The following is a 57671-nucleotide window of genomic DNA, read 5'->3' on the forward strand; positions in this document are numbered from 1 at the left end:
ATTGCAAATCTGCCGCAGGACTTCCAGTTTCGAACGGTGCTGGTTTGAGTGCTTTTTTGTTTTCACCTGCTCCGTGTGGCGCAGTCAAAATCCTCAGACCAGCATTTTCTGCTTCTACTCCTGTGGTTTGCTACTGATTCAGAATGGCAAGATGGAGTGTTGTCAGCAGGTGACTTCGTGTTTATCTTCGGGGTAATACCAAAGAGCAAACACAACCATCCCATGAGCACTGATGTCATCGAATTGAAGCCAGCCTTGTTGCGGGTGGAAGTCACTTATCGTGGCGAGACGCAGAAGTTTGAGTTTGAGGGCAAGGAAGTGGTGATCGGGCGGCCGAACCCTTATCTGCCGCCGACGTTGGATCTTTCGGATGATATTCTTGTCTCCCGCACGCATGCGCGCATCTGGGTGAATACGGACGGGTATTGGATCGAGGATCTGGTGAGCAAGCACGGGACGTTTGTGAATGGTGGACGGTTGACGCTGAAGCGGGAGTTGCATCCGGGTGACTTTGTTCAGATCGGGGAAACGACGTTGAAGATACTGGTGCCAGCGGCAGCCAAGACCAAACGGATTTCCATAGTGGAGCCTGCCAAAGCCCCCGAAGAAGATGAGGTGAGCGTGGATAGCGCGATGGATGTAGAGGAGTTGCAACTAGGCAAAGTGCTGGCGGATTCTTCCGGCAAGACAGACCCGCAATTGGAGCAATTGCTGGAACTGCCCGTGAAACTGGCGAGCCAGCCCCATGCGGGAGGGCTCTCGAAATATCTGGTGGCTCATCTGCCGAAGGTGATTCCTGGTGTCGAAAGGGCGGCGTTGTTATTGGTGCATAGCGGGACGGCGGAACTGGTCACCAGCGCCTGTTTTCCGGCGGATGATTCTCCGGTGAGCCGGACCTTGGCGATGAGGGCGGTGAAGGAAGGGCGTGGATTGATCTGGCGCAAGGTGATGGACGGGGTCGAGACGCCGACGATCCGGATGTCCGAGATGAAGGTGGGAATGTTTGCGCCGATGGTATGGGATCACAAGACGCTCGGTGTGATCAGTGTGGATAATCCGAAAAGGAACAACCGTTTCTCAGAGCGCGACCTGCGCGTGCTGATGCTGGTGGCGGCTTATGCGGCGATGGCGTTGGCGGTCGTCCGGGCTAAAGAGGTGAGTGCTGCAAGGTGAACGGTGCGAGAGCGAGGTATACGGCCATCGCTATTTGCCGCCGGTTGAGGATTTGGCTTCAGGTTCCGGAGCGGGACCGGTCTTCTTTTTTTTGTTTTTATCGCTCTTGAACCAGGAGAATGAAAAGAGCTTGATGCCTTGGGCCTGGCCGGTGCGAGGATCGAAGACAGTGTTATCTTTGGCCTCGCCGTATTCTTTGGGAGCGGCGGGGTTCACGAGTTGAAGGGGATTGTCCATTTTGGCGGCTTGGGGCAGGACGCCGCTGTAAACACCTTTTTCGGTCTTGATCTCGTTGGGCGGTGGCGGAACGGGTTTGTTCTGCTCGAGGGATTGCATCGTTCGTATCGAGACGCTTCCTTCATTGACGGCTGGTGTGGAGATGGTCGTTGCGTTGGTGGTGGCGGTGACTGACGTGGGTGAATTGGTCTGTGCGGAGACGGTCACCGCGAACAGTCCGAGGAGTGTGATCAGAAATGATTTCATAGGCGGACTCTGGGTGCAAAGCTCTGCCAGAAACCGGACGGTGTCAAAGTGGAAACGAAGCGGATGAACCGGCTGCCTGGGCGAGAACGAATCTCAATCTCGAAAAGCCCATTTTTCCTAAGATTTTGACAAGATTATCGTGGCGGTCAGCTGGTTCCCGTGGTTCATTGCGCTTACGAAATGTCCGCTACTGCCTCCAAAGCCGGGGAGCGTTCCGCCTGCCTGATAAAGGCGGTGGCGGAAACGATGAGGGCGGAGCCTTCGTTAGAAGCGGTGCAGGTCCGTAACGGTGAACCGGCCCTGTCTGTGGCGACGATCGGACGGCATGATTCGGCGGCATTGGACGCTACACTGTCATCGAGGTTAAAAGAGTTGCGGGCAACTCCAGGAGAGGCTGGATGCGCGCTTCTGCAGGGCAATACCAGTTGTGCGGGTTGTCCTTCGGAAAAGACGGAAGGTTCGCAGCCCGGTGTCTTGGTGAAACATGAAGGGCCGATGACGACGATCGCGCGGGTCACCTGTCCGACAGCACCTTCATTCTGGCGCTGGCATGAACTTCATTTCCCCAAGATCGTTCCACGTGCCGTTGAACTGCCGCAGGATGAGCATGCTGAGGACGAGTGGAAGCCACAGTTGGTGGCGGCGGGGATATGTGGTGTGGCCGGGCTGGCCGGATATTTTTTACCAGCGATCGCGTTACCATGTTTTGTGGTCTCCTATGTCGCGGGTGGATGGTATGCCTTACAAGAGGTGCTGGAGCATCTGCGTAAAGGGGTGCTGGATGTGCATTTCCTGATGTTGGCCGTGGCCGCAGGGAGCGCTGCGGTAGGGGAGTGGGAAGAGGGGGCTACATTGCTCTTCCTGTTTTCCCTCTCCGGTGCGTTGGAGCATTATGCATTGGGGAGAACCCAAAAGGAGATCCGGTCGCTTTTCAAGAATGCACCGAAAACAGCCACGATATTGCGCGAGAACGGCAAGGAAGAGATCATGGAGGTAGGAATGCTGCAACCGGGATGGCGGTTGTTAGTGAAACCGGGCGAGGCATTTCCGGTGGATGGTGAGATAATCAAAGGGACCACTGCGAGTGATGAATCCAATCTCACAGGTGAAGCCATTCCGGTGGAGAAGCGCGCAGGGGATGCTGTGCTGGCGGGCACGTTGAATCTTTGGGGCGCAGTGGAGATCACGGTGACGAAGGCGGCAAGCCAGAGCGCCTTGGAGCGCATCATCCATCTCATCCGGGAGGCGCAGCAGCAGCGGGCGCCTTCACAGAATTTTACGGACCGTTTCGGAACTCCTTATACGTATACGGTGCTGGGGGCGACGTTGGTGATGTTCTTTGTCTGGTGGCTCGGGTTTCAATTGCCGGCGTTCACTTCCACGGTGGATGTGAAGAGCGCGTTTTACCGGGCGATGAGTCTGCTGGTGGTGGCCTCTCCGTGTGCGTTGGTGCTTTCCATCCCTTCGGCCATTCTGGCGGCGATCGCCTGGGCGGCGAAACGCGGCATCCTCTTTCGCGGAGGTGTGGCGGTGGAACGGCTGGCTGAAGTGAAGGTGGTGGCACTGGACAAGACGGGCACGCTGACCACGGGCGATCTGAAGGTGGATCGGGTGGAGTCATTTCCAGCAGGGCACGAAGGGGAGGTGGCATCGCTGGCCTGGCAATTGGAGCGTCTTTCCACACATCCTTTGGCACGGGCCATCACGCATCATGGAAAGCAGAATGCCTTCAAACAGCATGAGGTATCGGGTTTTGAGTCTGTTACGGGACAGGGACTGAAAGGCAAAGTCGAGGGAAGGGAAGTGATCGTCGGCAAGCGCGAGTGGGTATTGTCGAAAACTGCCAAATCCGAGGCATTGCCGGAGCACGAAGCGGGAACATCTGAAGTCTGGGTGTCCGCAGGAACTTTGCTGGGCAGGTTGGTGTTGCGCGATGATGTGAGACCGCAATCGGCACAAGTCATCCAGCAGCTTCATTCGCTGGGATTGCAACCCGTGGTGCTGACGGGAGACAAACGTGCAGCGGCGGCAAATCTGGTGAAGTCATTAGGTGATCTGGAGGTGCGTGCGGAGTTGAATCCAGAACAGAAGGTGGAAGCGGTCACAAGTTTCAATCGTGAGGGACGATTGACGGCGATGGTAGGAGATGGCGTCAATGATGCGCCATGTCTGGCGGCAGCGCACGTAGGCATTGCGATGGGAGCCCGCGGGTCGGATGCAGCCTTGGAACAGGCGGACATCGTGCTGATGCATGACCGCCTGGAGAATGTGCTGGCTGCGTGCCGCCTGAGCAGGAGGGCGAAAGCGATCATCCGGCAGAATCTGGTGATTTCATTAGGAACGGTGGTTGTGCTGGTCGCGTTCGCCTTGGCCGGAGCAATCCCTTTGACACTGGCTGTGGTGGGACATGAAGGGAGCACGGTGATCGTGGTGCTGAACAGTCTGCGGTTATTACTCGGGACAAATGATGAGGGTTGAGCTGCTCTGCTTGAAGCGATTTCTTTACAGGTTTCTTCCTGAGTAAAGTGCGACTATGCTATCGCGATGAAACGTCACCGCCTTCCAATGCTGGTCCTTGCGGGCCTGTTGTCTGTGGGCGGAGTTTTATGGTGGCGTTCCGGTCCGGCTGACGGGCCAGTGCATAACGGGCGGAATGTCAGTGCGTGGTTGCAAATCATCGCTGATCCGAAGGCGGATGTGCTGCTGCGGGATGAGGCAGAGAAAGCGTTCATCGAGTTAGGAACCAATGCGCTGCCGGTGTTGACGAACCGTTTGTTCACGACGGAGACAAGATACTCACGCTGGCGGCAGGAGAGCGGGACGAATTGGGTGGAAACCATCCGCAAGCGACTGCCGGAAGAATTGCCTGCGGCTTTGTGGCGACGCGCGGCAGCGAAGCAGATCACGTTGTTGGGAAGTGATGCTGAGCAGGTGGCGCCTTTGCTGGCACATGCTTTGCCCGATCCGGATCGGGCGGTGCGCGGGTATAGTTATAATCTGCTGAACCGGTTGCGGGCCTCGCCGGAGATCATTGTGCCAGGATTGATCGAGTGCTTGCGGAGTCCTGATCCGGGGATACGGGTGTTTGGGGCTGGTGAGTTGGGGTTCATCGGGCCGGAGGCGAAGGCGGGTGTGCCTGCATTGATACAAGCGCTGGGGGATGAGGACGATTCGGTGGTGTTGAATGCGATCGTGGCGTTGGGACGAATCGGGACAGCGGCGAAGGGGGCGGTTCCGCAGTTGAGGGAACTGCTGAAGAGTACGAAGCCGGAGATGCAATTGAACAGTGCGAGCACGTTGACGCGTTTGGATCTGAACGAGGCGGAGCGGGTGGTGCCGGTGTTGGCGGGATTGTTGAAGCATCAGGACAGTTCGATCGTGGAGACGGCGGTGAGGCAGCTCAGTGATCTGGGGACGCATGCGGCTCAGGCGAGTGCGCAGGTGGAAATGTTACTGGAGCATTCGGAGGGGCCGATCCAGCAACTGGCTGAGGAGGCGTTGGGGAGGATGACACGGGAGTTGCAGAATCCACCGGCGGATCTATTGGTGGGGACTTCGGAGACATACTTTCTGGCAGTGGAGGGGGCATTGGAATGGGATGATTTTTCGAGTCGCAAGTCAGTGGGGAGGATGTTGACGTTGCCGTTTCAGGCGGAGGCGTCAACGAATGGGTATACGCTTTTTCTGAGGCAGCGCGGGGTGAAGGGGAATTGGCGAGTGTTGGTGAATAATCAAGCGGTGGGGAATTTGGTGGCGCAGGAAACGGAGTTGAACGCGTATTTCGAAGTGCCAGCCAGAGTAATCACGAATGGGATGAATCATCTTCTCATCGAGCCGCCAAAGATGGTGGATGATATCGAGGTAGCGGATATCCGGTTGGTGCGTGGGCCAGCGGTGCCTTTGTTCAAAGAGTGTGCGTTGACCATCACGGCGGTGGAAGGGCCGGGGGGCACGCCTTTGCCATGTCGCATCACGATAGCGGATGGGAATGGGGCGTTGGCGGCATTGTTGCCGATGAGCGGTAGCGGGACGAATACGAATTCATTGGCGATGAGTGTGAGACCGGGGGTGATCTATACGCGGGATGGTAAGGCGAGTGTGAATCTGTTGCCGGGGGATTACATGGTGTATGCATCGCGAGGGATGGAGTATAGCGTGGCGACGCAGCAGGTGACGGTGGCGAAGGGGCAAACGCAGTCGGTGAATTTGAGCATCCGCAAAGAGGTGAACACGAAGGGTTGGGTGGCGGCGGACACGCATATCCATACACGCACGCACAGCGGGCATGGGGATGCGACGATCGATGAGCGGATGCTGACGATCGCGGGGGAAGGGATCGAACTGGCGATCGCGACGGATCACAATCATCATGCGGATTATTCGGAGGCGGCGGTGCGCACGAAGTTGAAGGAGCATTTCACGTCGGTGGTCGGTAATGAGGTGACGACGAAGGTGGGGCATTTCAATGCGTTTCCGATCGCGAGTGGCAGCACGGTGGCGGATTTTAAGAGTGAGGATTGGGGGCACTTGATACGAGGGATGCGGGCGACACCGGGTGTGCAGGTGGTGACGTTGAATCATCCGCGGGATTTGCACAGCGGGTTCATTCCGTTGGGGGTGACGAATTTCAATCCGGTCACTGGGCAGCATGTGCGGCTGACGAATGAGGTGTTTGATGCGATGGAGGTGATCACGTCGGGGGCGATGCAATCGGATGTGTATCTGCTATATCGGGATTGGTTCGCGTTGCTGAATCGGGGGCATCGTGTGATGTCAGTCGGTTCCAGTGATACGCATGATGTGAGCCGGTTTATTCTCGGTCAGGGGCGGACGTATCTGGCGGCGGGGGATGAGCATCCGGAGAGGATAGATGTGAGTGAGGCGTGCAAGAGTTTGAAGGCGGGGAAGGCTTCGGTGAGTTTGGGATTGTTCGCGGACATGGATGTGGCGCAGAAGTTTCATCTGGGCGATCTGGCGACGAATCTGACGGATGAGTTCATCGTGACGGTGCATGCGGATTCGCCTTCGTGGACGTGGGTGCAGAAGGTGGAGTTGTATGCGAACGGGGTGAAGATACGGGAGACGGATTATGTGCAGCCACGGGTGAGATTGCGGCGCAGTTCGGGTTTTGTGCTGAACCGCCCATTTCATGATGTGTATCTGGTGGGGATCGCGACGGGGCCGGGTGTTACGGCGCCGTTCGCTGAGACGCCGAGGCCGTATCAGCCGACTTCAAAGACGTTCACGCCGAAGGTGCTGGCTTCGACGAATCCGATCTGGATCGATGGGGATGGAGATGGGAAGTATACATCGCCGCGCGGGTATGCGGAGCAGTTGGTGAAGGATTATGGGATGAATATGGAAAGGCTGCTGCCTGCGTTGGCACCGTATGATGAAGCGATTGTGGTGCAGACGTTGGATATTTGCCGGGAGCGCGGGGTGAAGTTTGAGGGAACGGAATTTCAGAAGGTGGTGGAGGGGGCTTCGACGGTGGTGAAGAAAGCTTTACGCTTGATGAAGGAAGGTGGGAATGGGAAGTGATGTTACGCCTTTGTGCTACGACTCACCCCTCACCCCGGCCCTCTCCCCGTTGAGGGGAGAGGGAGAATATATGACACGTCTCTTGCTTGTTCTCACCCTGAAGTTCATGACAGGCTCTAGGTTAGTTGCTGCGGGTCGGAGACCCGCGCTCCAATGAAACATTGTGCTGATCGCTTTTAATAAACCTTACGGGGTGCTTTCGCAGTTCACGCCGGATGGATCGCCGAATCGCCCGCTGGCGGAGTTCGGCTTTCCGAAGAATGTGTATCCCATCGGGCGGCTGGATGCGGATAGTGAGGGGCTGTTGCTGTTGAGCGATGAGGCGGGGTTGAATACGCGGCTCTTGCATCCGCGCAATGCGCATGAACGGGAGTATTGGGCGCAGGTGGAACGGATTCCGACGGCGGAGGCGTTGCAGCAGTTGTGCAAAGGCGTGGTGATCCAAGGGCACAAGTCATTGCCGGGAAAGGTGTGGATGCTGGAGCCGCAGCCTCAGGTGCCGCCGCGTGATCCGCCGATACGGGTGCGGAAATCGGTGGCGGATTGCTGGATCGGGCTGGAACTGGTGGAGGGGAAGAATCGGCAGGTGCGGCGCATGACGGCGGCAGTGGGGCATCCGACGTTGCGGTTGATGCGGGTGCGGATCGGACAGTTTGTGCTGGGAGATTTGGCGGCGGGGAAGTGGAAGGAGCTTTCGGTGGAGGAGAGGAAGTTGGTATTGGGGTAGGTTTTTTTTGCCACGGATTTGCACGGATGGAACACGGATGGAGAGACTGTGATCCATACGTTTAAATCATATTGATGCTGCCTTCATACTTGAACATTGCTGCGACTCGGAGAGTCGCGCTCCAATTAGTTGCGGGCGGCGAAGAGTTCGTCGAGGTGGCGGATGCGGCGGGAGAGGTCGCGGGCGAGGTTCAGGATGAGGATGCCGTATTCTGAGGGGAGAGCTTTGTAGAGGCTCAGGAAATCCATGGAGGAGAGGGCGATGACTTTCGCATCGGTCACGGTTTGCACGGAGGCGGAGCGGGGGAGTGTTTCCAGGATGCACATCTCGCCGAAGAAATCGTGGGCGATGAGGTGAGCAAGTTCCACTTCATGAGCGGTGCCAGCGTGTTTCACCACGCGTACCTCGCCTTCGCCGACGAGGTAGAAGCGGTTGCCGCTTTCGCCTTCACGCACGATGAAGTCACCCGCCTTCACCTCGATCTCGCGGGCGTGTTTGACCAAGAGTTCGATGGCTTCTTCGCTCAAGCCCGCAAAGATGGGAACACCCTGAAGCTGTGCGTGCATGCAGGTAGTGTAGCCCAAAAGGGGGATTTTACGAGACGAATCGCCGTGGCAGAGTGATGGGAGATCGCCATGGAAAAAACACCTGAATCAGCCAGTGCGCCTCTGGTAAACAAAGTAGAAGGTCTGCCGGTGATCGCGCCAGGGTGGGCTTATGAATATAAGCTATTGCTGGTTTTGGGCATGGCCATGGTGGTGAGTTGTATCGGGGCGCCTTATCCACGGGAGATGTATCTGCAACATTCGCCCACTTTGTTTCTGTTGTTTTTTCTGCCGTGGATCAATCGGCGGTATCCGTTGAGCCGGGCGGGCTTCACTTGTCTTATAGTGTTCATGTTGTTTCACACGTTGGGGGCGCGTTACATCTATTCTTATGTGCCCTACGAGCAGTGGTGTGAGGGGTTGTTCGGGTTTCGGATGAAGGAGACCTTCGGGTGGCGGCGGAATCATTATGACCGGTTCGTGCATTTTCTTTTCGGGTTGTTGTGGACGTTGCCGGTGTGGGAGGTGTTGACGCGGTATCTTCAGATGAGGCCGAAGTTCGCGCTGTATCTCGCAGTGGAGTTCGTGATGGCGGCGAGCATGTTGTATGAGGTGTTCGAGTGGGGGCTGACGATGGTGCTCTCGCCCAAAGATGCCAATTCATACAATGGCCAGCAGGGAGACATGTGGGACGCGCAGAAGGATATGACGCTGGCGATGGTGGGCGCGATGATGACGGCGGGGTGGTTGTGGTTGAAAAGGCGAAGTTAACTGATACTATTAATTTGTATGAGTTTTACACAGGTGCTCGAGGAGTTGCCTGCACTGACGGTGGAACAACGTCAGATGGTAATCCGTCGTGCCTTGGAGTTGGACGAGCCGGTGTTGTCACAGGCTGACGAAGCTTTGGTGGAGGCAAGGTTGGAGGCACATCGGCGCGATCCCAAGTCCTCGTTGTCATTGGAAGAGGCCAAGGCTCGTTTACGTAAGCCCTCACAGTCATGAACTGGCAGGTGGCGGTGAGACCGGAGGCGGTGGCTGATGTGGAGGCTGCGGCGGAGTGGTATGAAGAGCATGAGGAGGGATTGGGTAAGCGGTTCAAAGATGAGATCATTACAGTCTTTGACGCGCTTGCGGAAAAATCCGTTGATCTATTGCCGACGTCATCCGAAGAAGAATGTCCGGTGGAGGTATCCTGAGAGTTTTCCGTATCGGGTGATTTATGAGGTGTTAGAGGCGGAGAGAACTGTGGTGGTGGCTGCGGTGTTGCATGCGGCGCAACATGATGCGCGGTGGAAGAAGAGGTTTTGACATGATGGTGGAATCAGCACATGGGTGACAGGAAGCGAAATTATTCACAGGCTGAGCAGGATGAATTGAAGGCGCGCTTTCAGCCGGTAGCTGCGCGTTACAGATTATTGGGTTGGCTGGCGTTTGCGGCGGCAGCTCCGATATGTTTATGGCTCATCGCGGTGACGGTGTTTTCGGTGCGAGGTGGGGCATGGCTTTTGGTGGCGTGCGGAGTCAGTCTCATTGGTTTTACGGTGATCGCTTTGTTCACGCCCAAGTTGATTTGTCCCGGATGCGAGAAACAAACGGATCGAGGGCAGGGGAACTTTTGTCCCGAGTGCGGAGCGGAAACTTTAGGGCCGGGTGACTGGCTCAGGCATCCACATTGCCGGACGTGCGATAAGACGATGCGACGGGGGAAGAACCGACATTACACGATCCGGTATTGCACGCATTGTGGATTGTTGCTGGATGAAAAAGGGGTGTGAAGAGGTGGCCTGCGAATGCGAGGTGGTTACGGTTTGGGGATTGGACCTGCGGTGGCTTAGCCGTTAACCTCTCGTCGATGTCCAACCGGGAAAGTAAAGAGTCTGCACCAGCCGCCGCCTCAGCGGTGGTGGCATGGGTGTTTGCTGGGTTGGTAGTGTTGCTGTTGCTCGCACCGTTGGTTTTCTGGCGGGAGTTGTATGACAGTTTGAGTGTGCCGAAGCGGGCGTTGATCCAGGTGGTGGCGTTGGGGCTTTGTGCGTTGGTGTTTTTTCAAGGAAGGGTGAGGAGGTTGCCGCAGCCGATCGGTTTTTTCGTTTGTGCCTTTCTTTTGTGGGCGTTGGTGTCGTTGACGTGGGCGGTGAATCCTTGGCTGGGGTGGTGGACGTGGTGGCAGTGGGTGGCGTGTGCGTTGATCGCTTGGGTGGTGTGGCAGGTGGAGCTGACGCCAGTGCGGTTGCGTGCGTTGCTGTGGGCGATGGCGGGAAGCGGGGCGGTGGTGGCAGTGATCGGGCTGGCGCAGGTGTGGTTTCAGTGGAGTTGGGTGCCGCAGGCGATCGCGCCGGGGAGCACGCTGGCGAATCGGAACATGGCGGCGCAGGTGATGGTGCTGGTGATTCCGGTGGCGACGGTGTTGCTCTATATGGCGCGGTGTCGGAGGGAGTTTGGGTTGGCGCTGGGTGCGCTGACTTTGTGTGTCACGTTTCTCGGTCATACGTTCACTAAGGGGTGTTGGATAGCGTGTGTGGTGAGTGGGGCGGTGGCGTTGATGTTGGGATGGAAAGTGGGGTGGCGGCCGAGTTTTGGTTCTGCGCGATTCAAAGGATTGGTGTTCGCAGCGGTGGTGGCGGCGGTGTTGATCAATGTGACGGCGCAAGGGCCGCGGTGGCGGTGGCCGGAGATCGGGGCGTATCTGACAGGGCTGGCGGAGGAGCCGGAGGAGAAGGTGTCGGAGGCGGATCGTTTGCAGGCGAAGTCATCGAAGAGTGTGGCGGTGCGGACGGTGTATTGGCGGAATACGCTGGAGATGTTGCGGGAACATCCGGTGCAAGGCGTGGGGTTGAACAACTGGCGGGTGGTGTATCCGGCGGCGACGTTGAAGGGCGTAACAGATGTGACGATGGCGAGCAGTTCGCCGGAGCGGACGCATAATGATCTGCTGCAGGTGTGGGCGGAGCTGGGGACGGTGGGATTGCTGCTGGGGTTGGCGGTGGTGGGTTTGTTTTTACGTGAGGTGTGGCGAGGGTTGCATCATGTCAGAGAGAGGGAGGAGAGGATTGTTTTGATCGGGGCGGTGGCGGCGTTGGGGGCGATTGCGGTGGATTCGTTGTTCAGTTTTCCGCTGGATCGGGAGGTGCCGCCGTTGTTTGGAGCGGTGTTGTTGGGATTGATTCTACAGATAATAAAGGGAAATGGGGGCACCCCTCATCCACAATCCTTCTCCCCTCCGAGGGGAGAAGGAAGAATAACGGAAGCCTCCTCTCCCTTGCCCTCTCCTCCGACGCCGGAGGAGAGGGGATTCGCGACGGGCGGTTTGATTGATTCTAAATATTCGCGAGCGTTGGCTGTGGCTGTCTTTATTGGGGCGGTGTTTATGGGATTGTGGCATGTGCGGCAGTGGGGGGCGGATGGGTTTTTCAAGCAGCAGTTGGCGGCGATGCGGCGTGCGGATTGGACGGAGGTGGTGCGGTTGGGGAATCGCATCAAGGAGCTGGACCCGACGCGGGTGGATGCGTGGCGGTTCACGGGGCGGGCGCAGTATCAGCTCGGGCAGTTCGATGAGGCGTGGATGGATCTGAAGCTGGTGCAGCGGTATCTGCCGGATGATTCGCAGGTGCTTTATTATCTGGCGCAGTGTGCGCAGAAGCGTGGGCAGTTCACGCAGGCGGAGGAGTTGTTGCGACGGGTCGCAGCGATTTTACCGAAGGAGGCGTTGTATCCGCATCACTTGGGATTGTTGTATCTGGCGCAGCAGGATGCAGTGGGGGCGCTCAGGGAATTACAACGGGCGCAGGAGTTGAATCCACAGGATGCGGCGGTGTATTTCAATCTGGGGTTGACATACGAACTGGCGGGGAAGAAGGCGGAGGCGGTGGTGAGTTTTCGGAAGGCGGGGGAGTTGCGGCCGAATTGGGAAGAGGCGATGGGGAAAGCACGGAGTTTGAAGGAATAGAAAAAGCATCGAACCAGGTTGCGCCGTCTGCCACTAACCCGGAATAGAGGAAGGTAACGAGTGGCTATGGTGATTTATCTGGCGAGCTGGATTAGGAAACCCGCGGTGAAGACCTTGGCATGGGCATCGCGGTAGCGATGCCTCACCTTATTGGAGGGCATTTCGTCCCTTGATTTCGGTTTTTCAGTCCTTAGATTACCCGTCTCTATGCACAAGTCCTTGAAGTTTGTTTTTTTGTCAGCTGGTTTGCTGGCGGCGGCCTGGCTGCCTCATTCCACGCAGGCGGCGGAGATATCTGCGGCTCCGAAGAAGGAGAATCGTCAGCCGTTTCCCGTTGTCGCTCCGGCGTCGGATGAGGGGCTGAACAATATCAAGAAGTTCACGTACCCGAAGGAGTTCAAGATCGACATGGTGGCGGCGGAACCGATGCTGGCGAATCCGGTGGCGTTCACGATCGATGAACAGAATAATTTCTATATCTCGGAGACGTATCGCTATCGCAGTTCGGTTCTCGATATCCGGCATTACATGTTCATGCTGGAGGATGATCTGGCGGCGCGAACGGTGGAGGATCGCATCTCATTTACACGGAAGCATTTCGGACCGGCGGCGGAGGATCTGGCGATCGAATCGGAAGTGGTGCGTTACATCCAGCGCGGACCGGATGGGATGGCGACCAAGTCCACGATCTATGCGGATCGTTTCAACACGATGCTGGATGGCATCGCGTCTGGCGTGCTGGCGCGGAAGGGCAAGGTGTATTTCACGAACATCCCGAATCTCTGGGAGCTGCAAGACACGAATGGCGATGGCGTGGCGGACAAACGCAACTCGATGAGCTACGGCTGGGGCGTGCGCTACAGTTACACGGGACATGATTTTCATGGGTTGGCGATCGGGCCGGATGGGAAGTTGTATTTCAGTATCGGTGATCGCGGTGCGAATCTGAAGACGAAGGAAGGCAAGACGCTCGCCTATCCTGATGAGGGCGGTGTGTATCGCTGCAACCTGGATGGTTCTGATCTGGAGATCGTGCATCGTGGGTTGCGGAATCCGCAGGAGCTGGCGTTCGATGATTACGGCAATCTGTTCACGGGCGATAATGATTCTGACAACGGCGATCGTGAGCGCTGGGTGTATGTGGTAGAGGGCGGCGAGAGCGGTTGGCGCGTGGGGTATCAGCATGCGCCGCTGGGTCGCGCGGGTGCGTGGAACAGCGAGAAGCTGTGGCATCCGGCACCGGATAACACGGCGGCGTATGTATTACCGCCGATCGCGTGGTTGGAGAACGGGCCGTCCGGCCTGGCTTACAATCCGGGCACGGGTTTGCCGGATGAGTACAAGGGCAGTTTCTTCCTGTGCCATTTCAAGGGGCAGGCGTCTGTCTCGGGCATGCATCGTCATACGGTGAAGCAAAAGGGCGCGAGCTTTGAGCTGGTGGATCACGGCAAGTTCATCTGGAACACGTTGGTGACGGATGTGGAGTTCGGTTACGATGGCTCGATCTATTTCTCGGACTGGCATCATGACTGGCCGAAGTCCGCACGCGGTCGCATCTATCGCATGACGCATCCGGAAGCTATCAAAGATCTGGCCGTGGCGCAGGTGAAGCAGCTTTTTGCGGAGGGATTCGATCAGCGTTCCGCGAAGGAACTCGCGAGCTTGCTCCCACACAAGGACAAGCGCGTGCGGCAGGAAGCTCAGTTCGCGTTGGTGGCGAAGGGGCAGAGCTCCATCCCGCTGCTGACGGAAGCGGCGCAAAAGTCCACGAATCAACTGGCGCGTTTGCACGGCATCTGGGGTTTGGGACAATTCACGAAGCAATCGCCCAAGGCACTGGAAGCGTTGCGTGGCTTGTTGGCTGACAAGGATGGGGAAGTGCGCGCGCAAGCGGCCAAGGTGATCGGTGATGCGAAGGATGCGAAGTCGCTGAACGATCTCGTGAAGTTGCTGAAGGATCCGAGCGATCGCGTGAAGTATTTCGCGGCGATGGGCGTGGGTAAGATCGGTCAGAAGAGCACCACGGGAGCGGTCATCGAGATGATCCGCGTGAATGCGGACAAAGACTTGTATCTGCGTCATGCGGGTGTGATGGCGCTGACGTGGATCAATGACCTGAAGGCGCTGGAAACGGCGACGAAGGATGAATCGAAGTCGGTGCGCTTGGCGACGTTGCTGGCGATGCGTCGGTTGGAGCTGCCGTCGGTGGCGAGCTTCTTGAATGACAGCGATGCACTCATCGCACTGGAAGCGGCACGGGCGATCAATGATGCGCCGATCAGTACGGCGATGCCGAAGCTGGCGTCGCTGGTGGTGAAGCCGATCGCGTCTGAGCCGGTGGCTCTGCGCGCGGTGAACGCGAATTTCCGCCTGGGTGCGGATGCGAATGCCATCGTGCTGGCGCAAGCTGCGGCGAACAAGGATGCGTCCGTCATCACGCGTACGGAATCGCTGGGTGCGCTGGGCCGTTGGGCGAAGCCGCCACAGCGGGATCGTATCGTGGGTATTTATCGTCCGTTGCCGGAGCGCAGTGACAAGACGGCGACGGCGGCGTTGCAACCGGTGTTGAACGACATCCTCAAGACGGCGCCGAACGAAGTGCGCATCGCGGCGATCGAAGCGGCCGCGGACTTGAAGATCAAGAGCGCGAGCGTGGTGATCGCGGAGTTGGTGAAGGACGCAAAGCTCGATGCGAAGGTGCGCGTGGAGGCACTGAAGGCGTTGGAAACGCTCGGCTATGAGAAGCTGGCTGAAGCGGTGCAAATCGCGGTCGCGGACAAGGCGGAGATTTTGCGTAAAGAGGGCAATCGTATCCAAGCGAAGATTGGGCCGAAGGATGCGACGATCCAGCTCGCGAGCATCTTGGAGAAAGGTTCCAACGGCGAGAAGCAGGGCGCATTGGCAACACTCGCTGGCATCAAGGGCGAGAAGGCGGACCAGTTGATCGGTCAGTGGCTGGATAAATTGATCGCGGGCAAGGTGCCGAATGAGATTCGTTGGGACATCGTGGCGGCGGCGGAATCGCGCAGCGGCAGTGTCGAGGCTGGCAAGAAAGATGGAAGCCCGGCGAGCGCGAAAGCGGTGAGCGACAAGCTGGCGAAGTACATCGCGACGTTAAACTCGGGGACGTTGACGGCGAAGTATCGCGACCTGCAATGGGGCGGCAATGCGGAGAACGGAAAAAAGATCTTCTACGAGAAGATCGAGGCGTCGTGCTTGCGCTGCCATCAAATCAAGAAAGAGGGTGGCGATGTGGGGCCTTCGATGGATGGCGTGGCTACGCGCGTGAACCGCGAGTATCTGTTGGAGTCTATCGTGGACCCGAACGCGCGCATCGCGCAGGGCTTCGAGACGGTGCTCATCACGAAGAAGGATGACACGACGGTAGGTGGCATCTTGAAGAGCGAAGCAGGGGATGAATTGAGCATCCTCTTCCAAGATGAGGACGGTTTCAAAACCGTGAAGGTGAAGAAGGCGGATGTGAAGAACCGCGAGAAGGGCCTGTCTGGCATGCCGCCGGGATTGGCGGACGTGCTGCCGAAGCAGGACATCCGCGACGTCATCGAGTACTTGATGACGTTGAAGTAATGGATTCTTAAAACAATAAACCCGCTGAAGTCACCTTCAGCGGGTTTTGTTTTTAAAAGAGAACTGATCTTAGTGGCAGCCGCAGCCGCCACCGCTGTTGCAGCAACCGCCGTCATCCATGTCTTCGGGGGCCGGGAGGCGGCCGAGTTCGAAGGTCTTGGCGACGTGCTTCATCACGTAGTCCTGGATGCTGCTGACTTCGCGCTGGGCGTCGAGGAAGTTCTTGGCGACGGGGTTGTTCAAGAGGGCATCGCGATGCTCGTTGAATTCGGCGATCTCCTGCTCGCTGAGGTCCATGCCCATCTGCTGCTTCTGCTGGAGCATCTGGCCTTTGAGGCTCAGGGCGTCGTATTGGCCGCGGGCGGCGTCGTTGTCGAGGAAGGCGCTGATATGGCTGCGTTGGCGCTGAAATTCAGGGTCGGCGAGGATGGCTTCGCAGAGTTCAGTGGTCTTGGCGGCGATCGACGCGGTGGTTTCGGTGGCAGTCATGCTGTTGCTTTTCGTTAAATGTTCCGCAGACACCGGCGAACCTCGCTACGTGCTGCAATGCCTAGCTAACCACATCTCGCCGCATTAAGCAACTGCGGGAAATGGGGCTTAAAGCTACGCTAAAATGCCCTTCACCACATTACCATGCACATCGGTGAGGCGGTAATCGCGCCCGCCGTGATGATACGTCAGCTTCTCGTGATTGAAGCCGAGGCAATGCATGATGGTCGCGTGGAAGTCATGCACATGCACGGGATTCTCCACTGGCTTACGGCTGATCTCGTCGCTGGCACCGTAAACGATACCGGGTTTGATACCGCCACCGGCCAGCCATGAGGAATAGACGCTAGCCTGATGACTGCGACCATCTGGGCTGTCGGGAGTAGGCGTGCGACCAAATTCAGATGTCCAGACAACGAGCGTGTCTTCCAGCAAGCCGCGTGATTTGAGGTCTTTCAAAAGCCCGGCGATAGGACGGTCTACGTTACGGGCGAGGGGTTCATGGCCTTTCAGATTGCCGTGAGCATCCCAGTTGCCGGAAGAACCGACATCGATCAATTCCACGAAACGCACGCCGCGCTCGATCATCCGGCGGGCCACAAGGCATTGCCAAGCGAAGCCCTTCGTGCTGCCGCGCTCCAAGCCGTACAGCTTCAACGTGGCGTCCGTTTCCTTCGACATGTCCAGCACATCGGGCATGGCGGATTGCATACCGAACGCGGTTTCAAATGATTTGATACGCGCAGCCAGCATCGGATCCGTGGCGCGAGTACCCTGATGCTTCTGGTTGATCTTCTCCAGCAGGCTCAGTTCCAGTTCCTGCACGCGCGCGGAAGGAGCACGACGATTCAAATCAGGGATCGGTTCGGCACCAGCCAAGACACGCGTGCCAGCATGAGCGCCGGGAAGGAAATCCGAACTCCACACCTGACTGCCGGCGTAAGGCAGCTTCGGCGCGAGTACTACGAACGAGGGGAGATTCTGGTTCAGCGTCCCCATGCCATAGCTCACCCATGAACCCATGCTGGGACGGGCGAAACTCACAGAGCCAGTATGGATGCCGAGTGTGGCTTGCGCGTGATCGTTATGATCGCCATAGAGCGAGCGGATGAGGCAGATGTCATCCATGTTCTCTCGCACGTAAGGGAAAAGGTCGCTGACTTCCGTGCCACACTTGCCGCCGCGTTTGAAATCCCACAAGGTCGGCAGATACTTTTTACCGTCAGGACTCAGTTCTTTGATCTTCGGCTTGGGATCGAATGTATCGATCTGCGAGACACCGCCGGTCATGAACAGAAAGATGACGCGCTTGGCTTTGCCGGGGAAATGTGTGGTCTTAGGTGAGAGCGGGTTAGTCGTATCATCGCCTGATTGAGCCAGGAGGGATTGCACGATGCCCGGCATAAGCGCGGAACCGCAGATGAGCGAGCGGAGAGCCGCCCGGCGCGAGATGAATGGCTGCGTGGTTAACATGGCTTAATCGACAAAAATGAATTCGTTGCTGCTGAACAGGACGCGCACGTAGCTGGCCCAGGCCGCATCCAACATTTTTTCCACCGGCGTGCCGGATTCCTTTAAAGCCAGCGAAATGGCGCCGAGATACTCTTCACCCGTTTTGATTTCGTCCTTCGTGGCCGGACGTCCGTAAGCGAAGACAAACGCGTTCTGGATGCGGTCGGCATCTTTTTTCGCTGAATTCCAGACACGTTGCGCGAATTTGTCCGCCTGTTCATGGATGAGCGGATCGTTCATCTGGAAGAGTGCCTGGATGGGCGTAATACTGAGTGGTCGCGCACCGGTGGAGGAGTTCGGATCGGCGCCATCCCACGTCTCGAAGAAGGGATGTTTGCGGATGCGTTGCTGCATCATGTAAACGCTGCGCTTCGTGGTGGGATAGGTATCTACGAAAGGTGTGTGCTGGGTGTAGCTCCACTTGTTACGCGGCGGGAAAGGATGTTCTCCACCGGGCGTGAGATCCAGTGAATCGCCGAGCACGAGCAAGGTGTCGCGAATCTCTTCAGCGGAAAGACGGCGGCGATCGAAGCGCCAGAGGTAATCATTGGCAATGTCTTTCGCGGCATCTGCGGCATCGTCTTCACTGCCCATCTGATACGTGCTGGAGAGCATGATGAGGCGGTGCATGGCTTTGAGACTCCAGCCGCTTTCGATGAAACGGGTGGTGAGATAATCCAGTAATTCTGGATGCGTGGGAGCTTTGCCGCGTTTGCCAAAGTCATTGGGTGTCTGCGCCAGGCCTTTGCCGAAATGCCAGTGCCAGATGCGATTCGCCATCACGCGATGGGTGAGGGGATTGGCCGGATCAATGATCCATTCGGCGAGTTCTTTGCGGCCGCTGCCTTTTTCTTCCTTGGGCAACTTCTGCCCGCCGAGTACTTGCAAGAAACCGCGCGGCACCACTGCACCCAAGCGATGTGGCTCGCCCTTGATCATCAGCTTGGTATCGGCAGATTGGCCCTCTTGCACGCCGTAGGCGAGTTCCACCTTAGGTGGATTGGCTTTCAGATTATCCCGTTCTTTACGAATCTCGTTCATCTTGGTCCGGATGGCGGGCACGTCGTTCTTTTGTGCGTTCGCTCCACGCACCATGGCATCCAAGCGGGTCAGTTCCACGTCCAACTCAGTGAGCTTGTTTTCGTAAGTCTTCCATTCGGCTTTTTGAGCGTCCGTACCGAGCGGGATGTAATCGCGTGGATTGGGTATGACCTCCACTCCGGGGAAGGTGTAGGTGCTGCTCTTCAAGATGCCGTAGAGCGCGTAATAATCTTCTGCGGTGACGGCATCATACTTGTGATCGTGGCAACGGGCGCAACTGAGCGTGAGTCCCATCAAGCCCTTGCCGAGATTGTCGATGCTGTCATCGAGCGTCAGGTAGAACTCATTTGTCTGCGAAGCGAAACGGCGCGACATGCCGAGATAACCGGTGGCGATGATATTACGCTCATGTTCCTGAGCTGATTTGGCGGGCAGCAGATCGCCCGCGATCTGTTCGCGCAGGAATTGTTGATACGGCTTGTCTGCGTTGACGGCGTCGATGACCCAGTTGCGATACTTGTAGGCAGGCGGCACCGGGAAATCGGAATTGCACCCGGCAGTGTCAGCATAGCGGACTACATCCAGCCAATGACGGCCCCAGCGTTCGCCGTAAGCTGGAGAAGCGAGCAGGCGTTCGATGACGCGCTCGAAAGCTTTTGAGGATTTATCATTCAGGAAGGCGTCCACTTCTTCCGGCGTAGGAGGCAAACCGGTAAGGTCGAACGTGGCGCGGCGAATGAGTGTGCGTTTATCTGCGGACTTCGCTGGGGTGAGACCTTTTTCTTCGAGCTTTGCCAGGATGAAATTATCGATCGGTGACTGCACCCAGCGCGAGTTCTTCACCTTGGGCGGCGCGGGATTTTTGACGGGTTGATAGGACCAGAACTCGCGTTCTTCCGTGAAATTGAACGGACCGATATGAGCAGCACCGGCGGTGGCAACGCGGGGATCGGGCGCACCGAGCTTCACCCATTGTTCGAATGCCTTGATCGTAGCATCGGACATCGGCCCCTTCTTCGGCGGCATCTGCGTGGATTCATCATGATAACGGATGGCTTTGATGAGCGGGCTGGCATCCGGTTTGCCGGGCAGGATGGCGGGGCCGTTGTCACCGCCTTTAACCCAGCCGTCTTTGGAATCCAGCAACAGACCGCCCTTGGCTTTGCCGCCTTGGACACTGTGGCATTCGTAGCAATTATCCACCAAGGCCGGGCGGATGCTCTTTTCGAACAGCTCCAAACCATCGATAGGCGCGGCCGCTTGAGCAGAAACTGTCAATACAGCCCAAGTGCCGAGCATCACTGCATATTTATTTACGAATCGCATGTTACGTCTCTAAAACCTGACGGCCCGCAAATGGTTGAGATTCAACTTTTTTACGGTGTAACAGGGCGATGATTTTAAGAGAGAGACTGGGCCGGAACGAAATGATTTGTGCGGCTGGCCAGATTTTTTCTGAATAGCGGCCAAAGCATCGCAGTCAGCAAACTCAGCATCCTTGACATGGAGCGGCAAAAAGCGCGAATGATTGAACAAATCCCGCAGGGCGCAGCTCCAAGAATTAAGGCATTGAACATTACGGCCTATGAAAATCACTGAAGCACTCCTCGCCGAGCACGTGGTCTTCCACAGCGTATTTGATCACATCGAGCTGGTGGCACCATGTCTGGAGACACTGGCCGAAGTCAAAGTGCTCGGCGGCATGCTGGCCGCTTTGCTGGAGCATCATGGCGAGGCGGAGGATAAGTTGCTGATGGAGCCGCTTGAGCATCGCCTGGATCATCTGGGCCATCGAGACTCATTCCATCACGAGCATGAGCTGATCGATGGGTTTCTTATCCAATTGCAGAGCCAGACCGATGTGGTGGCTGCACGGACTATGCTGCTCAAGACAGTTCAGATTTCCCGGCATCATTTCGATAAGGAAGAACGCCTGGTCTTTCCGATGGCGGAGCAAAATCTCAGTGACAAAACGCTGAGAGAGCTGGGACAGCAGTGGGAGAGGCAACGGCAGGTGGCGACCGTCTAGGTCGTCACCATTATGCCTTGCCTTCAAGGATTCCCCGCAGCTTCGCCTGCAACTCCTCCCTTTTGAACGGCTTTTGGATGAAGCCCGCGAGGCCTTTTCCGGTGAAGCGGTTGATGGTGTCCTGCTCGTTGAAGCCGCTCATCATCAGCACTTTTACTTCAGGGTTCAATTTGCGCAACTCGCGGAAGGCCTGCTCCCCATCCATGTTGGGCATGGTGAGATCCATCAGTACCAGTGTGATGATGCGGCCTTGCTGAATATATTTCTGGACGGCATCACGTCCATCACTGGCGGTGATGACGGAGAAGCCGAATGATTCCAGCAGACGGGCACTCACCATGCGGACGCTCTGCTCATCATCCACCACCAGGGCCGTGCCGTTGCCTGACCATTCCTCTTTCTGCGGGGCGGGAAATTCCAGCGGAGCTGCCGGGCCGCTGGCACTTGGCAGCAAAAGCCTGAACGTCGTGCCTCGACCCTCCTCGCTGTAAACCTTGAGCGCCCCTTTGTGCGCACGGACGATACCTTGCACGGCGGCCAATCCCAATCCGCGTCCGGTGAATTTTGTCGTGAAGAACGGGTCGAATATCCGCGTGAGCGTTTCCTTGCTCATGCCGCAACCCGTATCGCTGATCTCGATGTAAATGTAATTGCCTTCGGGCAAGTCAGGGGCCAGATGTGTGCCGCCGAGGTAGGCGCGATCAGCGCGCATCACCCCGGTGGCCACCGTGATGCTTCCGCTGTGCTCGCCGATCGCGTCGGAGGCGTTGATGACGAGGTTCATCAAGATCTGGCGCAATTGGGTGGCATCACCTGAGATGGGTGGCAGGTTGCGCGCGAGACGGAAGTTCAGCGTGACTTTCTTGCTGATGGAGAGTTGCAGCAGGCTGGTGATCTCTTCCACCAGCGCGGTCACATCCATGTTTTGGACGATGAACCGGCCTTTGCCGGCATAGGCCAGCATCTGGCGGCACAGTTCGGCGGCGCGTTGGGAGGATTTTTCCACCTGATCGAGATGTTCGAACAGGATGGGATTTCCTGGAAACTCCAGTTTCGCCAGATTCGCATGCCCCAGGATGCCGGTGAGCAGATTGTTGAAATCGTGGGCGATGCCGCCTGCCAATACGCCCAGGCTTTCCAGCTTTTGAGTTTCCTGCAGCTTCTGTTCGAACTTGGCCTGCTCCGCTTCCGCCGCTTTCTCCTTGGTGATATCACGGCTGATGCCCACAAGGCCGATGATCGCTCCAGCGGAATTCCGCAACGCCACCTTTGAAGTAAGGAAATATCCCTGTGTTCCGTCCGGCAGCTTGCACGGTTCTTCACGGTTGATGATTGGGCTGCCGGAATTGATGACGGCCATGTCATCCTGAAAATATAGCTCGGCCACTTCCTGGGAGAAGTAATCAAAGACAGTTTTGCCAACGATGTCCCCGGTGGACTGCAGGCGGAGGATTTTCCGGTTGGCTTCATTCGTGGCGAGGAAGCGCCCCGCCTTGTCCTTGACGAAGATCGGGTCGGGCAAGGTGTCGATCAGCGTGTGCAGCAACTGGCGTTCCTCGATAAAAGCCTGTTCAGCTTGACGCCGTTCGGTGATGTCTATACTCAGGCCGATGACGCCTGCAAGCTGCCCGGATTCTCCTTTCAGAGGAGCGCCAAAGACTTGCACGGGCAAGCGCGAGCCATCACGGCGCAAGTACTCGATCTCATAGGCTGAAGAGATGCCTTGCATCCGTTCCTCCAGATGCGCGGGCAGGTTCAGCTTGAATTCTGGAGCGATGAAATCGCGGATGTTCTTGCCTTCCACCGGTTCGTTGAGCGGAAGACCGAGCATCTGACGCAGCACGGGATTCAGGTAACGGATCTGCTGACCGTCCGGTTCAAGCTGCCAGACACCCACCGGGGCGTGTTCGACCAGGGAGCGGAATCGGGATTCGCTTTCGCGTAGCGCCATCTCGGCGAGCTTGCGCTCACGGTTTTCATGAGAGAGCTGCTCATTGGTCGTCTTCAGCTCGGCTGTCCGTTCGGACACCTGCTCCTCCACCACTGCGGCGCGACGACTGATGGTCAGGACGAGAAAGGCGACCAGTGCGGTGATGATGGTTCCTCCCATGGTGACGGCCGGTACGCGTGAGGGGTCCATGGAAGCGAGCCATTCGGGTGCCGGGCGGAAATAATAGACCAGATCCCTTTCTCCCATCCGGATGGTCTGCATGCTGCTTAATCCCGCCCGCATCTCCTCTCCATTAACTGGAGGCGCAGGTGTGCCGCGAAGGCGGGAAGAGTGAAAGTAAAGCTGTCGTTGTTCCGGCGGTGCATCCATGTCTTCGATGAGGATGTCTACTCCGCCTGGCGAAACTTGCCCCAGGATGCCTTCCACCAGATCGCCCAGCCGGAAGACGATTTGCACGTAACCCGCCAAAAGCCGACGCCGTTCTTCCACGGTTTTCGGGATGATTTGTCCTTGATAAACTGGCGAGATGGAGATGAGGCCCTCCTGGTTGCCCATCTCCTGCACCAGCCGGAATTTGCCGGTCAAAACGGTGTCTGCTTCATCCCGTCCTTTTGCCAATGTCGCACGCGAGGGGCCGAAGGCGAGATCGAAACCCAAGGCCGGTTCATTCCCTTTATACGGAGCAACGTATAGGATGGGGAAGTGGTCATTGGTGGCTGGTGCGGGGATTAGACGCCCTTGATCATCGCGAACCGAGAACATGAAATTGGTATGGCCGGCTTCCCGCATCTTCTGCTCGACTGTGGCCCGGTCGTGCTCGGAAACGCGGGGCACCCATTCCAATGCCTGGATGGGGGGATGACGTTTGATGGCGTTTAGCGCGATCTCGGTGAACTCCGTCTCCTTGAGGTCAGGCTTGAAGACCATAAGGTTACGAAGCGAAAACAGCAGTTCTTCGTAATTCTGCCCGGCGGACTCGAACAGGCGGATGCGGCTCTCGACCAGCCTTTGAAAACGCACTTTCCGCTGCTCCTTCTCCGAGCGTTCGATAAAGAAACAGATGGTATAAGTGACGAAAGCACCCAGCAGCAAAATGAAGAGCGTGAGGAAAATCTCCCTTTTGGACAGCGTTGGCCTGAGGGCCGGTTTGGCGTTCAGGTGTCTCACGCAATGGATAGGGTAGGATAAAAAGACAAGCCGGTAAACCCCGCATTAGCACCATTTTTTGTCATAGCAAGGAATCTATTCCGCTTCATCGGCATAGTCAGTAAAATGGGGTTTTTCCCGGCTTGTTACCGGGCCGGGCGTTTTGTAGTCTACTGCTCATGCCAGATGTTTTGAAATTTGTCCATAACGGGGCCGCCAAGATCACACCTCAGATATTGGCGGGTGTACATCACAAGTTGCCATTGTTGAAAGTGGAGTTTGCCCAGATCAATGCACCCAAGTTCCCGCATCTGGTGGATCAGCTTGAGTTTCTGGCGGATGTGGTGGAAGATTATGCCGAGAATGCGGATAAGGAACTGCCCTACTTTGCCATCGCCAGCGCGGTTTTCGCCCTCGTATATGCCCACCGCCAGTTTGATCTGATCCCGGATGATGTGCCGGAGTTTGGTCATGCGGATGATTCCAGCGTGGTTCGGGCCGTGTTGATGGAGTACGAACGCCCGTTTGCCGCCTATGCCGCACGGCACGGGATGAAATGGTCCAAAATCACGGTGAATCCCTGAGGTGAACATTCTTCCAAGCAAAACCCGCAAGGCGCGGAACGCCTTGCGGGTTTTACATTTTTATTTGCGTGGGACGGTTCAGTTGCCGGTGTATTCGAAGACGTGCAGGACAAGTTCGCCACCGCCGAATTGCACGCTGTTGATGTAGAGGAGTGCATCACTGTTCAAGGTGATCTCCTGGCCGGTCTTGAGCACGGCGATGCGGCGCATCTCCTTTTCCTGCACTTCGGTGTCCACGATGGCCCAGATCCACACATTCACATCGATGGGCTGGGCCGTCAGTATCTGCGCGCCCACAGGCATTTCGACTTCCTGCGTTTCCTGGCGTTTCACCTTGTACTTGTAGATCGTTTTCATGCTTCAAAAAAGCTCCGGGAAATCCTGATGATACAGGATGATCAACGGGTATTCACCGCAAAACGACCGGGGAAAACTCTTTGACTGTCAGTATACTTACCAGTCTTCTGCGCCATGTAAAGCCGCCAACCGGACCTGACCCGCCATGGACATTTGGTCTGGTCCGCCGCGTTGAGCGGGGAAGGGGGAGCGGAAGCGAGGCAAAATTGAGCGGGAAAAATACTTGTTCGTATCGGCGGTGCTACCTAGGCTTCGCGCAGATGGCCCGAGCGACCGGTTCGCCCAGAAGTGTCAACCACCGGTGGGCGGGCTGTGCCTTGCCAGGCCCAAGACATAAAGAATGCAGGAACAGGCGGTCAATGTAGGTGCAAGTGAAACGGCACCCATATCCCCGCTGGTGCGTCCTTATCTGGCGCCCGGCGAGATGTGGCGGCGTCCGCTACCTTATTTGGCCAAGGACCACCTCACCCGTTTCCTGACCCGGCTGGCCTTGCAGCTTTATCGCAGGCATTTTCTGGAGGTGCGTGGTGCGGAGCGTCTTAAAGCGGGCAACGATCCTTACATCGTGGTGCTGAATCACAGCCAGCGTTCTGAGGCCATCCTGATACCGGGTCTTCTGTTCTTTTTGCGCGACGGCAAGCGCGTCCATTTCATGGCTGATTGGAATTTTTGCCTTTTTCCGCCAGTGGCCATATTATATCGCTGTGCACAGGTGATCACGCTGGTGCGGAAACCGGCCAAGCCCAAGTTCCTGAATATTTTCAAGCCGCTGTTCGTAGATAAATTGCCCGCCTTCGAGCGGGCCAGGCAACGGCTTGCTGAAGGTGCCCCGGTAGGCATTTTCCCTGAGGGCACGGTGAACCGGAATCCCAAGGAACTGTTGAAGGGATTTTACGGGGCGGCGCAACTCTCCTTGGAGACGGGTGTGCCGTTGCTGCCGGTGGGTGTGCGGTTTCCAACGAATCCGGAAGGGCAGCCCATCCAGGAATCGTCACCGCAAGTGATTGAGATCGGGGAACCGCTGGTGCCGGAAAAGAAGATCGCCGAGCCGACCCCGGAAGAGGTCAGGGCATGGCACGCGCGCATGATGGAAGAAATCTCCCGGCTGTCCGGGAAAACATGGAAGTCGAATAGCAAACGCAAATGACACTCTCTCTGAAAAAACGCACACGGGTGACGCGGGTGAATACAGAAGCAGACCGTCTGCACGCCATCACGGTGTTAAAAGCCACCTACCATGAAGAAAAGAACTGGGTGGCCAATGAACAGAAGATGTTCATCAGCGAAGATCTCACCGACCCGAAAGTTTCCTGGTTCGTCGTCTTCGTGGAAGAGAAACCCGTGGGTGTCTTGCGTGTCTTGTATGAGCTGCCCTTGGATGTTTACAAGGAATACGGTTTCAAACAGCTCGGTAACGGTGTGGATATCGAGGGCTTCGTGAAGGCAAACAAGATCGCCGAGATCGGCCGCTTCGCCGTGCTGCCAGATTACCGCAAATATATCGTGGTGGTGGGAGCGCTCATGCGTGAAGCCAGCAAAGAAACCGTGCAACGCGGATTCACGCATTACATCACGGATATCTTCGAAGGTGAGAAGCACAGCCCGTATCTCTTCCACACGCGCGTGATGGGATTCATCCCGGTTGCCACACATGATGTGGGTGAGTTGAATTGTCCGCTCCGCCGCATCACCATGGTCTTGGACATCAAGGCGGCCTACAACCGCCTGCGAGATTCCAATGGTTTCGTGTTCCGTTTCCTCACGGAAGATTGGGATGCATCACTCCATGAGAAACTGCGGGAAAGCGACCCGAAGAAAAATACGGAAGGGATGCTGATGGCGATGGCGAGGGCTTATGGGCTGGTGGGGAATTGAGCGCCAATCCTTGAATGCCTGTTTTGCAGAAAAAATGCGGGCCGGTCTTGAGGACCGGCCCGCCTGCGTTTTTTAAATGATCGTTCAGGCCAGCTTGGCGAGGACGTCCTTCACTGCGGCGAAGTTCGGCAATTCCTTCGGGGTCGGAGTCTGTTCGCTGTATTGGATGACGCCGTTCTTGTCCACCACGAACGCGGCACGGGCGCTGACGGAGCCGAGACCGATCAGATCACCAAGCAGCACGCCGTAATCTGCAGCCGTCTTCTTGTTCAGATCGCTGGCGATGGTGATGCCGATCTTGTTCTGGTTCGCCCAAGCTTCCTGGGCAAACGGGCTGTCCACGCTGATGGCGATGACTTCCGCGTTCAGGCCCTTGTAGGCGCTGAGCCCGGCGGTGATATCGCACATCTCCTGTGTGCAGACGCCCGTGAAAGCGAGCGGGAAGAAGAGGATGACGGTGTTCGTCTTGCCGAAGTTTTCGCTGAGTTTCACATCCTTCAAGCCTTCAGCGGTCTTGGATTTCAAAGAAAAGTCAGGAGCCTTGGAGCCGACAGAGATAGCCATAGTTTGAGCAATTGATGGTTAGCTGTTAATTCGCCCGGTATTTATAAGTGACTGAGCCAGCGGGTGTCAAAGGGCAATCGATTAGTTTTTGGGCGCCCCTTCCATTTGTTTGAAGAGTATCACCATGGTATTCCTTGATCTTTGAAAGCCCTTCAGGATGTTGAGGGTTGTGAAGAGTGCTTCATGGCTCATTCATCCAAAGCTGCGAGCACTTCGGCTGCGTGTGTTCCGGTTTTGACCTTGGTCCACGTCTTTTTGATGATTCCGTCCGGGCCGATCAGGAAGGTCATCCGGTGGATGCCGTCGAAGGTCATGCCCATAAACTTCTTCTCGCCCCAGACGCCAAAAGCCTTGGCGATGGCCAGGTCGGTATCTGCGAGCAACGGGAAGGGCAGGGAGTATTTGGTGGCAAACTTGAGGTGGGATTTGACCGAATCACCGCTGACCCCAAAAAGAATGGCCCCCTTCGCTTTGATCTGGTTGTAACTGTCCCGGAAGCCGCAGGACTCCGTAGTGCATCCCGGTGTGTTGTCTTTGGGGTAAAAATAGAGAATCACCATTTTGCCCCGATAGTCTTTAAGGGAAATGACTTGTCCGTCTTGAGTCGGGGCCGAGACGTCAGGCGCGGGATTTCCCGGTAAAAGGGGGCTGGGTTCCGGAGTTTGCATAAGTAGTAGTTTGAAAAAGGCTTACGGCGGTTGTGGATATTAGGCGGTGTTTAAGAAAAAGCAAATTAGGGTTGCCGATATTGATGGTAAGGGAAAACCCTAGGGAAAACGAGCGGGCCTACGGATGGTCAAAATTGACCTTCAATGCTTCAATTTGAGCAAGATAGAGCCATATGCTTGCTTGGACTTAGCAATGAGAAACTGAGCAAGGAAAGTGGAGCAGTGGGTAGAGACATTTGGCTATGCTTGATTAAATTGCCTACTCAAGATTAATTTGAGTTTTGGAATGGGCAGTGTGACCACATGAAGACGATACTGACAATCCTGTTGGCCCTAGCCGGTCTAAGTGCCTTGGCGCAAACGGCTCCGGCACGTGTGGCTGCGCCGCGTACGCAAATTTCACTGGCCCCGGCACCTGACAGGGGCATGACTGTCTCAGTGGCGGGCACCAAGTATGTTTTGCCGCAGGAAATGTCGTCGTTGGATAAGGCAGCAAAAGCCGCTGGATTTACCGTGAGTATAGTTACGGCAAAACCTCCTTATGAATTGCGTATCAACAGCCTCACTCACGAAGTGGTGATTGATGCGGCGGGTTTTGAGGGGTGGGGCAGCAAGGTGGATTTGGGTGCTGCCTGCCAGATCATTCCTGATTTCTCCCGCCAGATCATTGACCTTGCCACGCCTGCTGCGAATACCAATGCGGTTGTCCTGCGTTTTCATGATGGCGGCAAAGCCAGCATGAGCGGCGGCTCCACCCTGCGTTATGATGAGTTTAAAGACCGTTCCTACTACGTCTCTGGTAACGGCAAAGTGGATGCCGAGAATGCGGATGGCCAGACGATGCAGCTTTTCTCTTTCGTTCCCCCCATGACTGGAGGACCCCTGGTGGAGGAAACAGGTGCTGATGGGGGCAAACGCACAAAACGGCTCAGCCCGCTCATCATGGCCCGTGGTGCGGGTGAATTGCTGGAGAAGGTGCAGATCGGCATGGCGCAATTCCAATGGGAGTTCGAAAAGGAAGGACAGAAAACTGTGTCCCTGACGAACGGCACCACCGCCGTCATCTACATGAGTCCGGACCGGACCGCTCTCCGCTGGCGCGTGACGAAAGGTTACATCCGCTTCGGCATGGAGCAGATCCGCTGCTGGCAGGCCCAAATCCTGACGGACCAAAAAGCTGACTTTCAGTGGGACTCTACCAACCTCATGGTGGATACCCATAACAACTCGGACTCTGACATCTTCCCGGCCAACCGAGATATTCTCTGCACGCTCTCCCGTTCCATCACCTCCAGCACCGGTCCTGGTGGCACCTTCCAGTATGCTTTGCTTGATGATTGCGACAAGTTTGTAGGCAGCGGCTATGGCAACGACGTGCACATTTACAACATGCGCACGGGCAAAGGCTTTGAATTGGCCAATGGGAACGTGCAGTTTCGCAACGGTTCGCCGGTGACCAGCTCTTCCGGCGGTCAAAAACCCGAGGTCAAGCTCGCCTGGAATGATGGTTCGGCGCTGCAAGTGGGCAGCGCAGCCGGTTCCGTCGCCGTGGAGCCGGGTGGCAAGCAGACACTTACCTTGGACGGCCATGGTGAACTGAACATCAACTACAGCGGATCAGGAGTCGTCGGGGTCGATTCTGTATCCGGCGAGTATACGTTGCTCCCCAAAATTTTACAGGACTGGAAATTTGAGATCGGGGCAGATGATTCAGTGGTATTCACCTTAGATACCCAGAAGGGGGTTTTCACGGTTCACTCCAAGATCGGCAACAATAATCCGGTCAATGTGGGCTCGCCGGATGGGTTCAATCCTGTGTTGTATCCAGATTCCACGTTGACTTTCGTGCTGGCTCCTACCGGCCTGACTTTGGGCCGCACCGATGGAACGATCATCTTTTATGAGGCAGCCGGTACTGGAACCATCAGCGGACAGGGTCCCACACCGCCGACTGCATCCCCAGGCGGCACATTGCCACCATCGTTCGGTTCAACGATCGGCGGCATTGATCCTACCTTGTTAAGGGTGGAGCAGGCTCCGGTCAGCAATTTTAATTGAGGCGCACAAAAAGGGACTGATGAATCTAACAAGCGCCTGGGAAAAGCGGCTGGAAAACAGTTGTGGGAAACTAGACAGAGCCATCCGGCTTTGGGTCCTTGGCATTGGCATCATGATGACGATGGCGACAACGGCAGACGCGCAAGTGGGTGAGGATTTCCTCAGCCGCACCGGTCCGACGCCGCCATACCGTTCGCCCCAGCCGAACCGCTATAATCTGAAATGGGGTGAACTGACTGGCCGGTTGACGGGCACTGTTGTCGCCGAGTTCAACGATAACATCAACCTGTCGGAGAACAACAAGGTGGCGGATATCTCCATCGGACCTGAGATCGGTTTTGGTTTCCTGTATCCGATCTCTGACCGGAATGTGCTTCAACTGGATATCGGAGTGGGTTACCGGTGGTACCTGAACAGCCCCGATGTCAGCACCATCACGGTATCGCCGCGGTCCAGTTCACGGCTAGATTACTACCTCTATTTCGAAGAGGGCAGGGTAAACCTGCATGACATCTTTTATGTGCAGATCAGCCCGGTGGATATTGCGGCGGCGAACAACGCTGCCGGGGGCGGGGTCAACCTGTCCCGCTTCCAGCGCTTTGTGAACACGGTGGGCATTTCCTCCGACTGGCGTCCCGCCAAGCAATGGGTGTTCTACGCCGGTTACGACTACACGATCGACCGTTCGTTGAATTCCGATTTCACCAGTCTGGACCGGGATGATCACACCTTCACCTCGGGGGTGAATTATGTGGCCAATTCACGCCTCACGGTGGGAGCCTACAGTGCCTTTACTTTCTCCATGTATCGTCAGGCAGTGCAGAATGACGGCTGGAATTTCAGCATCGGCCCGCGTTTATCCTATCAATTGACCAAGTTCATTTCGCTGGAGGCTTCTGCCGGCTGGACCACGTCGGATTACTTCGATACTGGCTCCATCGCCGACCAGTCGAACTTCAGCAGTTTCACCTATCAGGCAGGTGTGCGGCACACGATAAACAAGCGGACCAATCATGGCTTGCGCGGTGGTCGCAGCCTAGGTTTGGGTTACGGCAGCAATTTCACGGACACCTACAACGTCCAATACAGCATCAACTGGCTTGCCTCCCAAGGGGTCTCGATTTACAGCACCCTTGCTTACGAGCATATCGGGGTTTCCAATTTCGGCGAGTCGGCCAACCGTTACCTTTTCAACATCGGCAGCGGCTTCAAGTTAAGCCGCCAGTGGACTATGGGTGTGAGTTATACACTGGGACTGAAAGAATCCGATACGGCTGGCAACGATTACATCCAGAACCGCATCACGATCGACCTGACACGCCAGTTTTAATTTGATTATGAAAATGCGTCTTTTTCTTTTCGCGTTGCTGATGTTTGCCGTTACCGGCATGCAAGCACAGGAACAGCCGCAGTCCGTTACCAATGCACCCGCAAAGCTGGATGTGATGGACAAGGTGCGCTTCCGCGTGGAAGAGGACCCCTCTACCGGCAGCAAAGTGGAAGCGGTCGGGCCGCTGGGCCGGCTGACGGTCCCTGTCAGCATCGGGTTTGATGACCCCGTGGTCTCGGTGGATGCCAAAGGTTTGACGATCGATGAGGTGAGTGAGGCTTTGCGCAAACAGTTGGAAGGCAAATATTACAAGAAGGCCACCATCAAACTTTCCATCGTGGATAAAAGCCAGAAGGTCGGACAGGCATTGTTCATCGGCGAATGCCGGGGGGTGATGCCGCTGCCTCCAGGAGAAGAAGTGCTGCTTTCCACCGCATTGATCAAACTGGGCTACAGCGAGTTTGCCAATCTGCGGAAGGTTGAGGTGTTTCGGGAGGACAAGATCTCCGGAAACAAACAGGACGCCCTGGTCTTTGATATGGAATCGGTGATCAAAAAAGGCGATCGCAGCAAGAGCAAAGACCTTGTGCTGCAGGATGGAGACCGCATCAATGTCCGCGAGAAAACTTTCCTTTTCAAATAATGAGCAAAGGCGCCCCCAATCCTTTATACGGCCCGGCGGCTGGCGGTACGTCGCTGGTGGATCGCATGAACCTGTCGATCCATCTGCGGAAGTACCTCAAACTTTTTGGACGCCGCCTGTGGATCATTCTGGTGTGTGTTCTGGCCGGTGGTGGAATCGCGTTCTACCAGGCCAAAAATTCGCCGAATATCTACCAGGCCACTTCCACCTTGGGCATCAAGCCACGTCTGCGGACCGGCGTTGAAGACAGCAAGGTCGTCGTGCAAGAGGTGGCTTTTCAAGAATCGCAATTGCAATATCTCAGCAGCATCAAGAGCCGTGTGGCGGAGAAGTTTACCGATTATAAATCACCTTCCGGACTGGCCAATCCCGCCGTCACTTCCATGAGTACCTCGGTAGGTGCGGGTTCCACGTTCATTCTGACGGTGCAGGGCAATGAGTTCGACATCGTCCAGCAGCATGCCCGCACTTGGGCCCGTGAGTTCGTGAAATTCAAGATCGAGCAGAGGGAAGACCTGCTCGGCATCAGCGGTATCGAGACACGCAATGACATCCAGCGGAACGAAAAACAACTGGAACAGATCCGTCGCGATATGGACGCCTTCCGCAAGAAATACAACATCGGCAGTGTCATCGAGACGGGGAAGGCCGCCCAGCAGCGTCTGGACAGCCGTTTGGAGGAATTGAACAACTTGGTTTTCCAGCGTCAGGTGCTGGAAAGCACGACGGCCGAGGAGCTCGCTGAAGGATTGTACAAGCAACGTGAAAGTGGCGCTGAGGACGGCAAGAGATTGCCTTTGGACAAGGCAGATCTGATAAATGTCGACACCTCGATGGAAGAGGGGCAGATCGCGCAGACCAAGTTCGCCCTTCTGAAACGTCAGGCGGAAAAAACGGAAAATGTCAACTTGCTCCCTGAGCATCCTTATCTGCAAAAAATCCAGCGCGACATCGACTCCTTGGAGCGTGATCTGAAACTGCAGGAGAAAGTGCTGGCTGAGAAACGGGCCGAACTTGTCAAGACCGCGCGGCAGATGCAAGAGGCCAAGATCGCCTCCCTCAAACGGACCGAGGCGGCAGTGAACGATTTCATCGCCAACCTCAGGACCGAGGTGCAGAAATCCTACAGCCTGCAGAACGAGTATATGAAACTCGAAGAGGATGAGGCGCGAGCCAAGGCAAATCTGCTGACTCTGCGCGAACGCGAGATGAGGATCGACCAGAGCAATGCTGCCGATGAGATCATCTCTGTGATGGAGGAAGGCGCTGGCTCGCCCGAACCTATCGGCCCAAACCGCCCCAAGATGATCACCAACGGTGTGTTGGCAGGCTTTGGCCTGGGGCTGGTGTTTGTGTTCCTCTTGCATCGTCTGGACGACCGTCTGGAGCTGGCTGAAGACATCGAGGAGGAATTGGAAGAACCTGTGCTGGGGCAGGTCCCGCAAGAGGATAACAAGTCCCTCCGCGACGGGCGTCTGCTGGTCACAAACCTGGATGAGCACAGCATGTTCGCGGAATCCATCCGTGGCGTCCGTTCAGCCATCATCTTCGGCAATCCTGACCAGCCGAAGAAGACGATCATCACCACGAGCGCCGTGCCCGGTGACGGCAAGACGACCTTTACCGTAAACTTCGCCGCCACCTTGGCTGCTGCAGGCAACCGCGTGCTGCTGGTGGATTGCGACCTGCGGCGTGGCAATATCCATGGTTATTTCCAGACATCTCGAGAACCCGGCCTCACAGAAGTTCTCGCCGGTCAGATCCATTGGGCGGATGTGGTCCATGACACCCCGGTTCCCAATCTGAAAATCATCTCCACGGGCAAGTTGCCCGGCAATCCGGGCGAACTGCTCATCAGCCCCGCCATGGAAGAGTTCGTGAAGGAAGCACGTGAAGAGTATGACCATATCCTCTTCGATTGCCCGCCATTGACGGCCATCGACGACACCTTCTGTCTGCTCAACTTGGCGGATGGCATGCTCTTCGTCGTGAAGGCAGGCCAGACTTCGATGCGCTTCGCCAAGAACGCCCTCTCCCTCGTGCGTCAACGTGGCGCGCACATCTTCGGCATAGTTCTGAACGGCATCACCACGGATCACCCGAGTTATTATTACAATTATTACTACCATGCCTACTACCGTACGGCGAAGGATGCGCCGTTGACAGAGGGCAATGTCTCACCTGCCAAGAAGATGGCTTCCCGCAGTGGTGGGCGCCGCCGTATCCATTCCATGGAGGTGGAAGCGCATGCCCGTTCTGGCAATCCGGTTTCACCTGAGGAGATCGCCACGCAGGAGCAGAAAAAAGCAGAAGATTTCAAGGCGCGTCGTGCCCAGAAGCTGTCACAACAGCAACCCTCTTCTCCCTCTGAGAACCCGGCTCAGTCAAGCACTGACAACAAGGCCTGAACAGATGATGGCGCAAGGCGAATTGGGTTGAGGAACCTCAAAAACCCGACAACCTAAGACCGTGCGCTCCCATCAGGCAAAAGCGGCAAATGCGAGCAGCTCGTTCAGTTCACTGGCGGGCATGCTTTTCCTGCTGCTGACCGTGGCGCTCGCGCCATTGCTGTTCGGCAGTGTCACCACCGAGGCCCAAGGTGTCTTGGGCATTTTGCTCGGCGTTTCCCTTTGGTTTGCCACTCGTGAGTGGCGCGAATCCGTGCCCCTGCTGCCGCGATGGCTCCTCGCCGTATTCGTTGCAGGCTTGGTCATCAGTCTTCTGCCGCTGCCTCTGGCGTTGGTGAAAGTCCTTTCTCCGGCTCGCGCCGATCTGGCTGCGCGTTTTCCTCTCCAGCCGGAAGCGGCAGGCTGGACCACGTTGACACTCTCCCCGGCACTGACGCTGCGATGGCTGTGGCAGTTCTTCCTGTTGGCCATCCTGTTTTCTCTTGTACGGCAACTCGTGCGCCTTCCCGGAGCCGTGCTCTGGCTGGCAGCTGCATTGGGAGCTGGCATTGTCGGGCAGATCGCTGCCGAAACTTATTACGCCGGAGCCTCTGAACGCATGGTGCTTGGACTCTGGCCGGTACGTTGGGGAAACAGCGGAGGAACTTTCGCCAACCGCAATCATTTCGCCGGCTGGCTCATGGTGGCGGCTTTGATGCTATGTGCCGTTTCAATCCGTTTTTTTAATCCTCTGCGCTCCAGACGTGCTGAAGAATCCGCAGCACCGGCACGTCAACCTTGGATTGCCTGGCTGCTACTGGGGTTGGCTGGCGGCGCCATGACTTTCGCCTTGATGAGCGGTTCCCGTAGCGGGCTGTTGGCCCTCCTCACGGGCGGTTTGATGCTTGTGCTGGGCCTGAAAAAGCATTCTTCCAGCCGCAGGCGCGGATTTGCTTTGTTGGCACTGGCATTGGTACTGATGCTCGCGGCTTTGCCTTTTGCCGGGCTGACGCTGGACCGACTCACCAAAACTCAGGATGAGACTTCTGCCAGTTACACTAAATGGCGGTTATGGAGTGACGCCGTCACGGTGTTCGACAAATTCCCGCTCATGGGCTCGGGCTTGGGAACGTACGTTCGCAGCAATATTCTTTTCAAATCCGCCGGTGGCGACAGCACGGCCTGGCACGCGGAGAACGATCTGTTGCAATGGATTTCGGAGGCGGGCTTGTGGGGCGTGCTGGTGTTGGGCGGTTTTGCGATCTGTTTTTGGCGTAAAGTAGTGCGCTGGTTCTGGTCCTCGCGTTGGAAGACCCAAGAGCCGGAGCTGGCCTTGGGCGCATTTGCCGGGCTGGTAGCCATCATGACTCACTCGATCTTCGACTTCCCCTGGCAGGTGGTGGCGAACGCCTCTTTGGGCGCGGTGATGCTAGGCATCGTCGTCGGACTGCGAGACGCGAGCGAGCCGGAGGCCGCGTTCAAGCTCGCCTCACGGCAACGTGGGATAGCTCTCGCCTTGAGCGGTTTGTTGCTCGTGGTCTTGAGTGTATTACCCATGCTAAGTTTCCGGGAGTATCGTCTGGCGCAACAAAAAGCTGTGGCAACGGACAAGGCGTTAAAACATTCGTTCGCCGCTGTGTTGCTGTGGCCGTTGAATACTGAGCGTGCCAATCTTTGGCTGCGGCTGCAGGTCGCGAGCTGGCGGGACGATGTAAACGCCTTACCCAATGCGGAAGATACGCGCGTTTTGTTCACGAAGTACCTGCGGCTTGATCCGCTCAACTGGGAGTTGCGATTGGAGCGTGCCTGGTTGGACATCGCCTTCATCAAGGACCGGCAAGCTGCTGTAAAGGAAGCGACCTTGGCCACGGGACTTAATCCCAAACAGGCTTTGATACCGCTTAAGTTCGCCGCCGCGCTGGCTGATCGCGATCCGGAAAAAGCGTGGGAATTTCTCCTGCTGGCGGATGTGACACAGCCGCGTTTGTTCAAGGAGCGTCTGGAGATCGCCTGGCAGATCCGGCAGAACGCCACGGAGCTGTGGTCTTTGATCCCGGCAACAGATGATGGCTACAAGGCCTTGGCCGAATTTGCCTTGAGCAAGAAACTTCCCACGCTGGCGGTGAAGGCATACGACAAGATGCTCCTGCCGCCTGCCGGTGCCCAACGGGCGGAGAAATTTATGAACGCCGGGCGCCTGGATCTCGCCTTGCAAGCTCTGCCGGAAAAGCCCGCGACTCCACAGGAACGCCTGGCACTGGCCAAGATCTATCATCAGGCTGGCGATGCGCCACGCAGCTTGAGTTTGTTGGAGCCCTTGCTGCAAGGCACAGGGGCAAACGGCTTATGGTTGGATAGAGTCCCGCTCACTGCTGCGCCTGATGTGGTGCTGCGGCTCTGGAAAAGCGGCGATCGCAATGTGTCGCTGGCTTTGCAGGTCGGTGAAGTGGTGATGTCGGAGACGCCGGACAGGCGTGATGTGGGACTGTTGCTGCAAGCTTCCGCTACCTATCCCGAGGAGAAGAGGCTGCTCTGGCTGCACTACCGCACCCGTCTGGAGCGCCACGAATTTCGCGCGGCTGCTGAAGTCGGCATTGCGCTGGCGGAAAAGATCGTGAGCCGAAAATAGTTGGCTTCCGTTCCTGATAACAGATCGGCATAACGGAGATAGAATAGAATTATTTCAGTTAGCACGATTTCAGCTCTAGCTTCAAGAGGATGAAGCGCACTGCATTGCTTTACCTGTTGATGTTCGTGGTGGCGATACCCGCCATCATGTGGGTATTGCATCAGGGGGCTTCTTTGCCAGCTCCTTCAGGCACTTCTGCTGTTGTTGTGCAAACGGCTTCCGAGGGTGGCTCTGCTGTTCAGGCGATGTTTTCCGAGATGGCTGCGCATTCGGCTGCCCCTTTGGGACGTCTCTTCATGCAGTTGCTGGTCATCATCGCGGCTTCACGGGTGGCAGGCATGATCGCTACACGACTGGGACAGCCGGCGGTTATCGGGGAGATGACGGCGGGCATATTGTTGGGTCCATCTCTCTTTGGTGCGATCGCGCCGGAGACTTTCGCCTATGTCTTTAAGACTGATTCGCTGGGCGTGCTCAAGCTTTTCAGCCAGATCGGCGTATGCCTGTTCATGTTCGTGGTGGGCATGGAACTGAATGTGCAGCATGTGAAGCAGAAAGCTCATGCAGCGGTTTTGGTGAGTCATACCAGCATCGTGTTCCCGTTCTTCCTCGGTGTCGTGCTGGCGTGGTTTCTCTATACCAACCTCGCAGCGGCAAACGCATCCTTTCTCGCATTCGCTTTGTTCATGGGCATCTCGATGAGCATCACGGCCTTTCCCGTGCTCGCCCGCATTTTGCAAGAGCGTGGACTAACACAGACAAGCTTGGGCAGCACCGCCATTACGTGTGCCGCCGTGGATGATGTGACGGCTTGGAGCATTTTGGCATTCGTAGTGGCTATTGCCCGGGCCACGAGCTTGAACGGTGTGGCGCTGAACCTCGTGGCTGTGCTTGCTTTTATCGCTGTGATGATCTGGGTGGTGAGGCCGTTGTTGAACCGTTCTTTGAAGGCGGATGCGGAAGTGCCTTCGAAGAATACTTTGGCCGGGGTCATCATGGTGGTGATGGCTTCCTCCTTCTGCACGGAGGTCATCGGTATTCACGCGCTGTTCGGCGCGTTTTTGGCAGGTGCAATCATGCCGAATACCGAAGGATTCCGTGAGAAACTGGCAGTGCGTGTGGAGAATTTCAGTTCCGTCCTGCTCCTGCCGCTGTTCTTCGCTTACACGGGCTTGCGCACGCAAGTCGGGTTGTTGAATGACATTTCAGGCTGGATGATGTGTTTGGTAATCATCGCGGTGGCGACGTTGGGCAAGCTGGGAGGGAGTGCCATATCCGCACGGTTCACCGGCATGAGCTGGAGTGAATCCCTACAGTTGGGCGCATTGATGAATACGCGCGGTCTGATGGAATTGATCGCGCTGAACATCGGTTACGACATGGGCATCCTCTCACCACGCATTTTCGCGATGCTGGTGATCATGGCGCTTGTGACCACGATGATGACCGGGCCGTTGCTCACACTGTTCAGCCGCAAGCAAGTGACTGAAACAGCGACGGTGCCTCTAAGGACGTGAAGGCGGCGAATCGTTAAAAAGTTAAATCGTGAACCGGAGAAGTCCGATTCACGATTTTACAAGCTAGTCAGTTCCGCCTCCTGACCTCGGCGGCTACGCTATGCAGCAAATCGCGGCAACGCCTTCTCGATCCGTGCCAGCACACGATCTTTGCCGAGAACTTCCATCAAGTGATAGAGGCTCGGGCCGACCCCACTGCCGGTGACGGCGACGCGAACGGGGCCGACAAGTGCGCCAACTTTCACGCCTGTTTCTGTGGCGGTCGCTTTGAAGACGGTCTGAATGCCGTCTGAATTGAAAGCAGGCAGGGCATTCAACGCATCTCGCAGTTTTTCTACACGCGGTTTGTTCTCGGGCACGAGCTGTTTCTTGGCGGCTTCTTCGTCCGTGACGTAGTCGTCACTGAAATAGAACTTCGCGGTGAGCGGTGTATCAATGAGCTGCTGTTGCTTCTCGCGATAGGTGGCGAGTGCTCCGGTGATGTATTGCTCGGAAAACGCGCTGGTATCGATGCCCGCCTTGTGCAGTTCACGCAGGCAGAGGGCGTTCCATTGCGGGATGGGCGCGGTCTTCAGATACTCGGCGTTCATCCACTGCATCTTCACCATGTCGAAGCGGGCATTGCTACGCAGGATGCCGGGCAGATCGAAACGTTCGATGATCTGCTGGATGGGCATGACCTGACTGCCGTCCTTAGGCGACCAACCGAGGAGGCAAAGATAATTCACCACGGCTTCCGGCAGGAAGAAGCCATCCATGTAAGTCTGCATGGAAGCGCCCGTGTCGCGTTTGCTCATCTTGGAGCCATCGTTGTTCAGGATGAGCGGGATGTGCGCGTATTTCGGGGCTTCAGCACCGAAGGCGCGGAAGAGGGCGATGTGTTTGGCGGTGTTGCTCAAGTGATCTTCACCACGGATGACGTGCGTGATGTTCATCAGCAAGTCATCGATGACATTCACGAGATGGAACACAGGTTGGCCATCGGAACGGACAAGGACGAAATCGGGTTCCACTTCTTCACGATCCGTCAAAGCGCGGGAGACATCGCCGACGACGAGGTCGGGAATAAGGATGGGATCGCGCGTCATGCGGAAACGGATGGCGCCATCCTTCTCATACGCCATGTCCTTCTTCAGCAGGATCTCGACGTGTTGACGATAGATATCCGAGCGCTGGGACTGGAAGTAAGGGCCTTTATCACCCTTGGACGCTTTGAAATCCGTGCTGGAGACCGGACCTTCATCCCAATCGAGCCCGAGCCATTTCAGACCATTGAAGATGACTTCGATGGCGGCCTGACTGTTGCGCGCCGTGTCCGTGTCCTCAATGCGCAGCACGAAGGTGCCGCCCGTGTGACGGGCATAGAGCCAGTTAAATAAAGCAGTGCGGGCTCCACCGATGTGGAGATAACCCGTGGGACTCGGCGCAAAGCGGACGCGGACGTTGCTCATGATCTTCTTCTTAAAATTGATCCGCCTCCAACCCGTTGCCGGGCCAAAAGCAGGTCACACAGCAAACCGGATGGGGGCCAGAGCGTCAAGCCAAGGGGAAGGATGGAAAGGGGGTGATTTCAAACGGGTGATGTTCGGGACGGTTCGCCGTAGCATTAACCACCGTGCTGCCGGATTCCAGCCGGCCGTATGTGCGCTTACGTCGGATCAAATCACCATATGGGTGCCTGGCGGATTTCGCTGCACTCGCTTCTTCTTGAGCCTCTTTTGATCTATCGCTAGTTCCCCGACTGCCGGCTGGAATCCGGCAGCACATTGCGTTGCGTTTCTTCAATCACAGTTTCGGCAGAGGCTGCTTTTGCCCTGCGCTGTCTATATGCACAAAGGTCGCGGTAGTGGAGAAGATGATGGCGTCAGACGCATTCGGCCCGCCGGACTTCTTCACATTCACCGAATAATCCACAGACGTCGTTCCTACGCGTGTGCGGAGGACTTCAAAGAGCAGGATGCTGCCAAGTTCCACACGCTGCTTGAACTGCACCTGATTCATGGCCACGGTAACGAACTCGCACGGCGGATAGTCCAATCGCGCCGCCATGTAAGCAGCCTCATCCACCCACTTCAGCAAATTGCCGCCGAAGAGAAAGCCCGCGTGGTTCAGGTGTTCAGGGAGGACGAGTTTGAAGGTTTGCATGGGTTTTGCTGAAAAATCAGGATTATGGAGACTTTGCTTGAAGGTAATGCTTCTGGAGTAAGTCGGGAGACGGGTGGTCGTCTTTTTTCTTGGGTAGAATCATTTTCTTACCATGAAGGGATTGATAGTCTTTGGATTTCAACAGCTCTTTACTGCAGAAAACGGTATGATTCTCGGGGTTGATTGAAATCAATTTTAAATCGAAAAGAGTGTGGATATCAGCGCGAAGTAGTAGGCCGTTTTGAGTTACAGTTTTACCGCCGATAGCATATGGTTCAATGTGCGCAGCTTCTAAGATATCCGTAACGGAAGTGGAGGTTATACAGCATGATGAACCGTAAGCTAACATTAACCTGCGTCTGAATTCCCGTTGTCCTCTGCGTAGAGCAATTGCGCGCAATACTTTCTGTGAGCCATTGAAATCACCATTTTGTTCGAGTTGAAGTGAGATATCTGAGAAGGTCTTTTCACGAAGCTCCTTTGGTTTAAAAAGCTCAGGGTGCGTGTATTTTAGGTAATACCGAATAATGCAGCGTAAATCTTTTCTATACTCCTTCGGGAATTCATTTCCAATGAGACTTTCGGCAATACGTTTGACATCGTCTTCGGAGCTGACTGCCTCCGATGATATAGGGGTGCGCAATTCTCGATCGATGCGGAAAACTAAATTTGAATAAGTATTTAATGTGGAATCCTGAATGCTCAATCCTTCCAGATAATGGCGGAATCCTTTTATTTCTTGAATCATGTTCATTGGTTCGATTTGGAAGGAGTTTTTTTTGAGGCGGTTGGATAAGCTCATCTAGTTGAGAGATAAATTGACCGACACGCGGTGCATATAAAAGAGGAAATGAAGCCATTTGGTGGTTTGCTGCGCTATTGGCAAGGCAACTTTTTCATGATCTAGACTTCAATTCAGATGATATTTTGATCATTTTTGTCGGATTCGGAGACGGGCGGCTTCCTAGGGATAAGAAGACGACCATGAATGACGCCAATCAATTGCTGCGGGAGTATGCTGCGAACGGCTCGGAAGTTGCGTTCCGGGAACTCGTCACGCGCTATGTGGACCTCGTGTATTCGGCGGCGCTCCGCCGGATGCGTGGGGATGCGCATCGCGCGGAAGAGGTGACGCAGACGGTGTTCACCGATCTGGCGCGCAAGGCGGAATCGCTATCGGAGCGCGTGATGCTCGGCGGCTGGTTGCACCGGCACACGGGGTTTGTGGCCAGCAATCTCATTCGCGGAGAGATACGTCGTCAGGCGCGGGAAAAGGAGGCGGCGACCATGATGCTCCATGAATCTGATGAATCCACCTGGCAGGAGATTGCTCCGTATCTGGATGAAGCCATTGATCAACTCGAGGCTGCTGATCGCGAGGCGATCTTGCTGCGCTATTTTGAGAAGCGCGATTTGCGCAGCTTGGGGGCGATGTTTGGTGTGAGTGAAGATGCAGCGCAAAAGCGCGTGAGCCGGGCGGTGGATAAGTTGCGGGAGATGCTTTTGGCGCGAGGAGTGGCACTGACGACGGCATTACTGGGGACGTTGTTGACGGAGCGGGCGGTAATGGCGGGGCCGGTGGGCTTGGCGGCGGGGGTGGGCAGCAAGGCGTTGCAAAGTTTGGCTCCAGCGGGAGCGATGAGTGGAGGTCTAACTTTGCTCTCATGGGGATTGTTCAAAGGGGCATTCGCGGTGTTGGCGATCATCGCTGCAGTCGCAGTGGTGGGCTGGCCGGAAAGACTGCATATGCCTTTTACTGCTTCTGAGGGAGATCACCCGGTGGCTGAGGTGAAGCGAGCGCCTCGGTCAGTTCCATCGACATCACCATCAAAGGCCCCGGTGACGGTTGCAGCAGTGGAACCTGTGGCGATTGACGCAACGCGAACGAATCTCATACGGCTCAAGTTGGTAGCAGATGTCGGTGGTCAGCCGGTGACGGCAGCAATTGTGAAGGTGCGGCAGTGGGAGGATAAGAAAGTGACGGAAGCGGATTTCAAGGTCAATGAGGTGGGCGAGGCGGAGGTGCTGGTGGCGCGGGGAACCGTCACCAAGCTGGAGCTGAGGACACAAGGCGACGGCTATGCGGACAAGCGTCTGCTCTGGTCGCCGGCAGATGGGAAAACCCTGCCGGAATCCTATGTCGTGCGACTGGAGCAGGCGGTGACGATCAGCGGGAGGGTGCTGGATGCGGATGGTCTCCCAGCGGCGGGAGCGACTGTGGCATTATACCACGATATTAATCCCCAATGGGACGAGGTGTTCGAATCGCATGAATTTGGGTCCATTGAAACATTGACGGATGGGAAAGGCCATTGGCGTCTCAGTCGCATTGCGAATGGGATGATTTCGAGAGTTGTGGGCAAGGCAAAGCATGACCTGTGGATCGAATCTCCGGTGCAATTTGTGACCCAAACACCTGAGATGGAAGGACAATTACGGCAGGGGACACATGTGTTAAGATTGGCTCGACCAGTGACGGTGCGAGGTGTGGTGGTTGATCCTGAAGGAATGCCCGTGCAGACGGATATGATCTCCATTCGGAGTTTGAATGCACGTTCGGGAAAAACCAATGACAAGGGTGAGTTTGAGATCACTCATTGTAAACCCGGCACTAACTCGCTGAACGTCTATGTGAAAGGCTTTGTGCCTTTTACCCAAGAGGTGGTGCTGGTGGAAGGGATGGAGCCTTTTCGGATAATGCTCCAGCGGGGAAATACTTTGCGGTTACGGGTGGTCAACACTGTGGGAGAGCCGATACCAGGTGCCCTCATCTTTATGTCCAGTTATGATAATGGGGCAACTAAGGATAAAAAATCACCTGTGCCTGACTTGAACATGGAGTGTGGTCCAGATGGCCGGACCTTTTTACCAAACGCGCCAGACCGGGAACTTATTTTGCGTGTTCGTGCTCCCGGTTACATGTCATCCAGTCATGTCAAGGTGCCTGCAGCAAATGATATGGAGCAGCAGATCGTTCTGCAACCGGCCTTGGTGATCGAGGGAACGGTAAAAGATGCGGAAACCGGACAGCCATTGCCGAAGTTCCGCATCCTTACCGGTTATCCAAGGAAGGAATTGGGTGAGGAAGGGTATCGTCCGGAATGGAGCACGATAGAGCGCTTTCGGCTAAGATTCACGGGAGGTACGTTTCGCCATTCTTTGGAAACACCCGTGTTGGAGGCCAAAACAAATCCGGGATATATCTTCAAATTTGAAGCAGAAGGATACTCTTCCTACATAACCGAGCTTGTGCCCGCTAATGCAGGGACGGTTCGGTTTGATTTGTCGCTGCGGCCCCGGCGTAACCATGGCGTGATGGTTAAACTCCCTGATGGACGTCCGGCATCTGATGTTCTAGTAGGAATAGTTTTTCCGGAAACTAGGTTCAGATTGAGTCATAGAGGTTTCGGTGACGATCCCGACTATTCAGTGCTGAGGAGAACTGATCGATCTGGGATATTGAACCTCATAGAAGATGGCACGGTGCAACGCGTAGTTATCCCGCACGCTAGCGGTTATGGAGAGGAGACGATGGCGGCACTGTTGGATAATCCAACCTTGCAAATCAAACCATGGGGCAGGGTGGAGGGAGTGTATATTACGGACGGTAAATCGATGGCAGGGATCGATGTCATTCTAAATTTTAAAGAGGGAAATAAAAAGGGTGTGAACTTGGATCGGGAAGCATTCAAGGCGACGACCGACAAACAGGGGAAATTCTATTTTAAGCAGGTGCCGTTCGGCCAATTGACGGCGCAGGTGTCGCTACCCAGTGTCACTCAATATGGTATGCAGGTAAGGCCATTTGGTCAGATGTGTGAACTGGAGGTGCGTCCTGGTGAGACGACGCATCTGAAACTGGGTGGTGAAACGTATTCTTTCCGGGGCAATATCGAGTGGCCGCGGGAGGTGGTGGGAAGCAAGGCCAGTGGGGTGCAACTGTTTCTGCTGGCTCAAGGGGTGTCTTGGGAGGCGGCCTTTAAACCCGTGTCGACGCCGGGGATGACCTTGCTTGCCAAAGGCCAGAATGAAGAATGGTCAGCGAAGGATCTGACGCCCGGGAATTATACTGTGTTAGCGAAGTCGTTCGCCACGGTGGGAACCCGCGAGCAACCGCGGGTTACCTATTATCGCGGCACGGTTGAGGTTGTCTTGAAAGAACAAGAGAGTGATACGGTGGTAGATTTTGGCCGTATTGAACTGCAGAAGATAGATCTTAAAAAGTGAGTGCTTGGATAGGGGCGGTGAATGATCTGATCCAGCATCGGAAAGATTTTTCAAAATATTTCACCCCTGTGTCTATGGATGTCACACCCCTCCCATTATGGTAAGGGCATGATTTATGCGACATGGGCGGGTGAGAAAATGAAAACATCACCCAGAACAGAGGGCAGAGGCAGCAAGGCAGGACTTGAGAGTTTGCTTTGTGAAGTGGTCGTGGCAGAGTGGCGGCACGTTATGACTCACCTTGTTGTCCGGCGGCTGGTCTGTTGCGTTCTGCTTCTGTGCGGTTTGGTTTCGGCTGCACGCGCGCAGGAGGTGCGGATGGATGTGGCGGTTTACGGGGCCACGCCCGCGGGCATCGCGGCCTCGATCGCGGCGGCGAAGAACGGGCATTCAGTCATTCTGGTGGAATCTTCAGACCGGATCGGCGGTATGGTGACGAGCGGGCTTTCGTGGACGGATGCGCGCACGCTGGAATCCCTCTCAGGGGCCTATCAGGAGCTTTGCATGCGGGTGGAGCGGTATTACATCTCGCAGCATGGCATCGGTTCTCCGGAGCATGAAGCGTCTTTCCGTGGCTTGCATGGTGAGCCGATGGTGAATCTCAAGGCTTTCTCCCAGATGTTGAATGAGGTGCCGCCGGTGCGTCTGCTGCGGAAGTATCGTCTCGGTGAAGTGGAGGTGGGCGGAACAGCGGAGCGGCCGATGATTCGCACAGCACAGTTCATCGGTGCGAATGGCAATGTAATGATCGTGCGGGCGAAGATGTTCATCGATGCCACGTATGAGGGCGACCTGATGGCGAAAGCGGGGGTGGCTTACACCGTAGGTCGCGAAGGTCCGGATGCGTATGGCGAGAGTCTCGCCGCCGATGTGCCGAAAGGCGGCGATCGTCAGGTGCAGGGATACAACTTCCGTCTGATGATGACGGATCATCCAGATAACCGCGTATTGCCGCAGGCGCCGCAGGGTTACAAGCGTGAGGATTTCGTGGGCGTGCTGGATCTGTTCGCCTCGGGCAAGTTGAAGAAGGTTTTCTCGGGCGATCATGATGGCATCTATCGCACGCACTTGCCGTTGCTGCCGAATCGCAAGGCGGATGTGAATGACACACCTCACGCGCCGGTGCGTCTGAGCATGCCGGATATCAATGCGGGTTATCCCGATGGCGTGCCAGTGGTGCGCAAACGCATCTGGGACCAGCATTATTACTACAACATCGGTCTGCTGTATTTCCTGCAGAACGATTCCGCAGTGCCTAAGAATATCCAAGGGCCAGCACGCGAATGGGGGCTGTGCCGAGATGAGTTCGTGGACAGCGGTTATGTGCCGCCGATGCTTTATGTGCGCGAGGCGCGTCGCATGGTCGGCCAGTATGTTTACACGGAGAACGATACGGCGAAGGCCACGAATGATGTGCGATCCAAGCTCTTCACGGATTCCATCACGATGGGGGATTACTCGCTGAACTGCCATGGAACGGGCCGCACGGGCATGCGCTTTGATGGCAAGCATACGGGTGAATTCTACAAGAGCATCCCGCCGTTTCAGGTGCCTTACGGTGTGATCGTGCCGAAGGATGTGGGCAATCTGCTGGTGCCGGTGGCGGTATCAGCGAGTCATGTAGGTTTCTCATGCCTGCGCATGGAGCCGACGTGGACTTCGCTGGGACAGGCGGCGGGTCATGCAGCGGCTTTGGCGATCCTTCAAGACAAGCCGGTGCAGGACATCTCCGTGCCGTTGCTGCAAGACCAGTTGCACAAGTATAAGCTGGCGACGATCTATCTCACGGATGTGCGGCCGGGGTCGTCTTTGTTCCGCGCAGCGCAATGGTTCGGCACGCGTGGTGCGTTCCATGGTTTGGTGGATCCGTCCGTCACGCAATTGGTGAAGCAGGAAAAGATTTTCGGCCAATATTCCGAAGCAGCTCCGGGGCATGAGGTGAATCCTGCAGCGAAGATCGATGAGACAACGCTCAACCGGTGGATCGCCATCGCGCAAGCAGAGGGCATCGATATCAAGAAGGCGGGCAGCCTGAAGGGCAAAATGCGCGGCGAGGTGCTGGAGAAGCTGTATCTGGTGAAGTATCCGGAACCGAAGAAAAAGAAGTAGGGGGTCGATCCGAGGCCGACGACCGAGAGCGAAGATGATTGAAGGGAAAATGATACGTGTTCGTATTATTTTCGCTTGCGTGGCAAAGGCGGCTTCGTTTTGATACACGCTCATGAGCTCCTCGGAACCCGGATTGAAATTGACCACGACCCAGTGGCTGGTGTGCGTCATTGCTGCCATCGGTTTTGCATTCGATATCTATGAACTCCTGATGCTGCCGCTCATCATCAAGCCCGCGATGGCGGCCTTGAGCGCGCCGATTGTGGAGCAGTTGGTGGCAAACGGCATGGCGCGGCCGGAAGCGATGGCGCTGTGGGTGCCGGGCGGCGAGATGTATGTGAAGTGGGCGCGCACGCTGTTCTTTGTGCCAGCCATCGCGGGTGGCGTATTCGGTCTTCTCGGCGGTTACCTTACCGATGTGTTCGGACGTCGTCGGGTGCTGACGTTCAGCATCTTGCTTTATGCGTTCTCGGCGTTTGCGGCGGGTTTTGCGACGACGCTGGAGCAATTGCTCATCTGCCGGTGTCTCGTCTTCATCGGTGTGTGTGTGGAATTCGTGGCGGCGGTGGCGTGGCTGGCGGAGTTGTTCCCGAATCCCGTCCAGCGCGAGAAGGTGCTGGGTTACACGCAGGCATTTTCTTCTGCGGGCGGTTTGCTGGTGGCAGGAGCTAATATCCTTTCGGCCAAGATCGCGGTGGATCTTCCTGCAATCCATGGTGTGCATGAGGCTTGGCGTTATACTTTGATCTCAGGTGTCATCCCGGCATTGCCGCTCATCCTGATCCGTCCATTCCTGCCGGAATCGCCAGCTTGGGCAGCGAAGAAGGCGCAAGGAACGCTCAAACGTCCGAGCATTGCCGAACTGTTCAGTCCGCAACTGCGCCAGACGACGATTGTTACAACATTGGTTTTCGCTGCCAGCTATGGCATCGCTTTCGGTGCCATCCAGCAGTTGCCGCAGATCCTCGGTGCTCCGGGCAAGGGCCATGTGGAAGTGATGGCGGTGGCCAAGGCTGCCCGTGAAGCGGCGGCAGAAGAGGGCAAGGCGGCGGGCAAGCCTGTGCCGGAACCAAAGCTCAAGCAGGCGGCGGGCAATGCCACGGACAAGATGGTGGCGGGTGTGACACTCTGGCAGGAGATCGGCGGATTGGTGGGGCGGTTCCTCCTCGCGATTCTGGTGCTTAAGATCGCCAGCAAACGCAATCTGTTCCGTGTCTTCCAGATCCCGGCATTGATCTTTGTGCCGCTCCTGTTCTGGTGGGTGGCGGGTAATCTGAATACGGAAGGTTCGTTGATCTATATCAAGATCGGCATCTTTATCGCGGGTCTGTTGACGGTGGCGCAGTTCAGTTTCTGGGGTAATTACATCCCGTTGGTGTTCCCGGTGCATCTGCGTGGCACGGGTGAAAGTTTTGCGGCGAACATCGGTGGTCGTGTGATCGGCACGGCGGCGGCTTGGTTCACGCTAAGTCTTTCAGCGGCCAAACCAGCGGCGGATGCCGCAGCGGCAGCTGCCAATGCAGCCGCACCGGCCATGTCTGGTCCGACGAAGATGGCGATCGTGGGTGCCTTGGTGGCGGGTGGCTATGCACTCATGGGAGCAATCCTGACGAAGTGGCTGCCGGAGCCGAAGGAAGAGGATATGAAACACTAGGTAAATGACCCATGACGAAGCTCGAATGACCAAGAAAGAGCACGGTCAGCAAAATTTGAAATAATAAAACCGGCCGTGTATTCGGCCGGTTTTGTTTTGTGAGGCTGACATTGAGGAGGCGTTCTGGCACATAGAAGGAATGAAGCCTCGTTTCTTTGCCTTGCTGGCGCTTGCTTGTGGTCTGGTGTCTTTTAATGTTAATGCGGTAACGCATTCGTTTCTCGCGTTGGGGGCGGAGACTTACATCCTGTCAGGTGAGGGGAAGGTGACATGGACTTATCCGGCGAATACGCGGGACGGTTGGGTATTGCCGGGCGGAAATGTGCTGCTGGCGCTATCGAAGTCCAAGGATTACCCAGGCGGCGCAGTCGTGGAAGTGAAGCGGGATGGGACGAAGGTGTTCGAGTTCAAGGGAACTCAAGCGGAGGTGAACACGGCACAGATGGTGGACGGCGGAAACATCATGCTGACGGAGGCGGGGTCTAAGCCGCGTTTGCTGGAGGTGAATCGCGAAGGGAAGATTCTAGTGGAGTTTCCGATCCAGTGCCAGTTGACCAATTTTCACATGCAGAGCCGGATGGCGCGCAAGTTGCCGAATGGCAATTATCTTATCCCGCAACTGCACGACAAAGTCGTGCGGGAGTATGACAAAACCGGCAAGATCGTGTGGGAGGTGCAGACGCCGAACTGGCCCTTCACGGCGATCCGGTTGGCAAACGGGAATACGCTGATCAACTGCACCTATGGCCACACGAGCATTGAGGTGGATTTAAAAGGCAAAACTGTGTGGCAATTGAGCAATACGGACCTGCCCAAGCCGCTCATCAAAGACGCGTGCGGAGCGCAGCGCCTGCCGAATGGAAATACGGTCATCACGAGCTATGGGAACAGCGGTCCGGGAGTGAAACTCATCGAGGTGGATCGCGATAAGAAGATCGTTTGGACACATGAGAATGAGAAGAAGCATGGGATACATCATTTTCAGATATTGGATACGGATGGGAGGAGTTTGGAGGGGGAGGCGATGAGATAGTGGTCATTTTGGGGCTTTTTGGACCTTTTGGCAAAGAAAGGCTTCCATTGGCAGCGGAGCCTTACTATTTTTGCGGCTCGTACCACTAAGGTTTTAGGCAATCACGTCATTTCAACGATATGAGCACAGCAGCAGTCATCGCGAATAATTTTCCCAAGCTTCACAACGCCATGTGGCCCGGCCTCGTCGGCAAGGGCAGTCCCGGCGCGGAACCGTTCATCGATCTGGATACGATGCTGGACTTTACGGCCAAGGCCGATGTGGGCGGTATCAAGTTCGATGGCGTGGACCTCTTCCTCTACAACCCGCATACGGACATCGACATCGACGACAGTGGCATCAAGAAGCTCGCAGACAAAATCAAGTCCAAGGGCCTCGTGGTCGGTTCCGTGGTGGCGCCGGTTTGGTTCGATGCCTCTGCTGGTGGTGATGAGAAAGCGCGTGCGAATTTCGTGACGCACGTGAAGAAGGCTGTACGCATCGCCAGCAAGCTTCGCGACCTCGGTGTGCGTCCTTACGGCGTGGTGCGTATCGACAGCGCCACGGGCGTGACGGCTTGGGATAAAGATCCGAAAGGCACGACGAAGCTCATCGCGCAGACGTTCCGTGAAGCGGGCAAGATCGCGAAGGGCGAAGGCGAACGCCTCGCCGCCGAAGGCGAAATCTGTTGGGGCGGTATGCATTCGTGGAAGCACATGGTGAATTTGCTGGAGATGGTGGATATGCCGAAGGTGGTCGGCTTCCAGGCGGACATGTCCCACACGCATCTCTACACGCTCGGTTACAATGCTGAGGCGCATCGTATCGTGCCGAAGAAGTACAATTACGAGCCTGCTGAATTTCACAAAGCGATGACGAAGTTGACGGATGCGCTCCGTCCGTGGACGATCGATTTCCATGTGGCGCAGAACGACGGTTCCGTGTTCGGCTCCGGTGATCACGAGAAGACGGGTCGCCACTGCCTCGCCACGGATCCCAAGGGCAAGCTGAACATTACGCGTGATTCCGGATATTGGCTGCGCGACAAGGCCGGCAAGGTCACCAAGAAGATGAAGCACATCTGCTGGGACGGTTGCATGTTCCCGAACGAAGTGCTGAACAAGCAGCAGACCTGGAATGACATCCTCGCGGCGATGATTGAAGTGAGGAACAACCACGGCTGGAAAGCTTGATGAGGCGGGAATAGCCGCAAAAAGGCGCAAAAGGCGCAAAAAATGAAAGACCGTGTATTTGAGCTTTGCGATATGGTACGTCAGACGGGCTATGCAGTTCATAGTTATCACCGTCACGGACATGTTGAAAAGATCTACGAAAATGCATTGGTCAATCGTTTGCGCAGACAAGGTTTGCAAGTTGAACAACAGCATCCTTTGCCGGTGTTTGATGAGGATGGGACCTTGTTAGGTGATTTTTACGCTGATTTGCTTGTGGAAAGAATACTTGTTGTTGAAATCAAAGCGGTCCGGGCGTTTGTAGACGAGCATACTGCTCAAGTGCTTGGTTATCTGCGTTCGGCCCGTTTGGAACATGGTTTATTGGTGAATTTTGGGGCGCCAAAATTCGCCATCAAGAAGTACGCACTCTCAAATCCTGAACTACAAAACTTTTAGCCCTGTTTTTGCGCCTTTTGCGCTTTTTTGCGGCTATCATTAAATTATGGCTAAGAAACAACTTCGTATCGGTTTGATCGGTTACAGCTTCATGGGGCGCGCCCACAGCAATGCGTTCCATCAGGTGAATCATTTCTTCCCCTCCAGCTACGAGCTCGTGCCGCAGGCGGTGTGCGGTCGCGATGCGGCGAAGGTGCAGGAGTTTGCCGACAAGTGGGGCTATAAGAGCATTGAGACGGATTGGAAGAAGATGATCGAGCGCGATGATATCGACGTGATCGACATCGCCACGCCGAACAACATGCACGCCGAACAGGCCATCGCCGCTGCCAAGGCGGGCAAGATGATCCTGTGCGAGAAGCCGCTGGGCCTGAACTCCAAGGAAGCGGAGAAGATGCTCAAGGCCATCGAGAAGGCGGGCGTCGCGAACATGGTGTGGTATAACTACCGCCGCTGCCCGGCGGTCGTGCTCGCGAAAAACATCATCGATTCCGGCAAGCTCGGTCGCATTTTCCATTACCGCGCGAACTTCCTTCAGGACTGGACGATCAATGCGGATCTACCACAAGGCGGCACGGGTCTCTGGCGCTTGGATGCCAAGGTCGCCGGTTCCGGCGTGACGGGTGACTTGCTCGCGCACTGCATCGACACGGCGCTCTGGCTCAATGGCGGTATCAAAGACGTGAGCGCCTTGACCGAGACGTTCGTGAAAGAGCGCAAGCACAACCTCACGGGCAAAGTCGAGAAGGTAAGCATCGATGACGCTTGCCTGTTCCATTGCCATTTCAACAACGGTTCACTCGGTTTGTTCGAGTCCACCCGTTACGCACGCGGTCACAAGGCACTCTACACCTTCGAGATCAATGGCGAGAACATGTCCCTGAAGTGGGACTTGCATGATTTGCACCGCCTGCAGATTTTTGATTACACGGACGAGAGCCAGGAACGCGGCTGGAAGTCCGTTCACGTCTCCGATGGTGATCATCCGTACTGCGGCAACTGGTGGGTGCCGGGTCTGCAACTCGGCTACGAACACAGCTTCATCCATGCGATGGTGGAGTTCGTCAAAGGTCTGGAAAGCGGCAAGGGCTGCAAGCCGGACTTCAAGGATGGTCTCGCGGCAGACTATGTCGTGGACGCCGTGCTTGCTTCCGCCAAGTCGAAGAAGTGGGTGAAGGTGAAGCAGGCGAAGTGATTCGCTGCTGAGTTCAAAGTTTAAGGTTTAAAGTTCAAAGAGCCCGCATCTGGAAACGGATGCGGGCTTTTTCTTTTTGGAGTGCTGCGACTTGGCGCAGCTTTCACACCGAGGCGGCTTGACGTCTCGATTCGACGCGTCAAGCCGCGTCGGCGGAAAGCGGAGTCAAGCCTCCGCACTCCAAAAGGGAATTGCACAATCGGGCGTCCTCGGTTACCCGTGGCGCGATGCCGGAAGATTTTTCAGATGCCACATTGGTGCTGGTGGGACATGGTTCGACACTAAATGCCGAATCTGCTGCCCCGACGCATCAGCATGCGGATGAGTTGCGTCGGCGCGGTATCTTTGGACAAGTGCTCGTGTGTTTCTGGAAAGAAGAGCCAGCGATTTGTGCGGTATTGCGCGGGGCTTATCTGCCGCGTGTGTTCATCGTGCCGCTCTTCATCAGTGAGGGCTATTTCACGGAGCAGGTGATTCCGCGTGAGTTGGGCTTTTGCCAGAATGGAGAGACGAATTTCAACCGGGTTCAGAAGCGTGGTGAGCAGACGTTGCATTACTGCGGGCCAGTCGGTACGCATGACAGCATGACGGCGGTGTTGCTCGCGCGGGCACGTGAGGTGGTGCAGAAGAATCCGGTGGTGGATTTGCCAGAACCGAAACAGATCACGCTTTTCATCGCAGGCCATGGCACGGGGAATAATGAGAACTCGCGCAAGGCGATCGAGCATCAGGTGGCGTTGATCAAGGCGATGAACCTGTATGCGGATGTGCATTCCATCTTCATGGAAGAGGAGCCGCGTATCGCAGATTGCTATAAGCTGGCACAGACGCGGGATATCGTGATGGTGCCATTCTTCATCAGTGATGGGCTGCACTCGTATGAGGATATCCCGATGATGCTGGGTGAGCCGGAGGATGTGGTGCGGGCGCGATTGGCCTCTGGTCAGCCGACGTGGCCGAATCCGACCGAGAAGAACGGCAAACGAGTGTGGTATTCTGCGAGCATCGGGAACGAGCCACACATGCCGGAAGTGATTCTGGAGCGGGTGAGGGAGATGGTGAGCGATAAGTAATTCTTTTTGGTTAGTTCCGCCTCGTTATCCCGCATGCGGGACAGCTACGAGTGAGAAATGCGCTTTCCACTGTGGCTCATTCCTTTATCTTCGCGGCGTGCACTGGCAGAAAATAGCCCTGGTGGGCGTTGGTTTGCTGGGCGGCTCCGTTGGGTTGGCCGTCCGGCAGCGTCGTCTTGCGGCGCAGGTGGTCGGATACGTTCGACGGCAGGCGTCCATTGATGAGTGCATGAAGGTGGGGGCAGTGGATTCTGCTACGCTTGATCTCGCCCAGACGGTTAAGGACGCCGATCTGGTCATCCTGTGCACGCCCATCGGGCAGATGCTAGAGCTCACCAAGCAGATGCTGCCGTCGCTGAAGCGCGGTGCGGTGGTGACGGATGTGGGCAGTGTGAAGGGGCAACCGGCGCAGGAGTTGACTACACTCATCGCGAATGGCGGGGGTTGCTTCATCGGCAGTCATCCAATGGCGGGGGCGGAGAAGATGGGGGTGAGTGCGGCGCGGGCAGATCTATTTCAGAACGCGGTGTGTGTGGTTTCGCCTACACCAAAGTCTCCAGTGGCTGAGGTGAAGAAGCTGGAAGAATTTTGGAAGGCGCTCGGCGGCAAGCCGCTGCGTCTCAAACCGGATTTGCATGATGAGTTGGTGAGCCGTTCCAGTCACTTACCGCACGTCATCGCGGCGGAGTTGGCGAGTTACGTGCTGAGCCCGGCGTTGCCGAAGCATCAGGCGCAGCTTTGCGCGACGGGTTTTCGTGACATGACGCGCATAGCTTCTGGTTCGCCGGAGATGTGGCGGGACATCTCAGTGGCGAACAGCAAGCATCTCTCCCAAGTGCTTGGCGTGTTCATTGAGGACCTGCAAGAGTTTCAGCTCGCGCTGAATAACGGTGATGTGAATGCGATCGAGGAGTTTTTCGTGAAAGCGAAACAACGTCGCGATGAATGGTGTGCGCAGATGGCTTCTCCTTCGCCCGAGTAATCTTCTTTTGAAAGTGTATTTGTGAGTCTTCCAGATCTGATTGAAATCGTTCCTTTGGATAAACCGGTTAAAGCCGAAGTGACGGTGCCGGGGTCTAAGAGCATTACCAATCGCGCATTGGTATTGGCGGCGCTGGCGAATGGGACGGTGACGTTGGAGGGCGCGTTGTGGAGCGAGGACACGCAGGTGATGGTGGAGTGTTTGCACACACTGGGTTTCAAGGTGAATGTGGAGGCTGACCTGAATGAGTTTTGCAATCGCACGATCACGGTGGAAGGGCGGGGCGGGGTGATTCCGAAGGCCGGGACGGTTGAGAAGCCTTTGGAATTGTTTGTGGGAAATGCCGGAACGGCGGCGCGGTTTTTGGCGGCGATGGTTTGTTTGGGCAAAGGCGTGTATCGCCTGAGCGGTGTGCCGCGCATGCACGAGCGCCCGCAGGCTTCTTTGTTTCAGGCGCTACGCCAGCTTGGCTATCAGATCGATTCGGCGAACAACAAGTTGCCAGCGGTCATTCATGGGGTGGGTGCGAAGGCGGGCAAGTGTCAGGTGAGCGTGGATGAGAGTTCGCAGTTCGCCTCGGCGTTGATCTTGAGCGGGACGATCGGGCAATGGCAGGTGGGTATCCAGGGGGCGAATACGGATGAGTTGCCTTATGTGGAGATGACACGGGAGCTGGTGAAAGCGTTTCCGAAGAGTGGCGGCAATTTTTACATCGAGCCGGATGCATCGAGCGGGAGTTATTTTTGGGCGGCCAACTCGGTGGTCTCGCACTGGCCGAAATCGAAGTGGCAGATCGATGGCGAGTTCCCGAATTATCTGCCGTTGCCAGCGGAAATTTCTCGTGAGTCGGATTTGGGCGATAGCATCATGACGGCGATCGTGCTGGCACCGTTTTTATCGGCACCGGTGAAGTTCACGGAGTTGGGTCGCTTGCGGGTGCAGGAGTGTGAACGCGTGGTGGCCTTGCGCACGGAGTTGACGAAGTGTGGCGCGAAGGTGATCGAAGAGGGTGATACGCTGACGGTCTATCCTTCACAGCTTCACGGGGCGGAGATCGAGACTTACAATGATCATCGCATGGCCATGTGCTTTGCGGTGGTGGGGTTGCGTGTGCCGGGAATCAAACTACGGAATCCTTCGTGCGTGAAGAAGACATTTCCCAATTTCTTCCAGAAGCTAGCGAAGGATTTGGGAGTGACTATCCTCGATGCCCAAGGGAAGAAGCTGGGGCATGAGGATTTGTTCGCGGGGTGAGGTGAACCGCGGAATACAGAAAAGTTTTTCGATTTGACGCGTAGGTTCTGATGTTGCGCGTTGGAAAGAAAAGATTAGGTTTGGCGGTGATGTAGGAAGGTATGTTCAGCGCCGCCAAACACATGTTGGTTTTTCTACTGCTGTTCACGCTCAGTCCTTTGAATGGACAGGCGATGATTGTGCAGTTGGAGGGATATGTTAATGCCGACTTGTTGCTGGCTGGGGAGCGGCAAATTCTTTGGAGTCTTTCTTATTCGGGAGTGAGTTCTTATGAGTTGATTTCTTTAGACGCACAGAACGGGAAGGAACAGTGGCGGGTTAAGATGGAGGACAGACCGCACAATGTGGTGGTCGGCGGACAAGATGTCTTTTACTTCATTAGTGGTGATTTTTTGACCGCAGCCCGTCTATCATCAAGCCAAGTTTTATGGAGGACCAATCTTTCTGCTGTTCCACAACAGGTTAAAGCTTTGCCGCCTAAGCCGAGTAGCAGGAAGGGCGATAGTTTGGTTGAGCCGATATCAGTGCTTAACTTCGGCTATTCTTTGGTGCCGAATAGATTCAATTATTCCGAGATTCAGATAAATGGTCCCCTTATCGTGATTGATCGCAAGGGGTTGAATGGCTCTGGCTGTGTTTGGGATGTTTGTTTTCAAGACTGGTTGGTGATCGATCGGAGAGTAGGGAAAATCGTAGATGGAGGACCGGGGGAGATTTTAGCTCACGGCAAAAATCTGGTGGTGGGTAATCAGGAGGCTGCGTTTCAGTTCAAGGATGGCGTAAAGGTGCCAATGCCTAAACTGGCGGAGATGCACAAGTCGATGAACCCTTTTTCTCGACAGGGAAAACGTAATGATGTGAATGATTGGGTGCTTGTTTCGAGAACTCACACGACTACTGGCCCTGTGGCCGCCTTTAATGTCAAAAGCCAGACCACGGTTGATCTTAAACTTGGCCATCGTGATCCGTGTCAGCAGGGATGGATTGTTCTGAAGGATGGTTTCTTGAGATATTCTGAATATCACTCGTCAGGTTTCCCCGATGCTAAAACTACGACTGAAAAATTCTGGATCGAGTTGTATAACTTTGAAGGAAACTTGCGGGCAGAGCGGACCACCGAAGCTTTCAAGGATTTTTGGACATCATCACTCGGTGTTAATTCCCGTGGGACTGTGTTGCTTGATGTGAAAGACTCACTGGTGACGGTGGAAATTCCATCGCTTGAAATGAAACGGTGGCAAACCAAGCCAGGAGCCAGTTTTCACATGACTGAAAGTGGTGATCGGATGGTTTGTGTCCGAGGTGATTGGTCTGCTCAGACAATGGCTAAGGCTTCGGAACGGAGAGAGGTGATCATCACTGGGGTAGATGCCATCACCTTTGCGCCGATTTGGGAGCATCGGGAAAAGGTGACCGCGAAAAAATTACGATAGAGCGAATGAACTGATTTCAGTGCTCCTCACCATGCTTGGCCGTTGAAGAGGTGATCTTCTCGATCCATGCCAAGATCAGGGCGGAGATGATAAAGATGGTGTGGATGACGACCTGCCAGAAGATGACCTTGTGGGAGTGTTTTTCCACGTCGATGAAAGTCTTCAGCAAA

44 protein-coding genes (1 of these 44 running past the window's edge) are annotated in these 57671 nt (G+C 55.9%); 31 read left to right on the plus strand and 13 right to left on the minus strand.

Features of this window, described 5'->3' with window-relative positions; all coding sequences use genetic code 11:
- The first annotated feature begins 222 nt into the window (after nucleotides 1–222).
- Nucleotides 223–1173, plus strand: coding sequence for an FHA domain-containing protein (locus VGH19_01790; protein ID HEY1170075.1), 951 nt, complete (start codon nucleotides 223–225; stop codon nucleotides 1171–1173).
- 30 nt (nucleotides 1174–1203) lie between these two features.
- Here VGH19_01790 and VGH19_01795 read toward each other — a convergent pair whose 3' ends face one another.
- On the minus strand, nucleotides 1204–1656 hold the full coding sequence (locus tag VGH19_01795) for a hypothetical protein (GenBank protein HEY1170076.1): 453 nt from the start codon (nucleotides 1654–1656) through the stop codon (nucleotides 1204–1206).
- A 180-nt stretch (nucleotides 1657–1836) separates the two neighbouring features.
- Between VGH19_01795 and VGH19_01800 the strand changes: the two genes are divergently transcribed.
- The 3 genes from VGH19_01800 to VGH19_01810 all read left to right on the plus strand — a co-directional run bounded on the left by VGH19_01800 (nucleotide 1837) and on the right by VGH19_01810 (nucleotide 7924).
- Nucleotides 1837–4134: a cation-translocating P-type ATPase gene (locus VGH19_01800; protein HEY1170077.1), complete on the plus strand. Its 2298-nt coding sequence runs from the start codon at nucleotides 1837–1839 to the stop codon at nucleotides 4132–4134.
- Nucleotides 4135–4200: 66 nt separating this feature from the next.
- The gene (locus tag VGH19_01805) at nucleotides 4201–7197 is read left to right on the plus strand and encodes a CehA/McbA family metallohydrolase (protein ID HEY1170078.1); all 2997 of its coding nucleotides are present in this window, start codon (nucleotides 4201–4203) and stop codon (nucleotides 7195–7197) included.
- Between the two features lie 163 nt (nucleotides 7198–7360).
- A complete protein-coding gene (locus VGH19_01810) occupies nucleotides 7361–7924 on the plus strand; it encodes a pseudouridine synthase (GenBank protein HEY1170079.1) in 564 nt (187 codons plus the stop codon).
- 125 nt (nucleotides 7925–8049) lie between these two features.
- Here VGH19_01810 and VGH19_01815 read toward each other — a convergent pair whose 3' ends face one another.
- A complete protein-coding gene (locus VGH19_01815; protein ID HEY1170080.1) occupies nucleotides 8050–8490 on the minus strand; it encodes a cyclic nucleotide-binding domain-containing protein in 441 nt (146 codons plus the stop codon).
- 69 nt (nucleotides 8491–8559) lie between these two features.
- Here VGH19_01815 and VGH19_01820 point away from each other — a divergent pair, with 69 nt between their 5' ends.
- The 6 genes from VGH19_01820 to VGH19_01845 all read left to right on the plus strand — a co-directional run bounded on the left by VGH19_01820 (nucleotide 8560) and on the right by VGH19_01845 (nucleotide 16006).
- Complete coding sequence (locus VGH19_01820; protein HEY1170081.1) at nucleotides 8560–9240, plus strand: DUF2238 domain-containing protein; 681 nt, start codon at nucleotides 8560–8562, stop codon at nucleotides 9238–9240.
- Between the two features lie 18 nt (nucleotides 9241–9258).
- Nucleotides 9259–9474, plus strand: coding sequence for a hypothetical protein (locus VGH19_01825; protein ID HEY1170082.1), 216 nt, complete (start codon nucleotides 9259–9261; stop codon nucleotides 9472–9474).
- Complete coding sequence (locus VGH19_01830; GenBank protein ID HEY1170083.1) at nucleotides 9471–9668, plus strand: hypothetical protein; 198 nt, start codon at nucleotides 9471–9473, stop codon at nucleotides 9666–9668. Before VGH19_01825 ends, VGH19_01830 begins: the two co-directional genes overlap by 4 nt.
- Nucleotides 9669–9800: 132 nt before the next feature.
- The gene (locus VGH19_01835; GenBank protein HEY1170084.1) at nucleotides 9801–10247 is read left to right on the plus strand and encodes a hypothetical protein; all 447 of its coding nucleotides are present in this window, start codon (nucleotides 9801–9803) and stop codon (nucleotides 10245–10247) included.
- A gap of 77 nt (nucleotides 10248–10324) precedes the next feature.
- A complete protein-coding gene (locus VGH19_01840) occupies nucleotides 10325–12418 on the plus strand; it encodes an O-antigen ligase family protein (GenBank protein ID HEY1170085.1) in 2094 nt (697 codons plus the stop codon).
- 234 nt (nucleotides 12419–12652) lie between these two features.
- Entirely contained in the window at nucleotides 12653–16006 is a 3354-nt protein-coding gene (locus VGH19_01845; protein HEY1170086.1) for a HEAT repeat domain-containing protein, read from the plus strand.
- Nucleotides 16007–16075: 69 nt separating this feature from the next.
- Here the strand turns inward: VGH19_01845 and VGH19_01850 are convergent, their stop codons facing one another.
- From VGH19_01850 to VGH19_01860, 3 genes are all read right to left on the minus strand, one after another.
- Nucleotides 16076–16495, minus strand: coding sequence for a YlbF family regulator (locus VGH19_01850; GenBank protein HEY1170087.1), 420 nt, complete (start codon nucleotides 16493–16495; stop codon nucleotides 16076–16078).
- 114 nt (nucleotides 16496–16609) lie between these two features.
- Nucleotides 16610–17968 (minus strand): DUF1501 domain-containing protein, encoded by a 1359-nt coding sequence (locus tag VGH19_01855; GenBank protein ID HEY1170088.1) that lies wholly within the window; start codon nucleotides 17966–17968, stop codon nucleotides 16610–16612.
- 3 nt (nucleotides 17969–17971) lie between these two features.
- On the minus strand, nucleotides 17972–20374 hold the full coding sequence (locus VGH19_01860) for a PSD1 and planctomycete cytochrome C domain-containing protein (protein HEY1170089.1): 2403 nt from the start codon (nucleotides 20372–20374) through the stop codon (nucleotides 17972–17974).
- Between the two features lie 259 nt (nucleotides 20375–20633).
- On the opposite strand from VGH19_01860, the gene VGH19_01865 reads away from it, so the two are divergent.
- Nucleotides 20634–21077: a hemerythrin domain-containing protein gene (locus VGH19_01865; GenBank protein HEY1170090.1), complete on the plus strand. Its 444-nt coding sequence runs from the start codon at nucleotides 20634–20636 to the stop codon at nucleotides 21075–21077.
- 10 nt (nucleotides 21078–21087) lie between these two features.
- Here VGH19_01865 and VGH19_01870 read toward each other — a convergent pair whose 3' ends face one another.
- The gene (locus tag VGH19_01870) at nucleotides 21088–24195 is read right to left on the minus strand and encodes a CHASE domain-containing protein (GenBank protein HEY1170091.1); all 3108 of its coding nucleotides are present in this window, start codon (nucleotides 24193–24195) and stop codon (nucleotides 21088–21090) included.
- A gap of 158 nt (nucleotides 24196–24353) precedes the next feature.
- Here VGH19_01870 and VGH19_01875 point away from each other — a divergent pair, with 158 nt between their 5' ends.
- A complete protein-coding gene (locus VGH19_01875) occupies nucleotides 24354–24758 on the plus strand; it encodes a DUF1232 domain-containing protein (GenBank protein ID HEY1170092.1) in 405 nt (134 codons plus the stop codon).
- A gap of 78 nt (nucleotides 24759–24836) precedes the next feature.
- On the opposite strand, the gene VGH19_01880 is transcribed toward VGH19_01875, so the two are convergent.
- Complete coding sequence (locus VGH19_01880) at nucleotides 24837–25115, minus strand: hypothetical protein (GenBank protein HEY1170093.1); 279 nt, start codon at nucleotides 25113–25115, stop codon at nucleotides 24837–24839.
- 340 nt (nucleotides 25116–25455) lie between these two features.
- On the opposite strand from VGH19_01880, the gene VGH19_01885 reads away from it, so the two are divergent.
- Nucleotides 25456–26262, plus strand: a complete 807-nt coding sequence (locus tag VGH19_01885) for a 1-acyl-sn-glycerol-3-phosphate acyltransferase (protein ID HEY1170094.1) — start codon at nucleotides 25456–25458, stop codon at nucleotides 26260–26262.
- Nucleotides 26259–26990 (plus strand): GNAT family N-acetyltransferase, encoded by a 732-nt coding sequence (locus VGH19_01890; GenBank protein ID HEY1170095.1) that lies wholly within the window; start codon nucleotides 26259–26261, stop codon nucleotides 26988–26990. The genes VGH19_01885 and VGH19_01890 overlap by 4 nt, the downstream gene beginning before the upstream one ends.
- An 84-nt stretch (nucleotides 26991–27074) precedes the next feature.
- Here VGH19_01890 and VGH19_01895 read toward each other — a convergent pair whose 3' ends face one another.
- Together VGH19_01895 and bcp are read right to left on the minus strand one after the other, a co-directional pair.
- Nucleotides 27075–27554 (minus strand): redoxin domain-containing protein, encoded by a 480-nt coding sequence (locus tag VGH19_01895; protein HEY1170096.1) that lies wholly within the window; start codon nucleotides 27552–27554, stop codon nucleotides 27075–27077.
- Between the two features lie 188 nt (nucleotides 27555–27742).
- A complete protein-coding gene (gene bcp / locus VGH19_01900; GenBank protein ID HEY1170097.1) occupies nucleotides 27743–28222 on the minus strand; it encodes a thioredoxin-dependent thiol peroxidase in 480 nt (159 codons plus the stop codon).
- 303 nt (nucleotides 28223–28525) lie between these two features.
- Here bcp and VGH19_01905 point away from each other — a divergent pair, with 303 nt between their 5' ends.
- The 6 genes from VGH19_01905 (at nucleotide 28526) to VGH19_01930 (ending at nucleotide 38786) form a co-directional block, all read left to right on the plus strand.
- The gene (locus tag VGH19_01905) at nucleotides 28526–30280 is read left to right on the plus strand and encodes a hypothetical protein (protein ID HEY1170098.1); all 1755 of its coding nucleotides are present in this window, start codon (nucleotides 28526–28528) and stop codon (nucleotides 30278–30280) included.
- A 112-nt stretch (nucleotides 30281–30392) separates the two neighbouring features.
- The gene (locus VGH19_01910; protein HEY1170099.1) at nucleotides 30393–31610 is read left to right on the plus strand and encodes a hypothetical protein; all 1218 of its coding nucleotides are present in this window, start codon (nucleotides 30393–30395) and stop codon (nucleotides 31608–31610) included.
- 7 nt (nucleotides 31611–31617) lie between these two features.
- Nucleotides 31618–32253, plus strand: coding sequence for a hypothetical protein (locus VGH19_01915; protein ID HEY1170100.1), 636 nt, complete (start codon nucleotides 31618–31620; stop codon nucleotides 32251–32253).
- Complete coding sequence (locus tag VGH19_01920; protein ID HEY1170101.1) at nucleotides 32253–34661, plus strand: polysaccharide biosynthesis tyrosine autokinase; 2409 nt, start codon at nucleotides 32253–32255, stop codon at nucleotides 34659–34661. Before VGH19_01915 ends, VGH19_01920 begins: the two co-directional genes overlap by 1 nt.
- Nucleotides 34662–34722: 61 nt before the next feature.
- Nucleotides 34723–37269 (plus strand): O-antigen ligase family protein, encoded by a 2547-nt coding sequence (locus VGH19_01925; GenBank protein ID HEY1170102.1) that lies wholly within the window; start codon nucleotides 34723–34725, stop codon nucleotides 37267–37269.
- Between the two features lie 89 nt (nucleotides 37270–37358).
- On the plus strand, nucleotides 37359–38786 hold the full coding sequence (locus tag VGH19_01930; GenBank protein HEY1170103.1) for a cation:proton antiporter: 1428 nt from the start codon (nucleotides 37359–37361) through the stop codon (nucleotides 38784–38786).
- 98 nt (nucleotides 38787–38884) lie between these two features.
- On the opposite strand, the gene VGH19_01935 is transcribed toward VGH19_01930, so the two are convergent.
- The 3 genes from VGH19_01935 to VGH19_01945 all read right to left on the minus strand — a co-directional run bounded on the left by VGH19_01935 (nucleotide 38885) and on the right by VGH19_01945 (nucleotide 41733).
- On the minus strand, nucleotides 38885–40237 hold the full coding sequence (locus VGH19_01935; protein ID HEY1170104.1) for a glutamate--tRNA ligase family protein: 1353 nt from the start codon (nucleotides 40235–40237) through the stop codon (nucleotides 38885–38887).
- A gap of 334 nt (nucleotides 40238–40571) precedes the next feature.
- On the minus strand, nucleotides 40572–40931 hold the full coding sequence (locus VGH19_01940) for an acyl-CoA thioesterase (protein HEY1170105.1): 360 nt from the start codon (nucleotides 40929–40931) through the stop codon (nucleotides 40572–40574).
- 22 nt (nucleotides 40932–40953) lie between these two features.
- Nucleotides 40954–41733: an HNH endonuclease signature motif containing protein gene (locus VGH19_01945; GenBank protein HEY1170106.1), complete on the minus strand. Its 780-nt coding sequence runs from the start codon at nucleotides 41731–41733 to the stop codon at nucleotides 40954–40956.
- Between the two features lie 182 nt (nucleotides 41734–41915).
- Between VGH19_01945 and VGH19_01950 the strand changes: the two genes are divergently transcribed.
- From VGH19_01950 to VGH19_02000, 11 genes are all read left to right on the plus strand, one after another.
- Complete coding sequence (locus VGH19_01950; protein HEY1170107.1) at nucleotides 41916–45158, plus strand: sigma-70 family RNA polymerase sigma factor; 3243 nt, start codon at nucleotides 41916–41918, stop codon at nucleotides 45156–45158.
- A 231-nt stretch (nucleotides 45159–45389) separates the two neighbouring features.
- A complete protein-coding gene (locus VGH19_01955; protein ID HEY1170108.1) occupies nucleotides 45390–47267 on the plus strand; it encodes an FAD-dependent oxidoreductase in 1878 nt (625 codons plus the stop codon).
- 112 nt (nucleotides 47268–47379) lie between these two features.
- Nucleotides 47380–48921 (plus strand): MFS transporter, encoded by a 1542-nt coding sequence (locus VGH19_01960; protein HEY1170109.1) that lies wholly within the window; start codon nucleotides 47380–47382, stop codon nucleotides 48919–48921.
- A gap of 139 nt (nucleotides 48922–49060) precedes the next feature.
- Nucleotides 49061–49954: a hypothetical protein gene (locus VGH19_01965; GenBank protein ID HEY1170110.1), complete on the plus strand. Its 894-nt coding sequence runs from the start codon at nucleotides 49061–49063 to the stop codon at nucleotides 49952–49954.
- Between the two features lie 119 nt (nucleotides 49955–50073).
- Nucleotides 50074–51126, plus strand: coding sequence for a TIM barrel protein (locus VGH19_01970; protein HEY1170111.1), 1053 nt, complete (start codon nucleotides 50074–50076; stop codon nucleotides 51124–51126).
- Nucleotides 51127–51168: 42 nt separating this feature from the next.
- Nucleotides 51169–51564, plus strand: a complete 396-nt coding sequence (locus VGH19_01975) for a GxxExxY protein (protein HEY1170112.1) — start codon at nucleotides 51169–51171, stop codon at nucleotides 51562–51564.
- Between the two features lie 46 nt (nucleotides 51565–51610).
- Nucleotides 51611–52759, plus strand: coding sequence for a Gfo/Idh/MocA family oxidoreductase (locus VGH19_01980; protein HEY1170113.1), 1149 nt, complete (start codon nucleotides 51611–51613; stop codon nucleotides 52757–52759).
- A gap of 227 nt (nucleotides 52760–52986) precedes the next feature.
- Nucleotides 52987–53832: a CbiX/SirB N-terminal domain-containing protein gene (locus VGH19_01985; protein ID HEY1170114.1), complete on the plus strand. Its 846-nt coding sequence runs from the start codon at nucleotides 52987–52989 to the stop codon at nucleotides 53830–53832.
- Between the two features lie 97 nt (nucleotides 53833–53929).
- Entirely contained in the window at nucleotides 53930–54814 is an 885-nt protein-coding gene (locus VGH19_01990) for a prephenate dehydrogenase/arogenate dehydrogenase family protein (protein ID HEY1170115.1), read from the plus strand.
- A 21-nt stretch (nucleotides 54815–54835) separates the two neighbouring features.
- A complete protein-coding gene (locus VGH19_01995; GenBank protein HEY1170116.1) occupies nucleotides 54836–56068 on the plus strand; it encodes a 3-phosphoshikimate 1-carboxyvinyltransferase in 1233 nt (410 codons plus the stop codon).
- 101 nt (nucleotides 56069–56169) lie between these two features.
- Nucleotides 56170–57501, plus strand: coding sequence for a hypothetical protein (locus tag VGH19_02000; GenBank protein HEY1170117.1), 1332 nt, complete (start codon nucleotides 56170–56172; stop codon nucleotides 57499–57501).
- Between the two features lie 16 nt (nucleotides 57502–57517).
- Here the strand turns inward: VGH19_02000 and VGH19_02005 are convergent, their stop codons facing one another.
- Nucleotides 57518–57671: the 3' portion of a TIGR00645 family protein gene (locus VGH19_02005; GenBank protein ID HEY1170118.1), read on the minus strand. 386 nt of this gene lie beyond the right edge of the window; the window shows 154 of its 540 coding nt (coding positions 387–540); the start codon falls outside the window, past its right edge; its stop codon occupies nucleotides 57518–57520.

It is taken from the genome of Verrucomicrobiia bacterium (assembly GCA_036405135.1).
In the GTDB taxonomy this organism is placed as follows: domain Bacteria; phylum Verrucomicrobiota; class Verrucomicrobiia; order Limisphaerales; family JAEYXS01; genus JAEYXS01.

What these genes read in the sequence shown, in the direction of transcription:
- VGH19_01940 (HEY1170105.1), bottom strand. Translation starts at nt 40,931, where the DNA reads ATGCAAACCTTCAAACTCGTCCTCCCTGAACACCTGAACCACGCGGGC.
- bcp (HEY1170097.1), bottom strand. Translation starts at nt 28,222, where the DNA reads ATGCAAACTCCGGAACCCAGCCCCCTTTTACCGGGAAATCCCGCGCCT.
- VGH19_01895 (HEY1170096.1), bottom strand. Translation starts at nt 27,554, where the DNA reads ATGGCTATCTCTGTCGGCTCCAAGGCTCCTGACTTTTCTTTGAAATCC.
- VGH19_02000 (HEY1170117.1), top strand. Translation starts at nt 56,170, where the DNA reads ATGTTCAGCGCCGCCAAACACATGTTGGTTTTTCTACTGCTGTTCACG.
- VGH19_01890 (HEY1170095.1), top strand. Translation starts at nt 26,259, where the DNA reads ATGACACTCTCTCTGAAAAAACGCACACGGGTGACGCGGGTGAATACA.
- VGH19_01930 (HEY1170103.1), top strand. Translation starts at nt 37,359, where the DNA reads ATGAAGCGCACTGCATTGCTTTACCTGTTGATGTTCGTGGTGGCGATA.
- VGH19_01910 (HEY1170099.1), top strand. Translation starts at nt 30,393, where the DNA reads ATGATGACGATGGCGACAACGGCAGACGCGCAAGTGGGTGAGGATTTC.
- VGH19_01885 (HEY1170094.1), top strand. Translation starts at nt 25,456, where the DNA reads ATGCAGGAACAGGCGGTCAATGTAGGTGCAAGTGAAACGGCACCCATA.
- VGH19_01935 (HEY1170104.1), bottom strand. Translation starts at nt 40,237, where the DNA reads ATGAGCAACGTCCGCGTCCGCTTTGCGCCGAGTCCCACGGGTTATCTC.
- VGH19_01805 (HEY1170078.1), top strand. Translation starts at nt 4,201, where the DNA reads ATGAAACGTCACCGCCTTCCAATGCTGGTCCTTGCGGGCCTGTTGTCT.
- VGH19_01840 (HEY1170085.1), top strand. Translation starts at nt 10,325, where the DNA reads ATGTCCAACCGGGAAAGTAAAGAGTCTGCACCAGCCGCCGCCTCAGCG.
- VGH19_01795 (HEY1170076.1), bottom strand. Translation starts at nt 1,656, where the DNA reads ATGAAATCATTTCTGATCACACTCCTCGGACTGTTCGCGGTGACCGTC.
- VGH19_01950 (HEY1170107.1), top strand. Translation starts at nt 41,916, where the DNA reads ATGAATGACGCCAATCAATTGCTGCGGGAGTATGCTGCGAACGGCTCG.
- VGH19_01905 (HEY1170098.1), top strand. Translation starts at nt 28,526, where the DNA reads ATGAAGACGATACTGACAATCCTGTTGGCCCTAGCCGGTCTAAGTGCC.
- VGH19_01980 (HEY1170113.1), top strand. Translation starts at nt 51,611, where the DNA reads ATGGCTAAGAAACAACTTCGTATCGGTTTGATCGGTTACAGCTTCATG.
- VGH19_01945 (HEY1170106.1), bottom strand. Translation starts at nt 41,733, where the DNA reads ATGAGCTTATCCAACCGCCTCAAAAAAAACTCCTTCCAAATCGAACCA.
- VGH19_01975 (HEY1170112.1), top strand. Translation starts at nt 51,169, where the DNA reads ATGAAAGACCGTGTATTTGAGCTTTGCGATATGGTACGTCAGACGGGC.
- VGH19_01835 (HEY1170084.1), top strand. Translation starts at nt 9,801, where the DNA reads ATGGGTGACAGGAAGCGAAATTATTCACAGGCTGAGCAGGATGAATTG.
- VGH19_01955 (HEY1170108.1), top strand. Translation starts at nt 45,390, where the DNA reads ATGACTCACCTTGTTGTCCGGCGGCTGGTCTGTTGCGTTCTGCTTCTG.
- VGH19_01880 (HEY1170093.1), bottom strand. Translation starts at nt 25,115, where the DNA reads ATGAAAACGATCTACAAGTACAAGGTGAAACGCCAGGAAACGCAGGAA.
- VGH19_01985 (HEY1170114.1), top strand. Translation starts at nt 52,987, where the DNA reads ATGCCGGAAGATTTTTCAGATGCCACATTGGTGCTGGTGGGACATGGT.
- VGH19_01960 (HEY1170109.1), top strand. Translation starts at nt 47,380, where the DNA reads ATGAGCTCCTCGGAACCCGGATTGAAATTGACCACGACCCAGTGGCTG.
- VGH19_01920 (HEY1170101.1), top strand. Translation starts at nt 32,253, where the DNA reads ATGAGCAAAGGCGCCCCCAATCCTTTATACGGCCCGGCGGCTGGCGGT.
- VGH19_01815 (HEY1170080.1), bottom strand. Translation starts at nt 8,490, where the DNA reads ATGCACGCACAGCTTCAGGGTGTTCCCATCTTTGCGGGCTTGAGCGAA.
- VGH19_01800 (HEY1170077.1), top strand. Translation starts at nt 1,837, where the DNA reads ATGTCCGCTACTGCCTCCAAAGCCGGGGAGCGTTCCGCCTGCCTGATA.
- VGH19_01860 (HEY1170089.1), bottom strand. Translation starts at nt 20,374, where the DNA reads ATGCGATTCGTAAATAAATATGCAGTGATGCTCGGCACTTGGGCTGTA.
- VGH19_01850 (HEY1170087.1), bottom strand. Translation starts at nt 16,495, where the DNA reads ATGACTGCCACCGAAACCACCGCGTCGATCGCCGCCAAGACCACTGAA.
- VGH19_01915 (HEY1170100.1), top strand. Translation starts at nt 31,618, where the DNA reads ATGAAAATGCGTCTTTTTCTTTTCGCGTTGCTGATGTTTGCCGTTACC.
- VGH19_01820 (HEY1170081.1), top strand. Translation starts at nt 8,560, where the DNA reads ATGGAAAAAACACCTGAATCAGCCAGTGCGCCTCTGGTAAACAAAGTA.
- VGH19_01865 (HEY1170090.1), top strand. Translation starts at nt 20,634, where the DNA reads ATGAAAATCACTGAAGCACTCCTCGCCGAGCACGTGGTCTTCCACAGC.
- VGH19_01855 (HEY1170088.1), bottom strand. Translation starts at nt 17,968, where the DNA reads ATGTTAACCACGCAGCCATTCATCTCGCGCCGGGCGGCTCTCCGCTCG.
- VGH19_01830 (HEY1170083.1), top strand. Translation starts at nt 9,471, where the DNA reads ATGAACTGGCAGGTGGCGGTGAGACCGGAGGCGGTGGCTGATGTGGAG.
- VGH19_01790 (HEY1170075.1), top strand. Translation starts at nt 223, where the DNA reads ATGAGCACTGATGTCATCGAATTGAAGCCAGCCTTGTTGCGGGTGGAA.
- VGH19_01825 (HEY1170082.1), top strand. Translation starts at nt 9,259, where the DNA reads ATGAGTTTTACACAGGTGCTCGAGGAGTTGCCTGCACTGACGGTGGAA.
- VGH19_01875 (HEY1170092.1), top strand. Translation starts at nt 24,354, where the DNA reads ATGCCAGATGTTTTGAAATTTGTCCATAACGGGGCCGCCAAGATCACA.
- VGH19_01970 (HEY1170111.1), top strand. Translation starts at nt 50,074, where the DNA reads ATGAGCACAGCAGCAGTCATCGCGAATAATTTTCCCAAGCTTCACAAC.
- VGH19_01965 (HEY1170110.1), top strand. Translation starts at nt 49,061, where the DNA reads ATGAAGCCTCGTTTCTTTGCCTTGCTGGCGCTTGCTTGTGGTCTGGTG.